Genomic DNA, 55,073 nt, shown 5'->3' with positions numbered 1-55,073 from the left:
CCATCGACATCAGCACCGCCGAGACGACCAGATCGATGATCAGGAAGGGCAGGGCGACCAGAAAGCCGATCTCGAAGGCGCGCTGGATTTCCGACAGCATGAAGGACGGCACCAGCACCGCAAGCCGATCCGCCGGACCGTCGGGATCGGGCGCGATCTCGGCCAGGGTCTGCAGCGTGTCGGGATCGGTGCGCAGGGCCATGAACTCGCGAAACGGGATGATGCCGCGCTGAAACGCCTCGGACAGGCCGATGGTGCCGTCGCGCAACGGGGCACCCGCGGTCTGCCAAGCCTCGCGCAGGACCGGGTCCATGATGAACCATGTCAGGAAGATCGACAGGCTGATGATCAGCATGTTCGGAGGCGCGCTTTGCAGTCCCAACGATTGCCGCAGGATCGACAGCACCGTGACGATGAAGGGAAAGCAGGTCACCGTGATCGCGATGCCGGGCGCAAGCGACAATGCCGTCAATCCCAGCACGATCAGCACCGAGTTCTGGCCCAGACTGTCGGCGGCCTGCTGCAGCCCGGCCGCGTCCTGCGCCAGAACCGCCGAGGGCAGGGTCAGCAGCAGGACCGTGATCAACAGCCTCACAGGCCCTCCGACGCGCCTGATATCCTGACGCATAGCCGGTCTTCGGGGGTGCCGTCGCCGGTCAGCTCGCCGCGGGCGACGACCTTGTCGCCGACGCAGATCTCGACGCCCTCGTCGATGGTCTGGTCCAGGGTCACGATATCGTCGGCCTGCAACGCGGCCAGTTGGGCGACGGTCATGCGGGTGCGACCCAGTCGGATCGTCACTTCCAGCTGAATGTTGTCGGTGTCGATCAGGTGCTTCAATGCGTCCATGTCGGGGTGTCCTGCTTGATTTCTTCGATCAGCGCGCGGATCTGGCGCGTCATGCTGTCCTGCGAAAATTCGATGCGTCCGCCCTGAAGGTTCAGCGAAACCGTTGCGTCAGAGCGTTCTTCGATCCGGATATTCTGCAGACCCGATTGCTGGATGCAGCGCTCGACCATGGGGCGCAGGTCGGGCCCGCAGATCAGGTCGGCGCATAGCGGCGGCGTCTGATCGGCCAACCGCTCCAGCTCTGCCAGAAGCGAGCGTTCCAGTCGCTGCGAGGCGGTGGCCGGGGTCAGGGCATCCAGAATGGCCGACAGCACCGGTGCCAGCGCGGCGACGGCCTCGGACCGAATGTCGTGGCGGCGGGCTGCATCATCGACCATCGCCTGCGCCAGACGATCCAGCCCGGCGCGCAGGCCCTGCAACTGTTCGCTGTCGCGCTGTGCAAGACCCTGTGCCAGCCCTTCGGCGCGGGCGGCCTCCAGCTCGGCGCGGTCAAAGCTGGGTTCGGGCTGACGACGCGCCGCGGAAAAGGATTCCAGTTTGATCACTGCGGGGGTCAATGTGCTTTCTCCTTGTTCTCGATCCAGCCGGACAGGATCTTGACGCTTTCATCCTGGCGGTCGCGCATCATGCCGCGCAGACGGGCCACCGGATCGGCCGAGGGCAGCGACAATTGTTCGGGTTGACGTGGGGCCGGGGCCTCCAGACTGGGTTGCGGGGCTTCGGGCGCATCTTCTTCGATGGTACCGGTCAGCGCGTCTTCCAGCGGGCGACTGTCGTCCAGTGCCGGGGCCGAGGGCGCATTGCGCATCCGGGACAGCGGGCGCAGCAGCAGGAAGATCATGGCCAACGCTATCATCCCGATCAGTGCGATCCTGGCCAGTCCGTTCAGTTCCAGCCGGTCCAGAAAGCCGGGGCTGGCCAGCGTGCCGGTTTCGCCAAGCGCCGAGAAGGGCAGGGATTTCACGGTGATCACATCGCCGCGTGTCTCATCGAACCCCACGGCCGAGGCGACCAGTTCGCGCAGCGATTGCAGTTCGGCCTCTGATCGCGGAACCATGCTGACCTCGCCATTCTGTTCCTGCGCCACACCATTGACCAGCACGGCAACCGTCATCCGCCGAACCGATCCCGGCTGACGCGAAACTTCGCGCGTCACGGTGCTGACCTCGTAATTCGACTGTTGACGGTTCTCCGAGCGGGCAGCCTCGGTCCTGTCGCCCGCGGACTCTTCGGTATCGGGCAGGTTCGAAGCCGCCGTCACCGCACCCGACCCGGTCGAGTTGCTTTGATCGGTCGTTTCCTCGGTCACTTCGGAAATCAGCGCGCGCTGGTTGGGGTCAAAGCGTTGTTCGGTCAGCAGCTCTGATTCAGTGACCAGATCCAGATTCAACTCGACGATGGCATTGCCCAGACCGACATGCGGCTGAAGGATGCGTTCGACATTGCGCTTCATCTCTTCGGCGCGGTCGGCACCGGTTGCATCCTCGCCGGCGGCCACGATGCCGGTCTTGGTGTCGATGACGGTGACGCTGTCCGGCTGCATGCCGGGTACCCCCGACGAGATCAGGTATTTCAACGCCGCCGCCTGATCGCGGGTGATCGCGCCGCCATTCGTCGTCAGCGTGACTGAGGCACTGCCGCCCTGTTCGCGACGATAGCCGCGGCCATTCTCGATCGCCAGGTGTACGCGGGCCGTCTTGACATTGGGCAGCGCTAGGATCGTGCGCGCCAGCTCGCCTTCCTTCGCGCGCCAATAGGCGGCGTCGAACATCTGCGAGGTGGTGCCAAAGCCAGACATCCCGTCCAGCAATTCGTAACCCGCGCCACCGGCAGCCGGCAGTCCCTGCGACGCCAGCTGCATGCGCAGCTGATCGCGCTGTGTCGCATCGACCCATATCGAATCGCCACGCACCTCATAGGCGACGCCTGCGCGTTCGATCCCGCCGACGACTTCGCCCGCCTGCGCAGGATCCAGCCCGCCATAAAGCAATGTCATGTTCGGTCGGCTTGCCAGCGTGGCAAAGGCGAGAATGGTCAGGAAGGTCGCCACGAAGGCGCCCGCGAGAATGACTTTCTGTCTAGAGCTTCGCTCTGTCCAATAGTCCTGCAGTTTTTGCAAAACCGGCCCTTTCGAATCAGAAACTGTCTTCGTCGATGGCCCTTCATTGCATGGCGGCGATTAAGAATTGGTTAGTCGCAAACTGTTACATCCGTCTCATCAGGACGGAGAATCAGGATGACCGATATTGCCGTTTCGGCGGGTGACGAACCGGAAAAGAAGCCGCGCAAGCTGTTGTTGCCGGTGCTGGCGCTGGCTTTGGGCGCAGCGGGGTTCGGCTCGACCTATCTGGGGCTCTGGTCGCCTGCGGCGCTGATGAAACCTGCCGAAAAGCCGCATGCCGTGCAGGCACCGGCGGTGACTTTCGTGACCGTGCCGACCGTGGATGTTCCGTTGCCGGGCGGTGCCTATCGCGGTGTGGTCCTGTCGGCGGTGATTGAAACGGATCAGGCCCATGCCGAGACGGTGACCCATCTGATGCCGCGCGTGCTGGATGCGTTCACAACCTTCCTGTCCAGCGTGGATCCGGCCGCCTATGGCAAGCGCGGGGTATTGGAAATCATCCGGGCCGAACTGATCACCCGCACCCGCTATGTGCTGGGCGAAGAACCGGTCAAGGACCTTCTCATCACGGAGTTTCGATTCAAATGAGCGTGGATGTTCTTCTGCAATCGGGGCTGATTCTGGCCTCTGTCGGGTTGGCGATCTTCTGCCTGGTTCTGGCGCGGCGGCTGCGGCGGCTGAACGATCTGGAAACCGGATTGGGGGGCGCGATCGCGGTCATGGCCGCCGAGGTCGATCGGCTGGAACGCGCGATGCGCGAAGCCCGCGATCAGGCCACCGGCGCCAGCGAGGAACTGGCCAAACAGATCGTCGCTGCCCGCAAGGAGCGAGAGCTTTGGGATCTGCGTCAGAAGCTGGGCGTCGCGGCGATGCCCGACCGCCCCGATCCCGTGATCCCGTTGCGGAACCGGCGACTTCGCAAGCGGGTGGAGGCGGCCGATGCGTAAGATCCTTCCGATCCTCGCGCTGGGATTCGCGCTGCCCGGGGCGGTCGTTCTGATGCGACATGGCGATCTGTCGCAGATGTTTGCCGCATTTGCCGAACCGCCCGGGCTGATGCAGGGCTGTGGGGATGTCCCGGAAGCCGTGGCCCTGGCCGAAGAGCTTCGCGACCGCGCCCTGCGCATCGAACGCTATCTGGAAAGCGTTGAGGCGCGGAAGGCCGAACTGGCCGCCGCCCAGACCAGCCTGACCAGGAAGCTGGTCGAACTGCGGGCCGAAAAGACCGGGATCCAGTCGCACCGATCTGGAAATTCGGCTGCCGTCCGCGACGACATTCAGCGGCTGATCGCGGTTTATGACCAGATGAAGCCCGCTGAGGCAGCGGCGATCATCAGCAACCTGCCGCCCGATTTCGCGGCCGAGATCCTGATCCGCCTTCAGCCTGAAAACGGGGCACGCATCATCGCCTCGGTCGAGCCGCAACAGGCCGCGTTGCTGACCGCGGAAATGGGCGCGCGCAGCGTCCGCAAACAGTAAGGAAGGGCCGAGATCATGTTTGGAATTATCGGGATCGTCCTGACCATGGCGATGGTGTTCGGCGGCTATCTGTTGGCTGGCGGCAAGATGGGCGTCATCATGCATGCACTGCCTTTCGAATTGATGATGATCATGGGCGCGGCGGTCGGTTCCTACCTGCTGTCGAATGACAGCCACACGCTGAAGGCGACGATTGGCGGGATCATGCGGGCCTTCAAGGGGCCGAAATGGACCGCCGCCGACCATCAGGACGTGTTGTGCCTGATGTTCCAGCTGTTGAAGATCGCGCGTGAAAATCCGGTCGAGTTGGAACAGCATATCGAACAGCCGCAGGACTCGGCCATTTTCGGGGCCTATCCGCGCCTGCTTGCGGACCATGAAGTGGTGTCGCTGATCGCCGATACCATGCGCTCGGCCAGTCTGAACTATGACGATCCCTATCAGGTCGAGGAAATTCTGGCCCATCGCCTTGCCGCCATGCGCGAAGAGGAAATGCACGTGCCCCACGCGCTGCAAAGCATGGCGGACGCGCTGCCTGCGCTGGGCATCGTCGCGGCGGTTCTGGGTGTGATCAAGACCATGAGCGCCATCGATCAGCCGCCCGAGGTTCTGGGCAAGATGATCGGCGGTGCGCTTGTGGGAACATTTCTGGGGGTGTTTCTGGCCTATGGGTTCGTCGCGCCGCTGGCGCAGCGGCTGGGCAATGTCGTCAAGCAGGATCTGATGTTCTTCGATGTCATCAAATCGGTGCTGGTCGCGGGGCTGCATCAGCACGCCACCAATCTGTGTGTCGAGGTCGGACGCCAGGCAGTGCCCGATCATGTCAGGCCCAGCTTTGACGGCCTGGAAACCGCGCTGCGCGATCTGAAGAAGGCGGCATGATGCTGTTCGCCGCGCTTCTGGCCGCCGCCACTGAAACGCCACTGGTTCAGGGCCTGCCCGCCGAGGTGGCCGGCTATGCCGAAGAGGCGTCCGGCTGGGTTCTGTCGGGGCAGGATCTGCCGCGTGATTATCGCGTCCGGCTGTTGCAGATGGAGCCGTCCCAGCGCCTGCAGGCGATCATTTTCCTGCGCCGGGCGGGGCTGTTGTCCGGCAAGGCGTGGACATTGGACGACATCCTGCGGCCCGTTCAAACAACCGGGGAAAAATCCGAATGAAATCCGTCCGAGCCATCGCCCCGCGCGGATCGCGCATGCCCGATCCCTCGTTGCTGATCACCGGTGCGCTGGTGGCGGTGGTGCTGTCGCTGGTCGTGCCGCTGCCCCCCGGTCTTCTGGATGTCGGGATCGCCCTGTCGATCGCGACGGCGACGCTGGTCCTGGTAATGGCTTCTCTGGTCGACAAGCCGACGGATTTTCAGGCATTCCCCGTGTTGTTGCTGATCAGCCTTGTGATCCGGCTGTCGCTGAACGTGTCCTCGACCCGGCTGATCCTGACGCAGGGGCATACCGGTACGGACGCGGCCGGGCAGGTCATCAACGGTTTTGCCGATTTCGTTGCAGGCGGTTCGCTGTTGGTCGGGCTGACGGTCTTTGCCGTGATTTCGGTGGTGAATTTCATGGTCATCACCAAGGGCTCGGGGCGGATGGCCGAGGTCGCGGCGCGTTTCGCGCTGGACTCGCTGCCGGGCAAGCAGTTGGCCATCGACGGCGATCTGAACGCGGGCGCGATCGACCACGCCGAGGCGAAACGCCGTCGGGCGCAGGAACAGCGCGAGATCAGCTTTTTCGGATCGCTGGACGGGGCGTCGAAATTCGTCAAGGGCGACGCGATCGCCGGCATCGTGATCACGCTGATCAATCTGCTGATTGGCCTGTCCGTGGGGGTCATCAGCCACGGCATGCCCGTGGGCGAGGCGATGGCCACCTATTCGCATCTGACGATCGGCGATGGTCTGGTCAGTCAGATCCCCGCGCTGATCACCTCAATGGCGGCGGCGCTGCTGCTGTCGCGCGGCGGCGCGACCGATACCACGGCGGATCTTCTGACCCGGCAGTTCACGCGCAGCTGGCAACCCTCGGCCGCGGTCGCGGCGGCGATGATGCTGATGTCCTTCGTGCCGGGGATGCCGCGATTTCTGTTTCTGGCAATGGCCGCGACCATGGCCGCCAGCGCCTGGTATCTGGCGCAGCGACAGAAACGCAGCGAGGCCGAGATCATCGAGGATCTGCCCGAGGATGCACCCGCTCCCGCCAGCCGCATCGGCGATGTGCTGGACACGGATGAAATCTGCGTCGAGATCGGCTCGGACCTGATTGCGGTCGCGCTGGATCAGGCGCGGGGACTGGGCACCCGGATCACCAACCTGCGCATCTATGTCGCCCGCAGTTTCGGTGTGATCCTGCCGGATGTCCGGATCACCGATACCGATGAAATCCCACCCGGCGACTATCGGATCAAGATACAAGGTGTGGTGCGCGGCCGCGGGGTCCTGAAGCCGGGGCAGGTTCTGGCGCTGGGATCGGATGATGTTCTGGCAAAGCTGCCGGGCCAGCAGGTGCGCGAACCGGTCTATTCCAGTCCCGCGCGCTGGATCCAGCCCAACGATCACGACGATGCCGCAACGATGGGCGCCACCGTCGTCACCCCGATGGAGGTTCTGTCCACCCATCTGATGGAGGTGGTGAAGGCCAATCTGCCCGCGCTTCTGACGCTGGCGGCGATGCAGCGCCAGATAGATGAGCTGAAAACGCTCAGCGATTCGGCGCGGTCCGAACGCTATCGCCGCTATTTCGAGGGGATGATCCCCGAGAAGGTCACCCCCGAGGTTCTGCTGGCGATCCTGCGCGCGCTGTTGGAGGAACGTGTTTCGATCCGCAACCTGCCGCTGATCGTCGATGCCATCTGCGAATTCCGCAGCATCGAGTCCATCGAGACGCTGTATGAAATGGTGCGTAAACGGATGCGCGGCCAGATCACCCAGCAATATAGCGACGATGCGGGCCATATCGAGGCCTTGCAGCTGCACCCGTCGTGGGAGGCCGAATTTGTCCGCTCGGATTCCGAAACCGGGCGCACCGGCGGCGGGGCGCTGACCCCTGCATTGTCGCAAAAACTGCTGGAGGCGACGCGCAAGGCGATGGGGCGCGTTAACACCGCACAGGCGGTGATCGTGACCCCGGACCATCGCCGCCGGACAGTGCGTGCGCTGTTGGGCTCGAACGGATATGCGATCCCCGTTCTGGGGCTGGAGGAAATCGACAGCGCGGCCGAACTGAACCTGATCGGCACGATCGAGGCGGCATGAGCTGGCCCCTGCCGATCGACCTTCTGCCGGGGCTCAGCTACAGCCTGCTGCTGGTCTATCTGCGGGTTCAGGCCTTTGTCATGGTCCTGCCGGGCCTTGGCGAACGGGTGCTGCCGATGCGGGTTCGGGTCGGTCTTGCCATGGCGATCTCGCCCCTGCTGGCGGGGACTGTGGCCGATCTTCCCTTGCCCGGCTCTGCACCGGCGATCGCGTTTCAGGCGCTGGGGCAGATGCTGATCGGGCTGGCGCTTGGCAGCCTGTTGCGGATCCTGGCCTATGCCATCGATATCGCGACGACCGCCATCGCCGCGACGGCCTCGTTGTCGCAGATCATCGGCGTCCAGAATGAGGCCGCGCCGCACCCCATCGGCAACCTGATCCATCTGGGCGGTATCGCGATCCTGATGGCGCTGGGGCTGCCATCGATGCTGATGGATCTGATCGCCGACAGCTTTGCCATCTGGCCGCCGGGGGCGATGCCGCAGATCACGGGCCTTGCCGCCGAGGCCGTCGCGATGATGGCGCGCAGCTTTGCCCTGGCGATGCTGCTGGCGGCGCCGTTCACCTTGGGCGGTTTCCTGTATCAGGCGCTGTCGGGCGTCATCAACAAGGTCATGCCCGCCTTGCCGGTCGTCTTTATCGGCTCGCCCGCCGCGGTGATGCTGGCGCTGGCGGCGCTGGCATTGCTGGCACCGATGCTGGTGGGGTTGTGGGCGGATGCCGTTCTGGATTTCACGCTGCCGGGGGCACCATGAGCGAGGACAAGGACGACAAGCAATTCGACCCGTCGGAACAAAAGCTGCGGCGCGCGCGCGAGGACGGCGATGTTCCCCGCTCGACCGAAGTGAATGCCGCGACCATGTATATCGGGGCCTGGCTGGCACTGACGGTCGGGGCTGGCTTTGCGGTCAAGCAATGGCTCTCGATGGCCAGCCGCGCGATGGGGGCCGAGGGTTGGCCGCTGGAGGCCGGGTTCGCGCTGGCGGGCGATCTGTCGGCCTATGCCGGGATTGCGGTGATCGGGTTGGCGGTCATTCCCTGTTGCGCGATTCTTGTCGGGCTGATCGCACAGCGCGGGCTGGTCTTTTCGACGAAGAAGCTGAAAATCGACGTGAACAGGCTGAATCCGGTCAAGAATGCGGGGCAGAAATTCGGCCCCTCTGGCCTGGTCACGTTCGGGATCTCGCTGGCCAAGGTGATCGTGGTCTGTGTCTGCGGCTGGTTCCTGTTCGCCAGCCTGCTGGACCAACTGGGCGCGACGGCGCTTGGCGGGGGCGGGCAGTGGATCGCGGGGCTGGGGATGCTGCTTGGGCGCGTGCTGCTGATGGCGCTTGCGGTCTCGCTGGCGTTTTCGGTGATCGATCTTCTGTGGAAACGCCATGAGTTCCTGAAGCGTCACCGCATGAGCCGCAAGGAAATGGAGGATGAGCACAAGGAAGCCGAGGGCGATCCGCATCTGAAAGCGGCCCGGCGTCAGAAGGCCGTTGATATCGCGATGAAGCAGATGCTGGCGGATGTCGCCAAGGCAGATGTCGTGATCGTCAATCCCACGCATTACGCCGTCGCGCTGGAATGGAAACGGGGCAGCGGTCGTGCGCCGGTCTGCCTTGCCAAAGGCACCGATGATGTGGCCGCCCGCATCCGCGACAAGGCGCGCGAGGGCAAGGTTCCGATCTTCTCGGATCCGCCTTGCGCGCGGGCGATACATGCCACCGTCAAGATCGGCGAGGAAATCAGGCGCGAACAATTCGCGGGCGTGGCCGCCGCGATCCGCTTTGCAGAAAAGATGCGTGAAAAGGCAAAGGCGGGGTGGACATGAAGCTGGCGCAATTGATCGCACTGGAACGCATCGCCCGCCTGAAGGCCGAGCGTGAGTTGAAGAAGTTCGGCGCCTTCCGTCAACATATGGCGATGGCGCAGGGGCAGTGCGATGCGATGCGGAACGCATTGCAGCAAAGCTATGACAGCAGTTCCCCCCTGACCCTGTCCGAGGCGCGGATGGCCAATGCCCAGGCCGGTCGCAGTGCGCGGGAACTGGCCCGCGCCCAACAGGAACTGGCCCGCATGCGCCCCCGCTTCGAGCAGGCGCGTCAGGACGCCGCACGAGAGTTCGGCAGGGCCGAGGTGTTGCTTGATCTGGCCCGGCGGGGCGAGGGCCGCGACCGGTTCTAGGGTCGCGGGTATTGGACAGCGCGAATGCGACCTGCTAGATCGCGTAAAGTCTGACAGATGGGAAGCCCGAAGATGCTGCACGCCGAACCCAGCCCCTCGTCGAAGGATAGCCGCAAGGTATGGACCGGGCCCGAGGCCCGCGCGCTGTTCGACCTGCCCTTCATGGAGCTTCTGTTCCAGGCGCAGACCGTCCATCGCCAGCATTTCGACCCCAATCGCGTTCAGATGAGCCGCCTGTTGTCGATCAAGACCGGCGGCTGCCCCGAGGATTGCAGCTATTGCAGCCAGTCGGCCTATCACGAAAGCGGGCTTTCGGCCTCGAAGCTGATCGAGGTGCAGCGCGTTCTGGGCGAGGCGCGCCGCGCCCGCGATGCCGGGGCCACGCGTTACTGCATGGGTGCTGCGTGGCGCAGCCCGAAGCCTCGGGACATGCCCCAGATCATCGCCATGGTCGAGGGGGTCAAGGCGCTGGGTATGGAGACCTGCATGACCCTTGGCATGCTGGACGCCGATCAGGCGCGGCAACTGGCCGATGCGGGGCTGGATTACTACAACCACAATATCGACACCTCGGAATCGCATTATGGCAATGTGATTACGACGCGCAGCTTTTCCGACCGTCTGGAAACGTTGCAGAATGTCCGCGACAGCGGGATCAAGGTCTGTTCGGGTGGCATTCTGGGCCTGGGCGAGGGCGATCAGGACCGCGTCGATATGCTGGTGACGCTGGCAAACCTGCCGGTGCCGCCCGAAAGCGTGCCGATCAACATGCTGATCCCGGTGCCGGGCACGCCGTTGGAAAACGCCGAGCCTGTCGATCCGATCGACTTCATCCGCACGATCGCCACCGCGCGCATCATGATGCCGACCAGCCATGTCCGCCTGTCCGCCGGCCGGACCGAGATGTCGGACGAAATGCAGGCCCTGTGCTTCTTTGCGGGTGCGAATTCGATCTTCGTGGGCGACACGCTGCTGACCAAGGACAACCCGACCGAAGATGTGGATGCGGTGCTGTTCGCCAAGCTTGGGCTGCAGCCGATGCAGGCGCATGAACACATGCCCGACGACACAGCCGAGGAACGCCGTGCCCGGTTGCTGGCCGCCGATCCCGCCATTCCGGTCCTGCGCTGATCGCGTTTCGGGGTCGGAATGGATCGGCTTGCGCCCTTTCGCCAGCAGCTTGACGCGCTGGCGCAGGATGACCGTCTGCGGCGGCTGAATCTGCGCCAGGGCATTGATTTTTCGTCGAATGATTACATCGGGCTTGCCAGTCATCCGGCCCTGGCGGATGCGGTGCGTGATGCCCTGCGGTCGGGAACGCCGGTGGGGGCCACCGGTTCGCGGCTGCTGCGGGGGCATGACGATGTGCAGGCTGCGTTCGAGGCCAAGGCCGCACGGTTCTTCGGCGCCGAGGCGGCATTGGGCTTTGGCGGCGGATATGTCGCGAATTTTGCGGTTCTGACCACCCTGCCGCAACGGGGCGATCTGTTGTTGATGGATGACCTGTCCCATGCCAGCACGCATGAAGGCGCGCGCGCGGGCCGCGCCACCCAACAGATGTTCCGCCATAATGACGTCGGCCATGCCGAGGATCAGATCCGCGCCTGGCGCCAGTCGGGTGGCACGGGTGCGGTCTGGATCGCGGTCGAAAGCCTGTACAGCATGGATGGCGATTTTGCCCCCTTGGCGGATCTGGCGGGGCTGGCCGATCGCGAAGGTTTCCTGCTGATCGACGAGGCGCATGCCACCGGCGTCTACGGTCCGGACGGGCGCGGCCTGTCCCACGCGCTGGAAGGGCGCGAAAACGTCCTGACGCTGCATACATTGGGCAAGGCGCTGGGGGGATCGGGGGCGTTGATCTGCGCGGCGCGGCCCTTGATCGATTTTCTGATCAACCGCTGTCGGCCCTTTATCTTTGCGACCGCGCCCTCGCCGCTGATGGCGGCGGCGGGCAGCGCGGCGCTGGATCTGCTGCGGTCCGAGCCGTCGCGGCGCGACCGTCTGGCCGGGTATGTCCGCGATTTCCGCGCGGAACTGGCGCGGCGTCTGCCGCAGGTCGCGACCAGCAACAGCCAGATCATGCCGCTGATCGTGGGGCAGAACGGTCCGACCATGGATCTTGCCGCGCGGCTTCAGGATCGGGGTTTTGATGTTCGCGGCATCCGGCCGCCGACCGTGCCGCAGGGCAGTTCGCGGCTGCGGGTGTCGTTGAACCTGAATGCGACGGCGGCGGATGTGGTCCGCCTTGCCGAAACCCTGGAGGAATTTTGGCCAGATATGTGATCACCGGAACCGGCACCGATATCGGCAAGACGGTTCTGTCGGCAGGGCTGTGCGGCTTTCTGGGATATGACTACTGGAAGCCGCTTCAGACCGGGGTGGCCGGCAACCTGCCCAATGCCGCCATCGGCAAGGCACAGCATCCGCTGCCCGATACCGATGCCGATGTGATCACAAGGCTGGCCGCTGTGCGGAGCTATCCCGAAACCTGGGCGCTGACCCAACCGCTGTCGCCGCATCGCGCGGCGGAGCTTGACGGCATCAGCATCGATCCGGACCGGATCGACCCGCCCGCAGATGATGCGCTGATCATCGAGGGCGCGGGCGGCGTTCTGGCCCCGGTGACGCGTCAGGTCCTGTTCGCCGATCTGTTCGCGCGCTGGCAGATCCCCGTGATCCTGGCGGCCGGGACCGGGCTTGGCACGATCAGCTACAGCCTGACCGCGCTGGAAAGCCTGCGCGCGCGGGGCGTGCCGGTGCATGGCGTGGCCTTCATCGGCGAGGACAATCCCGACAATATCGCCACCATCGGGCAGATCGGCCGCGTCCGCGTTCTGGGGCGTCTGCCGATACTGCCCACGCTGACCCGCGACAGCCTGCAAGCCGCCATGGCGCAGGGTTTTGACAAAGGGGATTTCGCATGAGCGCCGTCTGGCATCCGTTCTTTCAGCACGCGACCGAACCGCAGCCGCCGCAGATCACCCGGACCGAAGGTGCCTATCTGGAAACCGCCGATGGCCGCCGCCTGCTGGACGGGGTGTCCAGCTGGTGGGTCGTGACGCATGGGCATCGCCAGCCGCAGATCGTGCAGGCGATCCGCGAGGCGACCGAAAGCCTGGATCAGGTGATCTTTGCCGGTCTGACCCACGCCCCGGCCGAGGAACTGGCCACCGAACTGGTCGGCATGGCGCCCGCCGGGCTGGATCATGTGTTTTACAGTGACAGCGGCTCGACCGCGGTCGAGGTCGCGTTGAAGATGGCCCTTGGCTACTGGCGACACGAAGGCGATGGCCGCCACCGGATCGCCGTGATCGAGGACAGCTATCACGGCGACACCATCGGCACCATGAGCGTGGGCGAACGTGGCGTCTTCAACGCCGCCTATGATCCGCTGATGTTCGCCGTGGACCGTCTGCCATTTCCCGCAGGCGACGGACAGAACACGCTGGACGCGTTCGAGGCGCTGGCGAAATCGGGGCAGATGGCCGCGCTGATCCTGGAACCCCTTGTGCTGGGCGCGGGGGGGATGCGGATGTATCCGGCGACCGTGCTGGCGGGGCTGCGCCAGATCTGTGATCGCCATGATGTGCTGCTGATCGCCGATGAGGTGATGACCGGCTGGGGCCGCACGGGGCGGCTGTGGGCCTGCGATCATGCCGGGATCGCGCCGGACATCATGTGCACAAGCAAGGGCTTGACCGGTGGCGTGGTGCCCTTGGCCGCGACCCTTGCCAGCGGGCGGATCTTCGACGCGCATTGCTCGACCGATCGGACGCGGACCTTCTATCATTCGTCCAGCTATACCGCGAACCCGATTGCCTGCGCGGCGGCATTGGCGCAGGTGCGGCTGTGGCAGGACAGCCCGATGCAATCGCGGCTGGACGATCTGGGCGCGATGCAATCGGCGCGTCTGGCGCGGCTGGCTGCGGATGACCGGTTCGAAAACCCGCGCCAGTGGGGCACCGTCGCCGCGCTGGATCTGAAAGTGCGCGATGGCGGCTATCTGGCGGAAACCGGCCCCCGCATGCGCGCGCATTTCATGGAAAAAGGTGTTCTTCTGCGCCCCTTGGGCAATACCGTCTATGTCCTTCCGCCCTATTGCGTGACCGAAGAGGATCTGGATCTGGCATGGGATGCGATCGCGTCCTTTCAGGGATAGATCACGTCCACCCAGACCAGTCGGTGATCGGATGCGGCCTCGACCGCCGGGGCCAGCGGGTCGTCGGGTGCGGGCCAAAGAACGCCGCTATCGGTGACGACAAGCGAGGTCGCCGGCAGAATGTAATCCACCCGCAGGTTCCCCGGGCTTTCGGCGTCGAAACTGGCCGTGTCCAGCGCCGGATCGCCCCGTTGCGCGGCATTCGCCCCCGTTTGCGGTGGCTGCCAGTCGCCGCGCGGTCCGGGATCCTGGGCCCGTGCGATCAGGCGTTGCATCGCGTCGGGACGCCCCTCGCCATCGATCAGATCCAGATTGGGGTTGCCCAGCAAGACAAAGGGTGCGTCGGGCAGGTGGGTCAGCCAGAACGCGGCCTCGTCATGGTTGCGACGGCCGTTGCGATCCTCGGGGCCGTCAAACACCGGCGGGGTGGCGGCCCAGGCAAGAAGGTGCAGCGGCCCGCCCGCCGTCTGAATGCGCAGATCCCAATGCGCGGTCGAGGACAGACGCTGCGTTCGGGCGATCGCGTCGGGGGTTGCGGGCATCAGGTTGCCGGGCAGGTCGCGCCACAGAACGTCGGAATAGTCCGTTACCCCGGCGATCGGCAGGCGTGACAGAACCGCCATGCCGTTCTGGCCGGTGAACTGGCCCCAGCCCTGCGCATCGTCGGCCTCGCCCAGCCGTCCGTCCTGATCCAGATCCAGCCCGGTCGCCATGCCGCTATTGGGGCGGGCGGCGAAATGATGCGGGAGGTCCAGCCCCTGATCCCGCAGCAGCGTGGCAAAGGCTGTCAGCGCGCGGTTATCCGCATCCCAGTCGATCCCGGTCAGCAGGATGATATCGGGCTGCGCGGCGGCGATGACCTGGGCTGCGGCGATCACCTGCGGCGCGCCCTTGGTGATGTCGCGCAGCAGCAGTCCCGGCCCCTTGCGGCTAAGTCCGGGATCGTAGGTCGCGATGCGGATGGGCGTGTCGGCATCGGCGGGATGCGCCACCGCCGCCACCAGAAGCAGCAGGGCGACCCCCGCAGCGCGTGTCAGGATCGGCAGGGTTTTCAAGGGCCAGCAAGGCATCATGCGCAAAGATATGGCAGACAGGCTGCTGCCTGCCAAGATCGCCCGCCATCGGCGATCCCAAGTGCCCCGCGCAAGGTCATGGCGACACATCGCGCAGGGCCAGACAGGTCAGACCCAGGGCCGCGCCTGTGCCATCTGGCTTTCGTAATCGCCGATGGCCGGGGCCTTTTCCATCGTCAGCCCGATATCGTCCAACCCGTTCAGCAGGCAGTGCTTGCGGAAGGGGTCGATCTCGAACCGGAATTCCTGCCCGTCCGAGGTGCTGACCGTCTGGTTTTCCAGATCGACGGTCATGCGGGCATTCGCGCCCTTGCGTGCATCATCCATCAGGATGTCGATCACGTCCTGCGGCAGGGTGATCGGCAGGATGCCGTTCTTGAAGCAGTTGTTGAAGAAGATGTCCGCAAAGCTGGTCGAGATCACGCAGCGGATGCCGAAATCCAGCAAGGCCCAGGGCGCATGTTCGCGGGACGATCCACAGCCGAAATTGTCACCGGCGACAAGGATCTGGGTTTCGCGATAGGCGGGCTGGTTCAGAACGAAATCCGCGATCTCGTTGCCGTCGCGGTCATAGCGCAGCTCGTCGAACAGGTTCACGCCCAGCCCGGACCGCTTGATCGTCTTCAGGAATTGCTTGGGGATGATCATGTCGGTGTCGATATTGACCAGCGGCATCGGCGCCGCGATTCCGGTCAGGGATGTGAACTTATCCATCGTGATCCTCGTGTCATGGTGACTGGCCCGTGCAGGGCGCAGGGACTAGTCTGCGCGCAACATATCTTGTGGAGTACGCAATTGGAACATTCAGCCGTGCTTGAATGCGTGTTCGGATCATGGTCGCCGAAGATCGGCGATCCGAATGTGACCGGGTGGCTGACCGTGCTGTCCTATCTGATCGCGGGCGGGCTGTGCGTGGCCGTCTGGCGCAAACTGCGCGGCGATGGCGGCGGACGTTTCTGGGCGGTGCTGGCGATGCTTTTGCTGGCGCTGGCGGTGAACAAGCAGCTGGACCTGCAATCGGCACTGACCGCGACCGGGAAATGCCTTGCGCAGGCGCAGGGCTGGTATGGTCAACGCCGGGTCGTGCAGCTGATCTTTCTGGGCGGGATCGCCGTCGCGGGTATTGCGGCGATGTCGGTCGGGCTGTGGCAGTTGCGGGGGCAATTGCGCATGCACGCTATCGCGTTGATCGGAACGATAATTCTTTTGGTATTCGTGATGGCCCGTGCGTTGAGCTTTCATCATATCGACCGGATTCTGGGTGTCGGTCAATTTGGAATTCCGAATAATTTTCTATTTGAGAACGCGGGTTTATTCTTAATCGCGGGCAATGCCATTCTTATTTTGTTGGGGTCGCGTACTCGCCGGAAAGAGTTATGGATATGACATGAAAAAGCCCCGCGATCTGGCGGGGCTAATTCATGGAATGTTTTGAAATCTATTACGATTTCTTGCGGCGACGGGCGACTGCGCCCATCGCGCCCAGACCGCCCAGCAGCAGGAAGCCCGCAGCGGGGATCGGAACCGGTGCAATGTCGATCCGCAGAACGAAATCGTCGAAGTCGCGGTCGTTCTGGGCCAGGTCGTCGAACATCGCGTACCACGAGGTGCCGTCGGTGTAGTAACCGATTGCGAAATCCGGGCTGTTCGGCACGGCGACGCCGTGGTTGCGGATTTCGCCCTGGTTCACGACGGGCTCGTCGGTTTCAAAGCTGAACTTCAGAAGGCCAGAGGACAGCTGCGTCGACATGCGGGTGGTGCCGATGTCGTCGGTTTCGAAGATCGACCAGCTGTTCGCAGCCGAGGCCGAATAGTTCAGGTTGCCGGCTTCCGACCCGATGAACGTGTATGTGATCTTGGCGGCACCGTCCAGATACAGACCGTTGGTCGTACCCTTGGCAGCGCCGGTCAGGTAAGTGACCGTTTGGCCGTTCAGGTTCGGCGCAAGATCGTAATTGCTGATCGTCTGGCTTGCATAGCCGCTGCCGATCAGGCTTAGCGAAGCTGCGCTGGCGCCGGTCGCCAGAAGGGCGGCAGCAGCGGTCGCTACAGCAAGATTCTTAAGTTTCATTGTAAACACCTCCAGGTGAGACTCATTATCGCACGGGGCAGCACTCGTTACAGCTGACCGACCCTTTCAAAAATTAGCACCCGAATAACGTTGCGTCCAATAAAACTGCCCTCCCTATTCAAATAGGCAGGTGTTATCCCGTCAGGGTTGAATCAAAAAAGCCGGGATCCGCCAATACGGGTCCCGGCTTGCTTAATGGCAGTCCAGCCTGCGCGATTCGGGGCGAATCACGCGACTGTGAAGGCCTCGCGGATATCGACCAGATGGCCTGCAACGCCCGCGGCGGCGGCCATGGCGGGGCTCATCAGATGGGTGCGGCCCTTGTAGCCCTGACGCCCTTCGAAATTGCGGTTCGAGGTGGCGGCGCAACGCTCGCCCGGGGCCAGCTGGTCGGGGTTCATGCCCAGACACATCGAACAGCCGGCCAGCCGCCATTCAAAGCCTGCATCCTTGAAGATCTGGTCCAGACCTTCTTCCTCGGCCTGGGCGCGAACGAGGCCCGATCCGGGCACGACCATGCCGCGCACGCCCTGCGCCAGCTTGCGGCCGCGCAGCACGTCGGCTGCGGCGCGAAGATCTTCGATCCGGCCGTTGGTGCAGGACCCGATGAACACCGCGTCGATGGCGATTTCGGTCAGCGGCGTGCCTGCCGTCAGGTCCATGTATTCCAGCGAGCGGCGGGCCGCGTCGACCTTGCCGCCCTTGAAATCCTCGGGGGCGGGAACGCGGGCGGTGATGGGCAATGCGTCCTCGGGGCTGGTGCCCCAGGTGACGGTCGGCGCGATGTCTTCACCGCGGATCGTGACGATCTTGTCCCAGGTCGCGTCGGTATCGCTGAACAGGGTCTTCCACCATGCGACTGCGGCTTCCCACTGGGCGCCCTTGGGGGCGTGGGCGCGGCCCTTGACATAGTTGAAGGTGGTTTCATCCGGCGCGATCAGGCCGGCGCGTGCGCCGCCTTCGATCGCCATGTTGCAGATGGTCATCCGGCCTTCCATGGACAGGTTGCGGATCACCTCGCCCGAATATTCGATCACATGGCCGGTGCCGCCCGCGGTGCCGGTTTCGGCGATGATCGCCAGAACCACGTCCTTGGCGGTGACGCCCGGCGCCAGGCGGCCGGTGATCTCGACCTTCATGTTCTTCGATTTCGACTGGATCAGCGTCTGCGTGGCCAGCACATGTTCCACCTCGGAGGTGCCGATGCCGTGGGCCAGCGCGCCGAAGGCGCCATGCGTCGCGGTGTGGCTGTCGCCGCAGACGACGGTCATGCCGGGCAGGGTCCAGCCCTGTTCGGGACCGACGATATGCACGATCCCCTGGCGGATGTCGTTGACCGGGTAATAGTTCACGCCGAATTCGCGGGCGTTGCGGTCCAGCGCATCGACCTGCACCCGCGATTCCGCGTTGTCGATGCCTTTTTCACGGTCCAGCGTGGTCGGCACGTTATGGTCCGGCACCGCGATGGTGCGTTCGGGGCTGCGGACCTTGCGACCGGTCATGCGCAGACCTTCGAAGGCCTGCGGGCTGGTCACCTCATGGACCAGATGCCGGTCGATATACAGCAGGCAGGTTCCATCATCTTGACGGTCGACGACATGCGCATCCCAGATCTTGTCGTAAAGAGTGCGCGGCGCTTGGGTAGGGTCGGTCATGGCTGTGGCTTTCGGCTATGCTACGATTGGGTTTGCAACAGGGTCAGGCTGCGCCGGTCGCGCAGCCGATCACAGTCGCGCGGTGACGCAGAGCGCCTCGCCATGAAACCGTGCAGGCAGACGGGCGCGGTCATGGATGTCGAAATAGATGAACCCAGTCATGACTGGCTATGTAAGCCGCCCCGACCGTTGACGCAATAACGCGCTGCTGCTTGCATGAGGTATCGGCCCAAGCCGGAAAGGACCGCGATGGAGCAGCTGAACCCCGATGTCGTCGATGCCGCGCAGGGCGTGTGGACGCGCCTGATCCTGTTTCTGGAAACGCTGCTGATCCCCACCCGCCTGTATCAGCTGCTGGCCGTCGCCGGGTTGGTCGTGGTGTCATGGGCGGGGGGGCGCATCGGATCGCGCCTGCTGACCGAATGGCTGCGGACCCGCGACAACTGGCCGAAATGGCGGCTGCGGCTGGGGTTGCTGATCAACCGGCGCATGTCCTTGATCTGCTTCGCATTGCTGGCCTGGATCGTGGTCTTGGTCATGCGCGAGGTGACGTGGCCGTCGCGCAGCCAGTTGATCGCGCTGGCGGCCACGATTGCGACGGCGTGGCTGGGCATCTTCTTTCTGGCGCGCATCATCGCCAACCCGCTGATGCGCCGGGTCGTCACCTGGGGCGCGTGGATCTGGGTCACGCTGCATCTGACCGGGCTGACCGGGTCGGTTGCGGGGTTTCTGGACAGTCTGGCGCTGTCGATCGGCGATCTGCGCCTGTCGGCGCTGACGGTTCTCAAGGCCCTGGTGGTGACCGGGCTGATGATTTCGGGGGCGCGGATCCTGTCGCGGACCATCGCCGGGCGGCTGGCGAAGAACGAAGAGATTTCGCCGACGATGCGGGTGCTGACGGCCAAGCTGTTGCAGGTGGTGCTGTTCAGCCTTGCGGTGATCGTCGGGCTGAAGGCCGTCGGCTTTGATCTGACCGGGCTTGCGGTGTTTTCCGGCGCGGTCGGCGTGGGCCTTGGTTTTGGGTTGCAGAAGGTCGTGTCGAACCTTGTGTCGGGCGTAATCATCCTGCTGGACAAATCGGTGAAGCCGGGCGACGTCATCAGCCTTGGCGACACCTTCGGCTGGATCGAGGAACTGGGCGCCCGCTATGTCAGCGTGGTCACCCGTGACGGCAAGGAATACCTGATCCCGAACGAGGATCTGGTCACGGGGCAGGTGGTCAACTGGTCCCACAGCAACGACCTTGTGCGGCTGGACCTGAATTTCGGCGCCTCCTACGGGGATGATCCGCATGAGGTCAGCCGCCTTGCGATCGAGGCCGCGATGACCGTGGGCCGCGTTCTGCGCGACCGCAAACCGGTCTGCTGGGTGACCGGGTTCGGCGACAGTTCGGTCGATTATGTGCTGCGCTTCTGGATCGCGGATGCCTCGACCGGGCTGACGAATGTGCGCGGACAGGTGTTTCTGGCCCTGTGGGATGCGTTCAAGCAGGCCGGGGTTTCGATCCCGTTCCCGCAGCGCGAAGTGCGTGTGATGAATGACGAAATCGCGATATCCACGGAAAAACGCGGCGAAAGCCCCGTCAAATCGTCCGGGGATGATTGAGATGGGCGCAAAAGATGCTATCTTTAGGGGACCCCTGCGCCGGGGGCGATCGGCGCGCTGACCGGAGGATACAACCCTGTCACAAGACGTCTCGTCAGCCGGTGGACCGGCTGCGACCACCACGGGCGAAGGGCTGACAAGCGATCAGCTGCTGGCCCGTATCGTGACCTCGCTTGAAGATGACAAGGCCGAGGATATCGTGACCATCGACCTTCGCGGGCGGTCGGCCATGGCGGATCACATGGTGATCGCATCGGGCCGCAGCGCACGTCAGGTCGGCGCCATCGCCGAGCATCTGGCCGAGCGTTTCAAGGCGCAGACCGGTCGCACGGCACGGGTCGAAGGCAAGGATACCGGCGATTGGGTGCTGGTCGACACGGATGATGTCATTGTCCATGTGTTCCGCCCCGAAGTCCGCGATTTCTATCAGCTGGAAAAGATGTGGATGCCCTCGGACGCGCTGAGCCGTGTTCGGGAAACGCCTCGTCCCGCCCACTGATCCATGCGGATTGACATCGTCGCCGTGGGGCGGCTGAAAAAGGGCCCCGAGGCGGCGATGGTTGCCGATTACCTGGACCGGTTCGCCAAGACCGGCCGTAGCCTTGGTCTGCCCGCCATCCGCATCCACGAGGTCGAGGACAAGCGCGGTGGCGGCATGCTGGCCGAGGCCGAACTGCTGACGCGCAGCATCCCCGACGGCGCAGCCGTGGTGATGATGGACGAACGCGGCGATCAGCCGACATCCCCGGACTTCGCAACCCGGATCGCGGATTGGCGCGACGGCGCGCGTGACATCTGTTTCGTGATCGGCGGCGCGGACGGGCTGGACCCGTCCCTGCGTCAGCGCGCTGACTGGCAGATCAGCCTGGGCCGAATGGTCTGGCCGCATATGTTGGTCCGGGTGATGCTGGCCGAACAGCTGTATCGCGCGGCGACGATTCTGGCCGGCTCACCCTATCACCGCGCGTAAGGTCATTTGCGGCGCAACTCGTCGCAAAGCCTGGTCTGGGGGTCCAGCCGGACATATTCGCGGGCAGAAATCACCTGCATCTCCAGCGATCGGTTCCAGCCCCCGAACCAGCGGTCGCGAATGCCGTTGCGATAGAAATTGCCCATGATCTGATCGACATAGGGCGGGATGATGCTGGTATTCGGGATGCGCGGCGCGTGGAAGCCGACCTTTGCATAGGGGCCCAGGCAGGCATTGGGCATGGTGATCAGCATGGTGCAGGCCGAACGGCAATAGCCCCTGATGCGGACCCTTTTGCCGGATTTGGCAAGGCTTTCGCGGCGCTGGGTCATCTGCAGCACATTGCCGCCGGAATCGTTCCAGACATCGATGGTGTTTCCGCTTGCCGCAAACGAACCGGCGGGGGCCAGTCCGATCAGCACCGAGGTCGCGGCAATCAGCCCAAGGGATGTGATATTGCGTTTCATGCGTGCCAGATTGCACCACCGCCGCGCGGGAAGAAAGCTACGCTTGCGTGAGCCATTGCGCGATCGGCGTCAAATTTACGCAGCGCCCATCTTTTGCGGGGCGCGCGAATCGCTTATCTGCGGGTGATGCAGCAGAACCCGCCCGATCTTCGCCCCGACCTTGCGCGCGCGCGCATTCCCGATGAACGCCGTGACGGTCAGCCGACCATCGGCATGGTCAGCCTTGGCTGTCCCAAGGCGCTGGTCGACAGCGAACGCATCCTGACCCGTCTGCGGGCCGAAGGCTATGCCATCAGCGCCGACTATCAGGGCGCGGATGCGGTGATCGTGAATACCTGCGGCTTTCTGGACAGTGCCAAGGCCGAAAGTCTGGATGCCATCGGCGAGGCTTTGCAGGAAAACGGGCGCGTGATCGTGACCGGCTGCCTGGGCGCCGAGCCCGATTACATCACCGGTGCCCATCCCAAGGTTCTGGCCGTCACCGGCCCACATCAATACGAACAGGTGCTGGATGCGGTGCATGGCGCGGTGCCGCCCCGGCCCGATCCCTTTGTCGATCTGCTGCCCGCATCCGGCGTCAGCCTGACGCCCCGGCATTACAGCTATCTGAAGATCTCGGAAGGCTGTAACCACAAATGCAAGTTCTGCATCATCCCCGACATGCGCGGCCGTCTGGTCAGCCGCCCCGCCCATGCCGTGATGCGCGAGGCGGAAAAGCTGGTCGAGGCCGGCGTCAAGGAACTGCTGGTCATCAGCCAGGATACCAGCGCCTATGGCGTTGATCGCAAATACGAAACCGAACGCGGACATCGTGCGCACATCACCGATCTGGCGCGTGATCTGGGGTCCTTGGGCGCGTGGGTGCGGCTGCACTATGTCTATCCCTATCCGCATGTGCGCGACCTGATCCCGCTGATGGCGGACGGGTTGATCCTGCCCTACATGGACATCCCCTTCCAGCACGCCCATCCCGACGTGCTGAAACGCATGGCCCGCCCCGCCGCGGGCGCCAGGACGCTGGAGGAAATCGCGGCGTGGCGCAGTGTCTGCCCCGACATCACCCTGCGTTCGACCTTCATCGTGGGTTACCCCGGCGAGACCGAGGCCGAGTTCCAGACCCTGCTGGACTGGCTGGACGAGGCGCAACTGGATCGCGTCGGCGCCTTTCAGTACGAAAACGTCGCCGGTGCGCGGGCCAATGACCTGCCCGATCACGTCCCCGCCGAGGTCAAGCAGGACCGCTTTGACCGTTTCATGGAAAAGGCGCAGGCGATCAGCGCGGCCAAGCTTCAGGCCAAGGTCGGCACGCAGATCGAGGTTATCGTCGACGAGATCGACGACGAGGGCGCGACCTGCCGCACCAAAGGCGACGCGCCCGAAATCGATGGAAATCTTTTCATCGACACGGGCTTTGAAAGCCTGACCCCGGGGGATATCGTGCGCGTAACGGTCGATGAGGCCAGCGATTACGACCTTTGGGGGCATATGTGATCACGATCAGCCCGGCCTTCGACCCCGCAGGCAAGCCCCGCAAGCCGGGCGCATTGTGCATCGGGGCGCAGAAGGCCGGGACCTCGTGGCTGGCGCAGATCATGGGCCAGCATCCGCAGATCTGGATCCCCCCGTTCAAAGAGGTCCAGTTCTTCAACCACCGTTTCATCCCCGGTCACCGGCGCTGGATCGGCTGGCATTATCGCAACAAACCCGCCGAGATCCGCAGCCGCCATCAGATGCGCGGTGTGCCGATGCCGCCCGAACTTGACGCCTATCTGGACGGGCTGACCGACGGGCAGATGTTCCACAACCATTGGTACAAGCGCGTCTTTGCCCCCGCGCCGGACCACGCGGTGCCGATGGATTTCACGCCCGAATATTCGACCCTGCCCGAAGAGGGCGTCGATTTCGTGGCCCAGATGCTGCCCAAGGCCAAGGTCATCTACCTTGTCCGGCATCCGGTCGATCGTGTGATTTCGCAATTGCGGATGAACCTGCGCCGGGAAGGCCGCACCCCCGAGACCGTCGATGACTGGCTGGCCGAGCTGAGCGACCCGGTGCTGTTCGACCGGGGCGATTACGCCGCCTATCTGCCGCGCTGGCGGGCGCGCTATCCCGATATGCTGGTCCTGCCCTTCGGGCGCATCGCCGCCGAACCCGACCTGCTGATGTCCGAGGTCGAGGATTATCTGAATATCGGGCCCTTCCCCTATGAACGGCTGGGCCAGAAGGTCTTTGCGACCCCCAAGGGGCTGGTCCCGCCGCCCGAGCTGCACGAGGCATTGACCATCCGGCTTGCCCCTCAGGTCGATTTTCTGCGCCGCGAGATGGGCGAAGCCTTCACAGCCCTGCTTCGCTGACCTTTTACCCGCGCCTGCTTTCGCCTAAACAGCGCCAAACCTTTGCGAGGAGTTTCCCGATGGCGGCCTATCAGTTCGTCTACCACATGGACGGTGTGTCCAAGACCTATCCCGGCGGCAAGAAGGTGTTCGAGAACATCCGCCTGAATTTCCTTCCCGGCGTCAAGATCGGCGTCGTCGGCGTCAACGGCGCGGGTAAATCGACCCTGCTGCGCGTGATGGCCGGCTGGGACAAGGATTTCACCGGCGAGGCCTGGGCAGCCAAGGGCGCGACCGTCGGCTATCTGCCGCAGGAACCGCAGCTGGACGAAAGTCTGGATGTGCGCGGCAACGTCATGCTGGGCGTTGCGGCGAAACAGGCCAAGCTGGATCGCTATAACGAACTGGCGATGAACTATTCGGACGAGACAGCCGAAGAGATGGCCAAGCTGCAGGACGAGATCGACGCCGAGAACCTGTGGGATCTGGACAGCCAGATCGACGTCGCGATGGAGGCCCTGCGCTGCCCGCCGGACGATGCCGATGTCAGCACCCTGTCGGGCGGCGAACGCCGTCGCGTCGCGCTGTGCAAGCTGTTGCTGGAAGCGCCCGACATGCTGCTGCTGGACGAACCGACCAACCACCTGGACGCCGAAACCATCGCCTGGCTGCAAAAGCACCTGATCGAGTACAAGGGCACGATCCTGTGCGTCACGCATGACCGCTACTTCCTTGACGACATCACCAGCTGGATCCTGGAACTGGATCGCGGTCGGGGCATCCCCTACGAGGGCAACTATTCCGCATGGCTGGAACAGAAGGCCAAGCGGCTGGAACAGGAAGCCCGCGAGGACAAGTCCAAGCAGAAAGTTCTGGAACGCGAACTGGAATGGATCCGCGCCGGTGCCAAGGCCCGTCAGGCGAAATCGAAGGCGCGGATCAACGCCTATAACGAAATGGCCAGCCAGTCCGAACGTGAAAAGCTGTCGCGCGCCCAGATCATCATCCCGAACGGCGAACGCCTGGGCAACAAGGTGATCGAGGTCGCGGGCCTGAAGAAGGCGATGGGCGACAAGTTGTTGATCGAGGGTCTGGATTTCAGCCTGCCCCCCGGTGGCATCGTCGGCGTGATCGGCCCGAACGGCGCGGGTAAATCGACGCTGTTCCGGATGCTGACCGGCAATGAACAGCCCGACGAGGGCGAGGTCACCTATGGCGACACGGTCCAGTTGTCCTATGTCGACCAGTCGCGCGACGCGCTAAGTCCGGACGCGACCGTCTGGGAAGAAATCAGCGGCGGGGCCGAGCAGATCGTGCTGGGCGATGCGCAGATGAACAGCCGCGCCTATTGCAGCGCCTTCAACTTCAAGGGCGGCGATCAGCAGAAGAAGGTCGGCCAGCTTTCGGGCGGTGAACGCAACCGCGTGCACATGGCCAAGCTGCTGAAATCGGGCGGCAACGTGCTGCTGCTGGACGAACCGACCAACGACCTGGACGTGGAGACCCTGCAGGCCCTGGAAGCCGCGCTGGAAGATTTCGCCGGCTGCGCGGTCATCATCAGCCACGACCGTTTCTTCCTCGACCGTCTGTGTACTCACATCCTTGCGTTCGAGGGCGATGCCCATGTCGAATGGTTCGAAGGCAATTTCGAAGCCTATGAAGAAGACAAGATCCGCCGCCTCGGCCCGGATTCGATCGAACCCAAGCGCGTGAAATACAAGAAGTTCTCGCGGTGACGACGGCGGCCGTCGGCGAGTTTCAAACTCTGTTGGCGGCCACCATTGCCCTGCTTGGCGTGGCCGCCACCCTTTGGTGCAATGCTCGGGCACCAGATCGCGGTCCGAACGCCATCGGAGACAGGAAGCAGCGTCGCTGAGAACAGCACTTCGATGCGAGGCCGAGCTGATCGACCTTGCGATGACCAATCAAGCCGAGGATCTGGGAAAGCCTGTGGACCCATCATGGCAGTCCGAGCTGTTGCCGTCCCGGCGACTTGATGACGTGTACCGGGCGCTTATCCCTCAGATTGGAAAGCTTGGTGACGCCGAGGTCGCATCCATCCTGAACCTACATGGTCAATATGGTATGTACCTGGACAAGCTTGCGCTTCTAAGCACAAAAGAATGCGAGAGCCCCTATCTTCGAATAAAACCGAAGTACCGCGCAGGTGTGTCGGAGATCTGCTTGCAGGTAAGCGAGGCGGCCAAGGAAGCGGTCCGTACGCTATCAAAGGCGCATTGTTGGCTATCGCGGGCGGCCACCGACAAAGGCAAGCCCTGTCACAAAAAAAGCGGCCCTGAGGCCGCTTTTTTCATTCTGTCCAGAGGCTGGATCAGAAGTTGTACGATGCGCGCATCTGGATCATGTCGGTGTCCAGATCCAGGCCGTCGACGTCAGCAACGTCGCTGAAGTCCTGCTTGGTGTACTCTGCGCCGACCGTGAACTGTTCGGTGACCTTGTACTCGGCGCCGATGCCGTAGGTGACGTCGGTTTCCGAGATGTCGCCAGCAGCGGTGTCCTGCGACAGGTGCGCAGCGCCCAGAGTGACGTAGGGCATGAATTTGCCCAGGTCGTAACCGGCGCGGGCGCGCAGGCGGGTCAGGTCGCCCTTGTCGTCCAGATCGTCAGCGTCGATTTTGTTGTAGTCCAGTTCACCACCGACAACCCAGTTGCCCAGGTCGTAGTTGTAACCGGCATGCACACCGTAAGCGTCGAAATCGGTGTCGCCGTTGTCGATGTTGAACTCGGCGTCGCCCTGGCCGTACTGCACACCAGCGTAGAAGCCGGTCCAGTCGGACACGTCAGTGGTGACCGGGGTTGCGATGACGGGTGCCGGAGCTTCCTCGACGACGGGTGCGGTATAGCCGCCTGCGAAAGCCGAACCAGCGACGAGCGAACCAGCGACTGCTGCGATTGCGAATTTCATGATGACCTCCTGGTCTTTTGTGGTTTCGGTGACTTAAGCCCGCAGACCCACAGGGTGAAGCATCGCGGCGTGCTGCCTGTCGCAATCTGTGTCAGGCCGGCAACCACGCGCCTGTGATGGAACGTGAGTCCTTGTTTTTGCAGCGAAAGCATCGTGCAGTGACCGGGCGCAAAAACTTGGGGAATTTGCGCGGGCGCGATCTCACGAAGGGCTCACACCACCTCTCGCATGGGCTGGTTTGTGCCCGAACGCCGGCTTGTCCACCGAATTATTTGCAGTCTCGGCAAGTCGTGATCGGGGCGCAGACAGGCTTGGCCGCCGGTGTGGCGGTCAGGGCGCGGTCATGCGCGGCCGTTCAGGACATTACATGCTTGTCGCGCATGCAGCCGCTTTTCGTCGCGGGCTTCTTGGTTTGCAGATCGGACTGGGTTTCGGGTGCCGTGATGACCGGCGTCGTGGCGTCCTGCGCAAGCGCAGGGGAGACCAGCATCAGCGCAAGAGCCGCGGCAGAGGTCAGGCGAAGCATGATGCGTTCCTTTCCTGTTGACGTCTTCGCCCGGACAGCATGCGGCAGAATCGCGGTTTTCCCAAGAAAAACCCGATCCCACCGGAATGTGATCGGGCATGGCCTACAGGCAGGCGGGCCGATATGGGACCGTATCGCCGCAGTCAGCAGGGAAGGATAGCCGCATGACCAATCGTCGAAATCTGCTTATCGGGGCGACGTCGCTTGGCCTTGCGTCGGCCTTGCCTGTCTGGGCGCAGGATGGCGACCGCGCGAACCCGATGCCGCCGGAATTGCGCAAGGCGCTGGAACGCAGCCCGAACGCGCCAGTGCTGGGCAATCCCAAGGGTGACATCACCCTGACCGAGTTCTTTGATTACAACTGCCCCTTCTGCAAGAAGATGGTGCCGGTGATCCAGAAGCTGATCTCGGCCGATCCGGGGCTGCGTGTCGTCTATCGCGAATGGCCCGTGTTCGGCGAGGACAGCGAATTTGCCACGCGCGCCTCGCTGGCCAGTCTGGATCAGGGGAAGTACTGGCAGTTCCATGCCGCGCTGATGCAGTTGCGGGGCCGCGCGGGCGAGCCGACGGTGATGCGCGTGGTCGGCCAGCTTGGGCTGGATGAGGCCAGGTTGCGCCGCGACATGGACAGCCAGCGGGTCAGCGACCACATCAACCTGTCCTATGAACTGGCCGAGCATATGGGCCTGGTCGGCACCCCCACCTTCATCGCCGGCGACGAAGGCGTCTTTGGCGAGCTGAGCTTCAAGGAAATGCAGCAGCTGATCGCGCGGGCACGCAAGACGCTGGGTTAACGGACCTTCCCCTTCCAGCCGGGCGGTCGCTTGGCGACCCAGGAAAAGAACCGCGCCAGATCGGGATGGGCGCGCAGGGCCTCGACGGTATTGAAGCTGCGCGCCAGTTCGGTTTCGGACAGCGTCTTGTGAATGGTCGAATGGCAGACCTGATGCAGAAGCACCGTGGGGCCGCCCTTGCCCCCGCGCAGCTTCGGGATCAGGTGATGGCGGCTTTGCGGCACATCGGGCGGAATGATCCGCCCGCACAGGGGGCAGATGGGGTCGCGGTCATCCATGCCTTCGATCTAGGCGAGGATGCGCCGCCCGCAAGGGCAGCGCCGTGGTTCAGGCCCAATCCCACGGGCGGGTGAATTCGCCCAACTTCTGCCGCACGGCCTGTTCGTCGCAATCGGCGCTGCGCGACAGGCGGGCCACAAGCCCCCGTTTCTTGTCATCAACAACTTCGACCACCTGTGCGCCGGTGCCCTCCAACGCGGCGTTATAGACCCGCAGGATCGCCCTTTTGCGCAGGTCCGGCTTGAAGATCTTGCCGACGGCGGTTTTCGGAAGCTCGGTCAGGATTTCCAGATGTTTCGGCACGGCGGCGCGTTCGTGGATGTGATCGCGGGCATGGGTCATCAGATCCTCGACCGTGACGGTCGCGCCTTCGATCAGTTCGACATAGACGCAGGGCAATTCGCCGGCAAAGCTGTCGGGCTGGCCGATCGCACCGGCAAAGGCGACCTGCGGATGGCTCAGCAGGCTTTCCTCGATCTCGGCGGGGTCGATATTGTGGCCGCCGCGGATGATCAGATCCTTGGCACGCCCGGTGATCCACAGATAGCCATCCGCGTCGATGCGGCCCAGATCGCCGGTGCGCAGATAGATATCCTCGGCGAACAGCTTATGGTTCTTGTCCGCCTCGGTATAGGTCGAGCCGGGAAAGACACCGGGATTGGCCACGCAGATCTCGCCGACCTCATCGGCCCGGCATTCATGGATATTGCCCGCGTCGTCATGGTTCAGGATGCGCACATGCGTATAGGGCAGCGGAATCCCGACAGATCCGACCTTCTTCACACCGTCGACCGGGTTGCAACTGACAAGGCAGGTCGCCTCGGTCAGGCCATAGCCTTCGGCGATCTCGACGCCGGTGGCCTGTTTGAAGCGGTTGTACAGTTCGATCGGCAGCGGCGCCGACCCCGAGATCGCCGTGCGCAGGGTCGAGACATCGGCATTGACCGGGCGCTGCATCAGGGCCGAGATCGCCGTGGGGACGGTGATCAGGAAGGTGCATTGCCAACGCTCGATCAGCTTCCAGAAATTGTCGAACACGCCATCGCCGCGATAGCCCGCGGGCGTCGGCATCACCACATGCGCCCCCGAGGCGATACAGGACATCAGGATCGGATAGGCCGCAAAGACATGGAACATCGGCAGCGGGCACATCAGCACGTCGGTTTCGTCAAACAGCAACCGCCCGCCCAGCCAGCCATTATAGATCATGCCCGAATATTTGTGCTGGGCGACCTTGGGCACGCCGGTGGTGCCCCCGGTATGGAAATAGGCCGCGACGCGATCGGTCTGGGGATCATCGAACATCAGGCGATTGTGCTTCTGCCCGCTGGTCGCGGCCTCGAAATCCAGAACCTTGGCGTGATGTCTGACCCTCACCTTGGGCCGGATCAGCGGCACGATCAGCCGCTTGATGCCGCGCAGGTGCCGATTCAGATCTATTTCCAGGATATGGGTGACATCGGGGGCCATGGCCACGGCCTCGGCGGCCTTTTGCGCCACGTCGGTCTTGGGAAAGGCCTTCAGCGTGACCAGAACCTTGGCCTTGGTTTCGCGCAGGATGCCCGCGATATGTTCGGCGTCCAGCAGCGGGTTGATCGGGTTCACGATCCCGGCGGTCGCCCCGGCCAGCAGAACCACGGGCGTTTCGATGCTGTTGGGCAGCAGATAGGCGACCGTGTCATTCGGCCCGACGCCCAGGCTGCGCAGCAGATTGGCGGTTTCGGTGACACGTTCGCGCAGTTCCAGCCAGCTTAGCGTGGTGGCGGGGGCGCGGTCATCCGACAGCAGCTGAAAGCTGATCGCGGGGCGGTCGGGAAAACGTTCGGCCGTCGCCGACAGAAAGCCATAGATCGTCTTGGGCAGATCACGGTTTTCATAAGGCATCTCGCCTTCGACGCTGTTGCGATCTTCATAAGTCGCGAAACGGGCCATGTTTTTTCCTCCTTCCGGGGCATGAACGCCCCGCTCCCTCTGCGCAAAATGCGTCACGACAGGGCGGTGGGACAAGGGAAAGCACCGCCCTGACGCCTGAAACGCCGCGTCAGTTCGGCGTTCCGACGCAGCGTCTTTTCGTGTCAGTCCGCGTTGGGGATGCGCAAGACCTGACCGGGATAGATCTTGTCGGGATCGTCAAGCATGGGCCGATTGGCCTTGAAGATGTCATGATAGGCATTCGCATTGCCCAGATGCTGTTTGGCGATGGCTGACAGGGTTTCGCCCTTCTGGACGGTGTGAAAGACCGGCGGCGCGGTTTCTTCGGGCAGTTCGGCCTCGACCTTGGCGATGCCCTCGATATTGCCAAGGGCCAGGATCAGCTTTTCCATCTTCTCGCGGTCGGCACCGCGCGATTCGACCCTGATCGTGTCGCCGCGCAGGGTCAGATGCACATCGTCGCCATCCAGATCCAGCGCCCGCAATTCAGCCTTCAGCGCCTCGACCTTGCGCTTGGTTTCGGCCTTGGGGTCGGGCGCGGCTGCCGGGCTTGGCGTTGGTGTCGCGGCCTCGGCCTTGCCGAAAACCGATTTTCCGGCGTCCTTCACGAAATCCCAGATGGCCATCCGACGTTCCTTTCAATTTTAATGATTTTTCCCGACCCAACTCCGCGCATTCGGCGGTTCTGTGCCAGCGGGTAAAGTTCTATGCAACCTTAGGTTGTGTGGCGTGTTGCTTCTTCCTAGCTTCGGATCGTATGGACCCGCGTTTTGATAGGGAAGAACAGTGGCCTTGCAGATGTCAAAGAAATTCGTGCTGGCGCTTGCCTCGATCATGGCTGTCGCGGCCTGCGCGGATCAGGGCGGCGGCGGGTCGGATCACGGCGGCGTCCATGTTCAGGCGACCGATCCGGGTGATCCGACCTGCTACAAGACGACATCGCAACAGGCCCGTGTCGGGGCCCAGGCGACGAATGCCGTCCGGCAAAAGGCTGGGCTGCCTTTTGTCGCGCCAGATCCGCTGTTGTCGCGGGTCGCGGCGCGACATGCCTGCGATATGGCCCGGCGCGGGCTGATGACCCACAAGGGCAGCGGCACACCCGGGCCCGGTGCGCGGGTCAAGGCCAATGGCTACATGCCGTTGTTGACGGCGGAAAACATCGCCGCAGGTCCGTACAGCCTTGGTCGCGTTCTGGTCGAGTGGAACGCCTCGCAGGGGCATCGCGACAACATGCTGATCCCGCAGGTGCGGGATTACGGGATCGGCAGCGCCATGGCCGCCGATGGCAAGACCCGGTTCTGGGCGGCGGTTTATGCCGCACCGCGCCCCTAGGTCGACAAGGATCAGGCGATATCCGCGGGCTGGATCTGACCGTCGGTGAACTGCATCCGGGCCAGCCGCGCATACAGCCCGCCCTGCGCGACCAGGGCCTGATGCGTGCCCTGCGCAACGATGCGGCCCTGATCAAAGACCACGATCCGGTCGGCTTTTTTTACCGTTGCCAGACGATGCGCGATCACGATGGTCGTGCGCCCCTCGGCCAGCCGATTGACGGCGGCCTGAACAAGGGCTTCGGATTCGGCGTCCAGCGCGCTTGTCGCCTCGTCCAGCAACAGGATCGGCGCATCGCGCAGGATTGCGCGGGCAATGGCGATGCGCTGACGCTGACCGCCCGACAACATCACGCCACGCTCGCCCAGGGGCGTCTCATAGCCCTGCGGAAGCGCGCTGATGAAATCATGTGCATGGGCCGCCCGCGCCGCTGCATGCACATCCGCGTCCGATGCGTCGGGCCGTCCAAGGCGAATATTGTCCGCCGCGCTGGCGGCAAAGATCACCGGGTCCTGCGGCACCAATGCGATGTCGCGGCGGAAATCGTCGCGGCGCATCTGTCGCAGGTCGATCCCGTCCAGCGTGACCTGACCCTGTTCAGGGTCCCAGAACCGCTGGATCAGCTGAATGATGGTGGTCTTGCCCGCGCCTGACGGGCCGACCAGCGCCACGGTTTCGCCGGGCGCGATCCGCAGGTCGATCCCGTCCAGCGCCGAGACATCGGGGCGGCTGGGATAATGGAAGCCGACGCCGTGAAAGCCGATTTCGCCGCGCACCGGGCGCGGCAGGGCGACCGGGGTGACGGGATCGCTGATCGCATCGGTCGCGCTGAGCAATTCGGCCAGACGTTCGGTCGCGCCGGCCGCGCGTTGCAGCTCACCCCAGATTTCGGACAAGGCCCCGGTCGAGCCTGCAACAAGGATCGCATAGATCACGAACTGCACAAGCTGTCCGACGCTCATCACGCCTTCGCGCACATCGCGCGCACCGATCCACAGAACGCCAATCACGCCCGCAAAGATCAGGAAGATCACGATGGCGGTCATCAGCGCACGGGTCCGGATCCGGGACAGGGCGACGTCATAGGACTGTTCGGTCACCTTGGTGAACTGGCCAATGCTGCGCGCTTCATGGGTATAGGCCTGCACGGTCTGCGCCGCGAGCAGGCTTTCCGACGCCGTGCCGGAACTGGCCGCGATCCAGTCCTGATTCTGGCGCGACAATCCACGCAGGCGACGGCCCAGGACGATGATCGGCAGGATGATCGCCGGAACGATCAGCAGCACCAGCCCCGTCAGCTTGGCCGAGGTCAGCGCCAGCATCAGCAGCCCGCCGATCAGGATCAGCATGTTGCGCAGCGCGATCGACAGGGACGAGCCGATCACCGATTGGATCAGCGTCGTGTCGGTGGTGATCCGCGACAGGATCTCGCCCGTCATGATCCGCTCGAAAAAGCCGGGGCTGAGGGTGATGACCCGCGAAAAGACGGCGCGACGGATATCTGCCACGACGCGTTCGCCCAGCCGCGTGACCAGATAGTAGCGCGAGGCCGTGCCGACAGCCAGAAGCGCGACGATCAGCAGGGCTGCGCCGAAATACTGGTCCAGAAGCTCGGCCCCCTGGCCGAATCCGTCGACGACGCGCCGCACGGCCAGCGGCAGGATCAGGCTGATGCCGGCGGTGACCACCAGCGCCAGCATCGCCAGCGCGGCCAGCCCGCGATAGGGGCGCAGGAACGGGCCAAGTGCCGACAGCGCGCCCACGCGTTTGCTGGTGGGGCGATCCTCTAGGTTCCTTGTGCCGCGTGCCATGCTTGCCTGTTTTCCGCCAATGTTCCGGGGGTTGGTTTAGGCCTTGCCCCCCGCGAGGTCCAGCGTCAGACCGTCACAGGCGGATCGTGCCCTCGGTCAGTGCCGCTGCCAGCGCATCGACCGCCGCGGCCAGCTTTTCGTCGATCACATGCAGATACTGCGTCCAGTCGGTCATCTCGCGCAGGGTTTCATCGCCATCCGAAATGCCGCGCAACCCGATCAGCGGGATGTCGAAATGGTGGCAGACGCGCAGATGGGCAAAGGTTTCCATATCGACCATATCCTCGGCCACGCGCTGATAATCGGGGCCGCTGACGATATTCGCCCCGGTCGACAGCGTGGCCTGTGGCACGCCGGGGATGGGCAGGTTCAGCGCCACGCGCGCCGGAAGATCCAGCAGCGGCGTGCGCCCGCGTTCGAACCCAAGCGGCGATGCGTCCATATCGCGATAGGCCACCGCGCTGACCTGATAAACCTCGGTCTGGGTCAGCCGGTTCGATCCCGCCGATCCCAGCGACACGATCAGTTGCGGCTTCTGCGGCATCCGCGACAGGGCCGCGGTCAGTTGCACTGCGGCCTCGACCGGGCCGATCCCGGTCATCAAGGGCGCGATCCGAGCCTGCAGATGGGGGCCGTATTCCGGCTGCGCCGCCATGACGAACAGCACGTCATGGCCGGCGATACGATCTGGTTGGGGCAAGCGCATCGGTCATCGTCCTTGGTGAAAGCGGTAACGGGGTGGCACGGGCCGGGCGCGGAGGTCAAGCGCGTTGCGCCCCTTGCGGGCACGGCGGGCGCGTGGCACTTGGCAAGAATGGGCAGCGTGACACAGCTTTATCGGCAGCGCGTGGCAGGGGGGCAGATCAAGCCCGATCCCGCGCAAGAGGCCGTTCTTCCCGAACTGGACCGTGTGGTGGCGGGCCTGCCCGATCGCGCGGCGACAAGTGCCAAGCCGAAATCGGGCTGGCGGGCCTTCTTTGGCGGCAGCCAGCCCCAACCCCAGCCCGCGCAGAAGGGGCTGTATCTGTGGGGCGGTGTCGGACGCGGCAAATCCATGCTGATGGACCTGATTACCGAGGCGGCCCCCGACAAGGGCGTCCGGCGCGTTCATTTCCATGAATTCATGCAGGAAATTCAGACCGGGCTGGATCAGGCGCGGCGGCGTGGCGATCAGGACACCGTGCGCCCGGTCGCGGCCGAGGTCGCGCAGACGACGCGCCTGTTGTGCTTTGACGAAATGCAGATCACGGATATCGCTGATGCGATGATCGTGGGGCGGCTGTTCCAGATCCTGTTCGATCTGGGCGTCAGCATTGTCACCACGTCGAACCGGGTGCCCGAGGATCTGTACAAGAACGGCCTGAACCGGCAGCTTTTCCTGCCTTTCATCGACCTGATCCGCGACCGGATGGAGGTGGTTTGTCTGGATAGCCAGACCGATTACCGCCAGAATCGCAGCACCGGCGATCAGGTCTGGTTCAGTCCGGCCAATGCCGAGGCGCGCGCCGGTCTGGATGCGATCTGGGACGATCTGACCGGGGCGGCCGATCCCGTGTCCTTGCAGGTGCAGATGAAGGGCCGCAGCTTCGAATTGCCGGGTTTTGCCGATCGGGTTGGCCGGGCACCTTTCTGGGATCTGTGCGGTCAGCCGCTGGGATCGGCCGATTACCTGGAACTGTGCCGTCAGGTCGATGACCTGATCATCGACGGCATTCCGCGGCTGAGTGCCTCGAATTATAACGAGGCCAAGCGTTTCGTGACCCTGATCGATGCCGCCTACGAGGCGAAGGTCCGGCTGTATGCCAGCGCGGCGGATGAACCCGAGCGGTTGTACAATGAAGGCGAAGGCAGTTTCGAATTCGAGCGCACGGCAAGTCGCCTGCGCGAGATGCAGGACGCCGACTGGGGCCGCGCAGACTGACCGTCCGTGGTCAGCCGGGCTGCGATGCCCAGATCATCCGGGCATAGTCGCGCCGGTCGATGAAAGGGCGCGCCGGGGTCATCGGATTTTCGCCAAGCGCCAGCGACGGGAAGGCGATGACAAGCCCGGTGCGCTGCGGCAGCGCCAATGCGCGAAGCGCCATCGGGCCGGTGAAAAAGCTTTCCATCGGCGCGCCTTCGGCCGACAGGATCTGGTGGTCGTCGCAGGCGATGTGATGCAGGGTGAATTCCTGGCCCAAGGGGCGCAGCGAAATGCCGGGCGCACCGGCCATCAGCATATGACGGGCCGAGATCAGGTATTCCTGCCCCTCGGCATCGGTAACCATGATGCGATGCTGGGGCGAGACTTCGACATCGCGGCGGGGCAGGCCGTTGCCAAGGCAGCCTGCGGCGATCCGCACCGGGCGCTTGTTCGGGGCAAGGTCCAGATCGTCCCGCGTGACATGGGTGGCCGATACCCAGCGCAGCGGTTGCGGTCCGTGATCCCGGGTCATGACCAGATCGCCGACGCGCAGGGTTTCGACCGGCACCTCGCCATCCGGGGTCGCGATCAGCGTGCCCGAGAGATAGCAGATGTTCAAAGACTCGATCGACGGGGCGTATTTGTTATGTGCCAGCTCATCCAGAACGGTCTTGATATCTTCGCCCGTCGTATAGGCGGCGGGTGAATACAGGGTTCCGGTGGTCAGGGCGCCCGTGGTGCTGGAAAACAGGGCGGGGGGTTCCGTGGTGCCCCCGACATGGCCGAAATTGTTGATGCCCAGATAGGCGGACCATTCCTCGCGGGTGATGGTCCCATCACCATCCGGATCGGGCACATCGATAGTGACCAGAATGGAATCGCCGACCACGACGTTCTCGACAACCTGCGTCTGATAGAGAGTGATCTCGACCATTGCGACACCTGAAAAACTGACAAAGTACAGATGTCATATATCTGTCACGGCATCAGGCATGCCCAAAGGCGATCTCGCGTAAAAAGCCTCGTTTCTATCCTTAAGGATAGCCCATCTCCCCATCTGCACCGCCAGGGCGTAGGGGGGATTACCTATGATTTCGCAGGATTCTTCCGGCCAGATATAGCGAGCCGCACAGAAGTATCCGCGCCCGCGAATCATTTTCGACAATTTGACGGACCGCCTGATCGACGGAGTCAGCGGTCTGCGCGTCAAATCCGACCTTGGTGGCCTGTGCGGCGGTTTCGACGGCCGGAAGGGTGTTCGGTTCGCCCTCGATGGCGATGGCGGTCAGGCTGTCGGCATGGGCGGCCAGCGGGTGCAGATAACCGCCGACATCCTTGGTGTTCAGCATCCCGCAGACCAGATGTGTCGGTCGGGGCGGCATCGCCGCCAGCGTCGCGGCCAATGCCCGTCCGCCCGCGGGGTTGTGCCCGCCATCCAGCCACAATTCTGCCTGCGGGCCGGCCAAGTCGATCAGCGGACCTTCGGTCAGGCGCTGCATGCGGGCGGGCCATTCGGCCTGCGTGACGGCGGCGCGCGCCTGCGTTTCGGTCGCGCCAAGGTCGCGCAGCGCGGCCAGCGCGGTGCCCGCGTTCTGGATCTGATGATCGCCGATCAGGTTCGGCAGCGGCAGATCCCACAAACCGTGGTCGTCCTGATAGACGATGCCGTCTCGGTCACGGGCGATCTGCCAGTGCTGGCCGCAGATCGACAACGGCGCGGTCAGCCCCTGGGCCCGGGCCTCGATCACGCGCAGCGCGTCATCGTCCTGCGCCGCGACGATGCAGGGCACGCGCGGCTTGATGATGCCCGCCTTTTCACCCGCGATCAGCGGCAGCGTATCGCCCAGATATTGGGTATGGTCGATGCTGACGGGGGTGATGATGGTCAGGCGCGGATCGTCGATGACATTGGTGGCATCCAGCCGCCCGCCCAGGCCCACCTCGAGCAGGGTGTAGTCGGCGGGCACGCGCGAGAAAGCCAGAAATGCGGCGGCGGTGGTGATTTCGAAGAAGGTGATCGGCTGGCCGTCATTCGCGGCCTCGCATTCTTCGAGGGTCGCGGCAAGATCGGCCTCGGGGATCAGTTCGCCCGCCAGCCGGATGCGTTCGTGGAACCGGGCCAGATGCGGCGAGGTATAGGCATGGACGCGGGCACCCCCGGCCTGAAGCCCCGCGCGGATCATTGCCTGCGTGCTGCCCTTGCCATTGGTTCCCGCCACATGGATCACCGGCGGAATTCGGCGTTCGGGATTGCCAAGTGCGGCAAGGATGCGGTGCATCCGGTCCAGCGACAGGTCGATGACCTTGGGGTGCAGGGCCATCAGTCGGTCGAGAATGGCGTCGGAATGGCTCATCTGCTTATCGCCGGGGGCCAGCCCCCGGACCCCCGGGATATTTCAGCACAGAAGATGCGGTCAGGCAGGTTTTGAGGCCTGCGCGTCGGGTTCGGGCGCGGTTTCGGGCTGCGCCTCGATCGCGGGGGGGTCGACCGGGGCCGGGAGGTCGGCCTTGGTCGGGGCCGGCAGCCCGCCCAGCATGCGCAGGATCGACACCAGTTCGTCGCGCATGTTCTTGCGATGGGTGACGCGGTCCAGCATGCCATGTTCCAGCAGGTATTCGGCGCGCTGGAACCCCTCGGGCAGCTTTTCGCGGATCGTCTGTTCGATGACGCGAGGTCCGGCGAAGCAGATCAATGCATTGGGTTCGGCGATCTGGATATCGCCCAGCATCGCGTAGCTGGCGGTGACGCCGCCGGTGGTGGGGTGGGTCAGCACGACGATATAGGGCAGGCCCGCTTCGCGCAGCATTTCGACCGCGACCGTGGTGCGCGGCATCTGCATCAGCGACAGGATGCCTTCCTGCATGCGTGCGCCGCCCGCGGCCGAGAACAGGATCAGCGGGCGTTTCAGTTTCACCGCACGCTCGGCCGCGGCGATGATCGCGTTGCCGACATACATGCCCATGGAGCCGCCCATGAAGCTGAAATCCTGTGCGGCGGCGATGACGGGGGTGCGGCCCATCTCGCCCTCGGCGACCAGCATCGCCTCTTTTTCGCCGGTGGATTTCTGGGCCGATTTCATCCGGTCGGGGTATTTTTTCTGATCGCGGAATTGCAGCGGGTCGGCCACGGGTTCGGGAACCTTGACCTCGACGAAGGCGCCGCCGTCGAACATCGATCTGAAGCGTTCACGCGGGGTGATCGCCAGATGGTGGTCGCAATTCGTGCAGACGTTCAGATTGTCGCTGAGTTCGCGGTGGAACAGCATGGTCCCGCATTCGGGGCATTTCGTCCACAAATTCTCGGGCACTTCTCGGCGCGAGAACAGCGAGTTGATGCGCGGGCGGACATAATTGCTGATCCAGTTCATCGCGGGCGACCTTTGCTGTTTCAGGCCCCCAGATAGGCGGGGACGGAGGGAATTGCAATTGCCCGGGTGCATGGCGAAGATGCGCCGCATGTGGGCAAGTTTCTATCTGCTTCTGCACACGGCCCTGACACTGGGCTTTATCGCGCGGGTGCTGATCCGGCCGCGGCTGGATCCGTCCGTGCGGCTGGCCTGGATCATGGTGATCGAGGCGCTGCCGATCTTTGGCATCCTGACCTATCTGCTGTTCGGCGAGGTTCGGATGAATCAGGCCGAGGTGCAGCGCATGGCCGATGTGCGCGACCGGCTGACCGGGTTGCGCCTGCCTAGTCCGAACCGGTTGCGACGGCCCGCGTCGCAGCTGCGCCCTGCCATCGCGGCCAATCGCGCCGTGGGCGGCATGGATGCGGTCGATGGCAACCGCGTGCGGTTGCTGCCCGAAGCCGATGCGGCCATCGACGAGATGGTCGACGCCATCGACCGGGCGCAGGATCACGTGCATCTGCTGTTCTATATCTGGCTGCCCGATCACAGCGGCACCAAGCTGGCCGAGGCGGTGATGCGTGCCTCCTCTCGCGGGGTGAAGTGCCGGGTGATCGTCGATGCGTTGGGATCGCGCAGCTTTGTGCGGTCCGAACTGTGGGACAGGATGCAGGCATCGGGTGCCGATTGCGTGACCGCGTTTCCCTGGGGGTTGCCCTTCATCAGCATCCTGTTTCAGCGGCTGGACCTGCGCAATCACCGCAAGATCGCGGTGATCGACAATCGTCTGGGGTTCACCGGCAGCCGCAACTGCGCCGACATGGCCTTTGCGATCAAGGCCCGTTACGCGCCCTGGGTGGATATTCTGGTGTCGGTCGAGGGGCCCGCCGTGCGGCAACTGCAATCGGTCTTTCTGGGCGATTGGATGAGCTATACCGGCCGCGATCTGGGCGACATGCTGATCAGTATCGACGCGGTGGCCCAGCCGGGGCAGGCGGCGCAGGTCGTCGCGACGGGGCCGGACCGCCGCGCGGGCAGCGTTTCGGAATGTCTGGCGACGATGCTGCATTCGGCGCGCGATCATGTGACCATCACCACGCCCTATTACGTGCCGGACGCGCCGCTTGATTCGGCCATTCGTGCGGCGGCACGCCGTGGCGTTCAGGTCACCATGATCCTGCCCGCGCGCAACGATTCGCGCGTCGTCGGCGCGACCAGCGAGGGGTTCTATTACGGGCTGCTGGCCGCGGGGGTGCGGCTGTTCCTGTTCGAGCCGGGCCTGCTGCATGCAAAGATTGCCACCGTCGATGGCCAGATGGCCATGATCGGCAGTGCCAATCTGGATCGCCGCAGCTTTGAGTTGAACTACGAGGTGAACATGGCGTTGTTCGACACGGATTTCGTGGGGCAGCTGGATCAGCGGCAGGCAAGCTATGTCGCCCGTGCGCGCGAGTTGACCCTTCAGGAGGTCCGCGATTGGAGCTGGGCGCGGCGGTTGCGCAACAATCTTCTGGCGCTGGCCTCGCCCCTGTTGTGACAAGAAGGAAGGCATGAACATGGATCTGGCACAGGAACATTGCGTGGCCTGCGAGGGCGGGGTGCCGCCGCTGCCACCCAGCGAGGTGCAGCAGATGCTGGGCGCACTGACCGACTGGCAGTTGGCGGATGACGGCAGGTCGATCCGGCGGCGATTTGCCTTCAAGGGGTTTCTGAAGGCGGTCGAGATGGCCAATCTTGCTGCCTGGGTGGGCAACAAGCAGAATCACCATCCCGACATCACCTTCGGTTACGGGTATTGCGAGGTCGCCTATACCACCCATGCCGCGGATGGTCTGACACGCAACGACTTCATCTGCGCGGCACGGCTGGACGCGCTGGTGGGCTGACGCTTGTTTCGCGCGGCACTCGCGGTTTATCCATGGGACAAAGCCTGCAGGAGGGGAAGGCATGACGAATTCGCGTTTCGACAAATCCCGGTTGCCAAGTCGCCATGTCACCGAAGGCCCGGCCCGCGCCCCGCATCGCAGCTATTTCTACGCGATGGGGATCACCGAACAGGAAATCCACGCGCCCTGGGTCGGTGTCGCCACCTGCTGGAACGAGGCCGCGCCCTGCAATATCGCGCTGAACCGTCAGGCGCAGTCGGTGAAGCAGGGCGTGAAGAAGGGCGGAGGGTGTCCGCGCGAATTCACCACGATTACCGTGACCGACGGGATCGCCATGGGCCATGAAGGCATGCGGTCATCGCTGGCCAGTCGCGATGCGATTGCCGATACGGTCGAACTGACGATGCGCGGCCATTGCTATGACGCGCTGGTCGGGCTGGCGGGCTGTGACAAGTCGCTGCCGGGGATGATGATGGCGATGGTGCGGCTGAACGTGCCATCGGTGTTCATCTATGGCGGCTCGATCCTGCCGGGCAAGCTGAACGGGCGCGACGTGGTGGTCCAGGACGTGTTCGAGGCAGTGGGCCAGCATCAGGCGGGCAACCTGTCGGATGCCGAGCTGGACATTCTGGAACGTGTGGCCTGCCCTTCGGCCGGGGCCTGCGGGGGGCAATATACCGCGAACACGATGGCCTGCGTCAGCGAGGCGATCGGGCTGGCGCTGCCCAACAGTTCGGGGATGCCGGCACCCTATGAATCGCGCGACCAATACGGCATGGCCTCGGGCGAGGCGGTGATGGCGCTGATCGAAAGGAACATCCGCGCCCGCGACATCGTCACCCGCAAATCGCTTGAAAACGCGGCGCGGGTCGTCGCCTGCACCGGGGGCTCGACCAATGGCGGGCTGCATCTGCCGGCGATCGCGCATGAGGCCGGGATCGATTTCGACCTGTTCGATGTTTGCGATATCTTCCGCGACACGCCCTATTTCGTGAATCTGCGGCCGGGCGGTGATTACGTCGCCAAGGATCTTTACGAGGCGGGTGGCGTGCCCGTCGTGATGCGCGAGCTGCGCAGGGCCGGGCTGATTCACGAGGATTGCATCACCGCCACCGGCCGGACCATGGGCGAGGAACTGGACCGTGTCGATCGCGAGGTCGATGGCAAGGTGATCCATCCCGTCGCGACCCCGCTGAGCGGGACGGGCGGTGTCGTCGGGCTGAAGGGCAATCTTGCGCCGGACGGGGCCATCGTGAAGGTTGCAGGCATGAAGCCCGAGGATCAGGTCTTTACCGGCCCGGCCCGTGTCTTTGAGGGCGAAGAGCAGGCTTTTGCCGCCGTTCAGAAGCGTGACTATGCCGAAGGCGACGTGATCGTGATCCGCAATGAAGGTCCGGCGGGCGGCCCCGGCATGCGCGAGATGCTGGCGACGACTGCGGCGCTGTCGGGACAGGGCATGGGCAAGAAGGTGGCGCTGATAACCGATGGCCGTTTCTCGGGCGCGACGCGCGGCTTCTGCGTCGGCCATGTCGGGCCCGAGGCCGCGCATGGCGGCCCCATCGCGCTGCTGAAGGACGGCGACATGATCACCATCGACGCGATCAGCGGCGAAATCAGCGTGGCCCTGTCCGATGACGAACTGGCCCGGCGCAAGGGTGACTGGGGCGGGGCGCGGCCAACCGACTATGCCGCCGGCGCATTGTGGAAATACGCGCAACTGGTCGGCGGGGCCCGATGGGGCGCGGTGACGCATCCGGGTGCCGCAAAGGAAACCCATGTCTATATGGATCAGTAGGGGCAACCGCGCGTGAAGCTGATTTCGTCCGATTGGTGGCGCGCCCCGTTGCGCCACGGCGCATCGCGTCAATGGCATGCGCTGGCCGATGCCCTGCGCCGGGGCAAGCGGCTGGACGATCTGCAATTGCGCGACGAGGCCAGCCTGCTGGGTCAGGACATTGCCGCGTTCCTGCAACTCAGCGATCCGCGGGCACAGCGGGCGCGCGCGGCGCTGGGCTCGATGGTGATGCCCGCCGGAACTGATTGGCGCTGGCGTCCGCCGATGCTGTGCGGGCCGATCAGCCCTGCCGCGATCGTCGGCCCCGAAAACGGTCGCCATCTGGGCGGCGAGGTGGCGCTGTGGCATGATTGCGCCCAGCACGCCCTGCTGCTGCGTCAGGTGCAGAACCGTCGCGCGACCGATCTGGCGGCCTTTGGTCTGCGGCTTGAGGTGATGGGTTTTACCGGCAACTACATGTCGCTGTCGGTCGAGATGCCGTCCGAGGCGGCCGAAGGGCTGGGCCGCGATCATATCCTGCGGCTTGAGACCGTGTTGCAGGCGGAACGGTCGATCACCGTCTATGGCCGGCTGAACCTGTCCCAAGGGCCGAACACGGCGCAGATCCTGCGGCAGCTGGGGCATCCCATCGACACCGAACCGGCCCATCGCGTGGTCGAATTCGATCTGGCCTATGCCGATCTTGCGCTGCGTCCGGTGGAACGGGTCTGGCTGGATCTGATCTTCGAGGCGCCGCGCATGAACGCGATGGACCTGACCGACATCGTCCTGTCGCGCCACCCGCGTGCGCAGATCTGACAAGGAACACAGCAGATGCAATTTGACAGCCACGGCCTGAAGGGTGGTCTTTGGAAAGGGCGGCTGACCGCCGATGCGGCGCCCGGTTCGGTCGGGCTGTTTCATCTGGGGGTGCAGATCGCCACCGCGTATCTGACCGATCAGGACGACGGCTGGCTGGTGACGGTCGCGGTGCCGGGCGAGGTGCTGTCGGATGGGCGCCACAGCCTGCTGCTGATCGCGGATGCCGACCAGACCGGTCCGGGCACGCGGCTGGCGCGGCTGGACCTGATCGCGGGCGATGTGCTGGACGGCGATCTTGCCGCCGAGATCGAACAATTGCGCGCGGAACTTGAACTGTTGAAGCGCGAGTTTCGGCGTTTCGCATCAGGCGGATAAGGCGCCTGTGCGCCGTCATCGCAGCGTTACGCTTCCTTGCGAAAAGCCGGGGGCGGGGCTATATCGTCCCTTTCGCATTCGCGCCCTGCCGGGGCCCATCGTTGAAGAGGCGCCATGACGGAACTTCAGACCCCCTATTACCTGATCGACAAGGCGCGCCTGCGCAGCAACATGGAAAAGATCCAGCGGCTGCGCGAACGTTCCGGCGCCAAGGCGCTGCTGGCGCTGAAATGCTTTGCCACCTGGTCGGCCTTTGATTTCATGCGCGATTTCATGGATGGCACCACCTCGTCGTCGCTGTTTGAACTGCGGCTGGGCCACGAGGAATTCGGCAAGGAAACCCATGCCTATTCCGTCGCCTGGGCCGATCACGAGATCGACGAGGCGATTTCCCATGCTGACAAGATCATCTTCAACAGTCTTGGCCAGCTGGACCGTTTTGCCGGCAAGGCGCAGGACAAGGGCATCCAGATCGGCCTGCGCCTGAACCCGCGCTTTTCCACCAGCGGCTTCGATCTGGCCGATCCCGCGCGCCCGTTCAGCCGTCTGGGCGAATGGGACATCACCCGTCTGGACGCCGCGATGGACCGGATCAGCGGCGTGATGATCCACTATAATTGCGAGAACGGCGATTTCGACCTGTTCGACCATCAGCTGACCCGGATCGAGACCGAGTTCGGCGACATTCTGGCGCGTCTGGACTGGGTCAGCCTTGGCGGCGGCATCCATTTCACCGGCGACGATTACCCGCTGGACCGTCTGGCCGATCGGCTGGCCGCCTTCAGCCAGAAATTCGGCGTGCAGGTCTATCTGGAACCGGGCGAGGCCAGCATCACCAGATCGACCACGCTGGAGGTGTCGGTTCTGGACATCATCGACAACGGCAAGAAGGTCGCCATTGTCGACAGCAGCATCGAGGCGCATATGCTGGACCTGCTGATCTATCGCGAAACCGCCAAGCTGCCGCAGCAGGGCGATCACGAGTATCAGATCGCGGGCAAGACCTGCCTTGCGGGCGATATTTTCGGCGAGGCGCGCTTTGATCGCGAATTGCAGATCGGCGACCGCATCACCATCGACGACGCGGCAGGATATACCATGGTCAAGAAGAACTGGTTCAACGGCGTCGCCATGCCGTCCATCGCGATCCGGGAAGAGGACGGAACCCTGAAACTGGTCCGCAGCTTCCCCTATGACGACTACAAAGCCAGCCTGTCGTAAGGCTGTTCTCTGCCACCGGGAAAGGAGACATCATTGGCCAATCAAAACGTCCTCATCATCGGCGCGGGTGGCGTCGCGCAAGTGTCCGCGCACAAGGTTGCGCAATGGGCCAAGGAATTCGGCGAATTGCATATCGCCAACCGCACCCAGTCCAAGGCTGACGCGATCGTCGCCAGCCTGCGCGACAAGGGCCACGAGATGCCCTTTACCAGCCACGCGCTGGACGCGATGGATGCCGACGCGGTCGAGGCGCTGATCCGTCAGATCGACGCGGGCATCGTCATCAATGTCGGCACCGCCTTCATCAACATGACGGTGCTGGAAGGCTGTATCCGTGCGGGCGCGGCCTATATCGACACCGCCATTCACGAAGATCCGGCCAAGGTCTGCGAAACGCCGCCCTGGTACGCGAATTATGAATGGAAACGCCGCGAGGACGTGGCCAATGCTGGCATCACCGCCATTCTGGGTGCGGGTTTCGATCCGGGCGTGGTGAATGCCTATGCCCGTTTTGCCGAGGACGAATATTTCGACAAGATCGACAGCATCGATATCGTCGATATCAATGCGGGTTCGCATGGGCGCTGGTTCGCCACCAATTTCGACCCCGAGATCAATTTCCGCGAATTCACCGGCACGGTCTATTCCTGGCAGGGCGGCGAGTGGAAGACCAACAAGATGTTCGAGGTCGGCCGCGAGTGGGACCTACCCGTCGTCGGCAAGCGCACCGCCTATCTGTCGGGCCATGACGAAGTGCACAGCCTGTCGGCCCGATACAAGGACAGCGATGTCCGCTTCTGGATGGGCTTTGGCGATCATTACATCAACGTGTTTACCGTGCTGCAAAATCTGGGCCTGCTGTCGGAACAGCCCGTGATGACCGCCGAGGGCCAGGAGGTCGTGCCCCTGAAGGTCGTCAAGGCCGTGCTGCCCGATCCCGCCAGCCTTGCCCCAGACTATACCGGCAAGACCTGCATCGGCGATCTGGTCAAGGGCAGCAAGGACGGCAAGGAAGGCGAGGTCTTTGTCTATAACGTCGCCGACCACAAGGAAGCCTATGAAGAGGTGGGCAGCCAGGGCATCAGCTATACCGCCGGCGTGCCGCCGGTCGCGGCCGCGATCCTGATCGCGCGCGGCGTCTGGGACGTGAAGAAGATGGTCAATGTCGAAGACCTGCCCGCGCGTCCCTTCCTGGAACTGCTGGGCGAGATGGGCTTGCCGACCCGCGTGATCGACGCCAATGGCGATCACCCCATCTGAACCTGTCGGTCCGAAAATCGACTGACCTTGGGGGGCGGGCCGGAACATTCGGCCCGCCCCACGCGTTTCGCGCCCACAGCGATACCGGATCGTCCGGTGCGGCAGGGGGGACGACATGGCCATCGGCGACCGGCATATTTTTCCGCGCTTTGGACAGGGCGAGGGGAAAAGCAGCCGCGCCGCCAATTGGGCGATCATCGGCATCTTCCTGATCATGGCCTTCGCCGCGCTGGCCCTGGCACGCGATTTTCTGATGCCGGTGACGATGGCGGTGCTGCTGTTCTTCGTCTTTACCCCGATGCGCCGCTTCAACCGTCGCCGCGGCATCCCCGACGTGGCAACCGCGATGGTCGTCACGCTGGGGATCATCGTGGTCGCGGGCGTCATCGCCTATGCGGCAAGCGGTCCGATCAACAGCGCCATCGACAATGTTCCCACGATCAGCACCCGGCTGGAACAGAAATTCGAGAGGGTGCGCGAATCCATGCGCGACATTCAGCAGGCCGCGGCCGAGCTGGACAGCGCCCAGATCGAGGAACGCGAGGCGCAGAACCGCGAAGAGATCAAGATCGCCCGCGAAGAGGAATCGACCCTTGAAACCGTGGCCAAGCTGACGCCGCAGTTGATCGGGCAGGTGGTATTCACGCTTATCCTGATGTTCTTCATGCTGGCCTCGGGCGATCTGTTGTACCTGAAGATCGTCCAGAGCTTTGAAACCATGGCCGAAAAGCGCAACGCCTATCTGGCCCTGCGCGAGATCGAGGATTCGCTTGGCAGTTATCTGGGGGCGATCACCGTCATCAATGCCTGTCTGGGCATCTCGATCGGGCTGGCGATGTGGGCCTGGGGGATGCCCGGTGCACTGCTGTTCGGGATCGGGGCATTCCTGCTGAATTTCGTGCCCTATCTTGGGGCGATTGCCGGTGTGATGATATCGGGGCTTGTCGCGCTGGTGGTGATGCCGGGGCTGTTCGGACCTGCGATGGTCGCCTCGACCTATCTGGCGCTGACCGCGCTTGAAGGTCAGATCATCACGCCCTATTTCGTGTCGCGGCGCTTGCAGATGAACGCCGTCGTCGTGTTCCTGTCGGTTGCCCTGTGGGCGTGGCTGTGGTCGGTGATCGGTATGGTGATCGCGGTGCCGGTTCTGGTCGTGGCCCGCGTTCTGGCCGAGCATGTGCCGGGGCTGGAAAAATTCGGCAACTTCCTTGCCGGGGAAGATCCCCCGCGGCTGGAGGATGAAGAAGAGGAAGACGCACGCGAGATCGTCGAACGTGGTGCCGAGGCCGAGGACGAAGAGGCCGCCCGCGCAGCGACCGCCCCGGTGGTTCACGACAGCGATTAGGATGGCAAAAGGGCCGGTTGATGGACCGGCCCTTTGCAATATCGATGTCGCGCTGTTTAGCCGGCGGGCAGCTGCTTGGCCACCTGATTCACGGCAGCCTCGATCTGCTGGCACTGCGCTTCGACCGTGGTGCCTTGCTGGCTTGCGGCCTGATCCAGCGCGATTTCCGCGCCACCGGCCGAAACCGTGCCTTCGGCGCCTTTCTGTTCGGCGGCGGCACCGGCCTGTTCGTCAGCCTCGGGCAGCATGCCGACCATCTTTTCCTGTGCCGAAACGGCCTCGGCGCCGGTAAAGCCCTGACCTTCGCAATATTTCAGAATGCCCAGCTGGTTGCGCGCGGCCTCGTAGGTGGCGGCGGCATCCATCTGGTTCACTGCCGGTGCAGGGGCCTCTTGGGCGGGGGCCTGCTGTTGAACCTGCTGTTCGGTCTGCGCAGCCTCTTGTGCGATGGCGGCGGGAACGGCCAGCGTGGAAATGCTGACGGCAGCGAATGCGATTTGGCGGAACATCTGGAACTCCTTCTTTCCGTCAATAGGGCGCCCGTTTGCGGACGCGTGCCTTCTAACACCGCGTTCGGAGAATGGATCCGCGATACTGGTCAGCGACGCGAACGCCGCGCTTTCCCGCCGAAAAGCGCCGTTCCGGCCCGATTCCATGCGCGAGTTAAAGCCGTCAGAACATTCACGAATTCACGTTCGGGCGAGAAAATGCGTGATCGCGGGTTTTGTCACGGTGCGCGGCGCGCTTTGGCTTGCCAATTGCGGCAGGGGATCAGGTTTTTGCTGGATTGCGCGGCGCGTTTCTGGTCATTGGGGGCACATCCTTTTCAGAACGATCAAGTCATGAGCATCCATCTTTACCAGAACGACCTGCCCGATGATCTGAACCTTGGCCCGGTTGTGGCCATCGATACCGAAACCATGGGTCTTGATCCGCGCCGCGATCGCCTGTGCCTGGTGCAGATGTCGTCGGGCGATGGCGATGCCCATCTGGTCCAGATCGAGCGCGGCCAGACCGAAGCGCCGAACCTGACCAGGATGCTGACCGATCCCAAGGTTCTGAAGCTGTTCCATTTCGGACGATTCGACATTGCCGCGTTGGAAAATGCCTTTGGTGTGGTGACCGCGCCTGTCTGGTGCACCAAGATCGCCTCGAAGATGGTGCGGACCTTCACCGACCGGCACGGGTTGAAATACCTGCTGAACGAGATGGTGAATGTCGATATCAGCAAACAGCAACAGACCAGCGATTGGGGCGCGCCGGATCTGACCGATGCCCAGCTGGAATATGCGGCTTCGGATGTCCTGCATCTGCACAAGCTGAAAGAGGCCCTGGAGGCGCGGCTGCGCCGCGAGAACCGCATGGGCCTGGCGCAGGCCTGTTTCGATTTCCTTCCCGCCCGTGCCCATCTGGACCTGCTGGGCTGGGGGGATGAAAATGACATCTTCCATCACTAGGTGATGGAACGGCGCCGGGGGGCTGTCTGCCCCCCGGTCCCCCCGAGGATATTTCGACCAAGGCAAAGGGACGGCGGGTGAGCGATTATATCGAGACGGCGCGGCGCGTCATTCGCACCGAGATGACGGGGCTGGATCAGCTGGCCGGTGCGCTGGATGCCGAATTCGACCGCGCGGTCGAGGCGATCCTGAATGCGCAGGGCCGGGTGATCGTGTCCGGCATGGGCAAATCCGGGCATATCGCGCGCAAGATCGCGGCGACGCTGGCCTCGACCGGGACGCCGGCGCAATTCGTGCATCCGGCCGAGGCGAGCCATGGCGATCTGGGCATGGTGACGCAGGCGGATGTCGCGCTGGTTCTGTCGAACAGCGGCGAGACGCCGGAACTGGCCGATCTGATCGCGCATACGCGCCGGTTCCGGATCCCGCTGATCGGCGTCGCTTCGCGACCGGGATCGACATTGCTGCGGCAATCCGACGTGGTTCTGGTTCTGCCTGCCGCCGAGGAGGCCTGTGGCAACGGGATCGTGCCGACCACATCGACCACGATGACGTTGGCGCTTGGCGATGCGTTGGCGGTCGCGTTGATGGAACATCGCCAGTTCACCGCCGAGCATTTCCGCACCTTTCATCCCGGCGGCAAGCTGGGGGCGTTGCTGTCGAAGGTCGGCGATCTGATGCACAGGGATGTGCCGGTCGTGACCGAAGACACGCCGATGACCGATGCGCTTCTGGTGATCAGTCAGAAAGGGTATGGCGTGACCGGTGTCGTCGATCAGGCCGGGGCGCTGATCGGGATTATCACCGATGGCGATTTGCGGCGGCACATGGATGGTTTGCTGACCCTGCGGGCGGGCGAGGTGATGACCCGCAACCCGCGTGTGATCGCGCCCGACGCGCTGGCTGAATCGGCCCTGGCGCAGATGCAGGATCGCAAGATCACCTGTCTGTTCGTGGTCGAGAACGCGGTCCCTTCGGGCATTCTGCATATTCACGACTGCCTGCGGGCCGGGCTGGTCTGAGCCGATGAACCGGACGCGCATCGTCAGATGGTTGCGGGTGCTGCTGCCTTTGGTCGCGCTTGCGATCCTGTCGACGATGTTCCTGTTTTCGGGCAAGCCCGGAACCGAGCCCGAGATCCCCTATGCCGAGGTGGACGCCCAGGGGGCGGTCGAGAAGCCGCGGGTGATCCGGCCCGATTATGCCGGGGTCACCTCGGACGGGGCCGAGCTGAGCTTTCAGGCGCAGCAGGTGGTGCCGGGCAGCGGGCAGGATCAGGGCAGTGCCGACAGTGTCAGCCTTGACTGGCAGCGCCGCGACGGGCTGAGCGCGCATCTGACCGCGCCGACGGGCGGGGTCGACGATCAAGCCGTGTCGCTGACGGGGGGCGTGCGGATGACCACCTCGACCGGGTGGCAGATCGATTCGCCGCGCATCGATGCGGCGACGGACCGATCGGTGGTGAGCGCGCGGGACGGGATCACGGCGGATGGTCCGCTTGGCCAGCTGGACGCCGGCGCGATGGAGCTGTCGCCGCAGGACGGGCCTGCGGTCTTGAATTTCACTGGCGGCGTTCGTCTGATATACACGCCTCCATCCGACTGAAGGATCCACAGATGCTGCGCCAGTTCCTGATCGCCCTTGCCCTGACCACCGGCCCCGCGCTGGCGCAGGATGTCAGCTTTGGCTCGATCGAGGCGGACACCTCGGCCCCGGTCGAGGTGGCGGCGGATTCGCTGAGCGTGAATCAGGGTGACGGCAGCGCGGTTTTCACCGGCAATGTCGTGATCGGGCAGGGCGAGATGCGCCTGTCGGCCGACAAGGTCACGGTTGAATATGCCCAGGGTGGGCAGGATCGGATCAAGTCGCTGCATGCGGTCGGGAATGTCACCCTGGTCAGCGGCGCAGATGCCGCCGAGGCCGCCGAGGGCGTCTATCAGGTCGAGACGGGGCAGGTGACACTGAGCGGTCAGGTGGTTCTGACGCAGGGGCGCAACGTGCTGACCGGCGACAAGATGGTCGTCAATCTGGCCACCGGCGCGGCGCAGGTCGATGGACGTGTCCGATCGGTCCTGCAACCGGGTGGCGGGCAGTGATGCGCGACGTGGCCGCACAGGCGCTGGACGGGCTGACCGTCCGCAATCTGCGCAAATCCTATCGCAACCGGCTGGTGATCCGCGATGTGTCGATCGCGTTGCGGCGGGGCGAGGTGGTGGCGCTTCTGGGGCCGAACGGCTCGGGCAAGACCACCTGCTTTTACTGTATCGCCGGGCTGGTCGCGCCCGATGCGGGGCAGGTCATCATCGATGGGCGCGATGCCACGCGGCTGCCGATGTTTCGCCGCGCGAGGCTGGGCATCGGCTATCTGGCACAGGAAATGTCGATCTTTCGCGGCCTCAGTGTCGAACAGAACATCATGGCCGTTCTGGAAGTCGCGCTGAGCGATCCGCGTCATCGTCGCGACCGGCTGGAAGAGCTGCTTGCGGATTTTTCGATCAGCCATCTGCGCAATGCGCCCGCGCTGGCCCTGTCGGGCGGCGAGCGGCGTCGGGTCGAGATCGCGCGCTGTCTTGCGTCCTCGCCCGGATTTCTGCTGCTGGATGAACCCTTTGCCGGGGTGGACCCGATTGCCGTCGGTGAGATTCGCACGCTTGTCCACGACCTGAAATCGCGCGGAATCGGCGTTCTGATCACGGATCATAACGTGCGCGAGACCCTGGGCATCGTTGACCGCGCCTATATCCTGCATGACGGAAATGTCCTGATGTCCGGCACGACCGAGGAAATCGTGGCCGATCGCCGCGTGCGCGAGGTCTATCTGGGCGAAGGCTTCCAGATGGGCTGACGCGGCCCGGTTTTTCGCAAACTGCAAAATCCAACACGGGCGCGTGTCCCCCGTTGACACTCGGCGCTGGCTGTCACCAAATTGATTTATGCGGGTGCGGTAAAGCGCCGTGCCCCGCCATCCCCGTTTTCCGCCGCATGCCGGCTTGTCGAACGGGTCGGCGCATTGCGGAAAGCGGGCAACCGGAGAGGAAATACGATGCGCTACACCATCAGCGGAAAACACATCGATGTCGGAGACGCCCTGACCACACATGTCGAGGCGGAACTGGGTGAGACTGTCCAGAAATATTCGCAACGCCCGACCGATGCGACCGTGACATTCTCGCGGGACGCGCATCAGTTCCTGTGTGACTGCGTGGTGCATTTGTCGACCGGGCTGACGGTTCAGGCGCGCGGGACCGCCAATGAGATCTACGCCGCTTTCGAGGCTTGCCGCGAAAAGATGGACAAGCAGCTTCGCCGCTACAAGCGCCGCCTGAAGGACCATCACAAGGACCGTTCCGAGCCTGTTGAATTCGGTCAGGCAGGCATGTATGTGCTGTCGGCTGACGAGGATGTTTGGGAATCGAAGGACAACGGTCTGGAACCCATCATCATCGCCGAAATGGAAGCCCGCGTTCCGACCCTGTCGGTCGGTGATGCGGTCATGCAGATGGAATTGGCCGGAACCCCGCTGTTGGTGTTCCGCAACGAGAAACACGGCGGCGTCAATGTCGTCCACCGCCGCGATGACGGCAATGTGGGCTGGATCGACCCTCGCGGAAACGGCTGACGTCGCCCTTCGCGTGATGCTTGCCTGAACTGAACCGCCCCCGGCAGGTCGCACGGGGGCGGCCAGCATTAGGAAAGACGAAACTGGATGCAACTTACCGAGATTCTCAGGTCCGGGGCCGTGCGCTCTTTGGGGCAGGTGACATCGAAGAAGCGGTTGTTTCAGGAACTGGCCGATCTGGCCCATGCTGAATACCGGTTGAACGCGTCCGAGGTGCTGGACGCGCTGCAGGAACGCGAAAGCCTTGGGCCGACCGGTGTCGGGCAGGGCGTGGCGCTGCCACATGCGCGGCTGCATGGTCTGGATCAGGTCGTGGGTCTGTTCCTGCGTCTGGAAAAGCCACTGGATTTCGACGCGGTGGACCGCCAGCCCGTCGATCTGATCTTTGCGCTTCTGGCACCTGAAACCAGCGGCGTCGATCACCTGAAGGCGCTGGCCCTGGTGTCGCGGACATTGCGCGACCCGGATCTGCGCGCCAAGCTGCGGGCAAATGACAACCCGACCGCCCTTCACGCCGTTTTGGCCGCCGCGCAGGGTTTCAAGGCGGCCTGACGGTTTGATTTGGTCCGATTCGGCCCTATATTGAGGGCTGATCAATCAGGAGGGCCGATCATGAAACATGTCAGCGATCAACCCCGGGACCACGGTGCCGCCCGCATGCGCGAATTCACGCGTCAGGACCGCGAGGCGGGGCAGCACCCCGCGATTGCAACCCTGCACAGCCGACCCAAGACGCGTGGCGACGAGAATCGCAAGACCTCGGAATTCCTGCGCATCGATCGTGGCCGTCTGGCCTGACCCGCGCCGCAGTGCATTCTGCAACGAAAAGGGCCGCCCTGATCGGGGCGGCCCTTTCCTTGTATCGGTCGCGTCGTGGATCAGGCGCGGACCAGCGCCTCGTAATCCGCGGCGACTTTGCGGGTGGTCTGGCCGACCTGGAAGTTCCAGTCGCCGATCTGACCCACGGGCGTCACCTCGGCGGCGGTGCCGGTCAGGAAGCATTCCTGGAAATCGTCCAGCTCTTCCGGCTTGATGCGGCGTTCATGCACCGTGATGCCGTTATCCTTCAGCATCTGGATGATGGTCTGGCGGGTGATGCCGTTCAGGAAACGGTCGGCCAGCGGGGTATGAACCTCGCCATCCTTCACGAAGAAGATGTTGGCGCCGGTCGCTTCGGCGACATAGCCTTCCCAATCCATGAACAGCGCGTCCGAGCAGCCTTTTTCCTCGGCGGCGTGTTTGGACATGGTGCAGATCATGTAAAGGCCGGCGGCCTTGGCCGCGGTCGGGATGGTTTCGGGGCTGGGGCGTTTCCACTTGGCCACGTCCAGCTTGGCGCCCTGCGTCTTGGCATCGCCGTAATAGCTGCCCCATTCCCAGGCGCAGACCGCCATGCGGACCGGGTTGCGCTTGGCCGAGACACCCATATCCGGACCTGACCCACGCCATGCCACGACGCGGACATAGGCGTTTTCGAAACCGTTGGCCTTCAGCACGGCCTCTTTCGCGGCGTCGATTTCCTCGGCCGAATAGGGAATGGGCATGTCTAGCAGGCGACCCGACTCGATCAGGCGCAGCGAATGTTCATGCCCCTTGAAGATCTTGCCATCATAGCAGCGTTCGCCCTCGAACACCGAACTGGCGTAATGCAGCGCATGCGTCAGCACATGTACCTTCGCATCGCGCCAGTCGACCAGTTCCCCGTCCATCCAGATCTTGCCGTCGCGATCGTCGTAAGCCGCCGTCATTTTCTTTCTCCATCCTATCCGGGTTTCCGAATCTTGCGCAAAGCGTCCCGGAATCGGCTAATTTCTTGCGTAAGACGCCTTGACGGCTAACAATCCGATCTTGGAAAGTCAACAACGCTGCCATATCAAGGTAGCGCCAACAGATAAGGGGATGCGCGATGCAGCAGAAGGCGCGGGTACAGAACATGATCGGTGAGGATCTTCTGTTCCTGACAGATGACCAGCTGCGCCGCGGGATCGAGGCAATGTTCTTTGCCTACCGGGCCTTCACGGCCGATCCCGACCTGATCCTGGCCGATCTGGATTATGGCCGCGCCCATCACCGTGCGCTGCATTTCATCAATCGCAGTCCGGGCCTGACCGTCACCTCGCTGCTGGCGGTGCTGGGCGTGACCAAGCAGTCGCTGAACCGTGTTCTGCGCACCCTGATCGAGGACAAGCTGGTCGAAAGCCGCGTGGGTCGCCGCGACCGTCGCGAAAGACAGCTGTATCTGACGGATGAGGGGGCTTCGCT

The 55,073-nt window shown here is 63.8% G+C and carries 61 protein-coding genes (2 of these 61 running past the window's edge); 40 read left to right on the top strand and 21 right to left on the bottom strand.

The features are described from left to right. The 4 genes in view from fliP to fliF are tightly spaced (each overlapping or abutting the next) and all read right to left on the bottom strand, a layout consistent with a single transcriptional unit that may run on beyond the window. On the bottom strand, nt 1-628 hold the 5' portion of the coding sequence (fliP, locus tag BMX67_RS01440) for a flagellar type III secretion system pore protein FliP (protein WP_090731922.1). The gene continues 113 nt to the left of window position 1, outside the view; the window shows 628 of its 741 coding nt (coding positions 1-628); it begins with the start codon at nt 626-628; its stop codon lies off the left edge, out of view. Beyond that, nucleotides 592-849, bottom strand: a complete 258-nt coding sequence (locus BMX67_RS01435) for a FliM/FliN family flagellar motor switch protein (RefSeq protein WP_090731920.1) — start codon at nt 847-849, stop codon at nt 592-594. The genes fliP and BMX67_RS01435 overlap by 37 nt, the downstream gene beginning before the upstream one ends. Beyond that, nucleotides 837-1,406: a hypothetical protein gene (locus tag BMX67_RS01430; RefSeq protein WP_090731919.1), complete on the bottom strand. Its 570-nt coding sequence runs from the start codon at nt 1,404-1,406 to the stop codon at nt 837-839. Before BMX67_RS01430 ends, BMX67_RS01435 begins: the two co-directional genes overlap by 13 nt. Further along, entirely contained in the window at nt 1,403-2,968 is a 1,566-nt protein-coding gene (gene fliF / locus BMX67_RS01425) for a flagellar basal-body MS-ring/collar protein FliF (RefSeq protein ID WP_090731917.1), read from the bottom strand. Before fliF ends, BMX67_RS01430 begins: the two co-directional genes overlap by 4 nt. A gap of 117 nt (nt 2,969-3,085) precedes the next feature. On the opposite strand from fliF, the gene BMX67_RS01420 reads away from it, so the two are divergent. The 13 genes from BMX67_RS01420 to BMX67_RS01360 are packed head-to-tail and all read left to right on the top strand — an operon-like array spanning nt 3,086 to nt 14,028. Next, entirely contained in the window at nt 3,086-3,559 is a 474-nt protein-coding gene (locus BMX67_RS01420) for a flagellar basal body-associated FliL family protein (RefSeq protein ID WP_090731915.1), read from the top strand. After that, nucleotides 3,556-3,918, top strand: coding sequence for a hypothetical protein (locus tag BMX67_RS01415; RefSeq protein WP_090731913.1), 363 nt, complete (start codon nt 3,556-3,558; stop codon nt 3,916-3,918). Before BMX67_RS01420 ends, BMX67_RS01415 begins: the two co-directional genes overlap by 4 nt. Continuing rightward, nucleotides 3,911-4,450 (top strand): MotE family protein, encoded by a 540-nt coding sequence (locus tag BMX67_RS01410; protein WP_090731911.1) that lies wholly within the window; start codon nt 3,911-3,913, stop codon nt 4,448-4,450. The genes BMX67_RS01415 and BMX67_RS01410 overlap by 8 nt, the downstream gene beginning before the upstream one ends. Nucleotides 4,451-4,465: 15 nt before the next feature. After that, nucleotides 4,466-5,332 (top strand): flagellar motor stator protein MotA, encoded by an 867-nt coding sequence (motA, locus tag BMX67_RS01405; RefSeq protein WP_090731910.1) that lies wholly within the window; start codon nt 4,466-4,468, stop codon nt 5,330-5,332. Then, a complete protein-coding gene (locus BMX67_RS01400) occupies nt 5,329-5,607 on the top strand; it encodes a hypothetical protein (RefSeq protein WP_090731908.1) in 279 nt (92 codons plus the stop codon). The genes motA and BMX67_RS01400 overlap by 4 nt, the downstream gene beginning before the upstream one ends. Then, on the top strand, nt 5,604-7,697 hold the full coding sequence (locus BMX67_RS01395; protein WP_245739060.1) for a flagellar biosynthesis protein FlhA: 2,094 nt from the start codon (nt 5,604-5,606) through the stop codon (nt 7,695-7,697). Before BMX67_RS01400 ends, BMX67_RS01395 begins: the two co-directional genes overlap by 4 nt. Beyond that, entirely contained in the window at nt 7,694-8,452 is a 759-nt protein-coding gene (locus tag BMX67_RS01390) for a flagellar biosynthetic protein FliR (protein ID WP_090731907.1), read from the top strand. The genes BMX67_RS01395 and BMX67_RS01390 overlap by 4 nt, the downstream gene beginning before the upstream one ends. Next, a complete protein-coding gene (flhB, locus tag BMX67_RS01385; protein ID WP_090731905.1) occupies nt 8,449-9,516 on the top strand; it encodes a flagellar type III secretion system protein FlhB in 1,068 nt (355 codons plus the stop codon). The genes BMX67_RS01390 and flhB overlap by 4 nt, the downstream gene beginning before the upstream one ends. After that, nucleotides 9,513-9,869, top strand: a complete 357-nt coding sequence (locus tag BMX67_RS01380) for a hypothetical protein (RefSeq protein WP_090731904.1) — start codon at nt 9,513-9,515, stop codon at nt 9,867-9,869. Before flhB ends, BMX67_RS01380 begins: the two co-directional genes overlap by 4 nt. A gap of 57 nt (nt 9,870-9,926) precedes the next feature. Continuing rightward, nucleotides 9,927-11,000 (top strand): biotin synthase BioB, encoded by a 1,074-nt coding sequence (bioB, locus tag BMX67_RS01375; protein ID WP_425438950.1) that lies wholly within the window; start codon nt 9,927-9,929, stop codon nt 10,998-11,000. Between the two features lie 18 nt (nt 11,001-11,018). Then, nucleotides 11,019-12,152, top strand: a complete 1,134-nt coding sequence (locus BMX67_RS01370) for an 8-amino-7-oxononanoate synthase (protein ID WP_090731902.1) — start codon at nt 11,019-11,021, stop codon at nt 12,150-12,152. Next, a complete protein-coding gene (gene bioD / locus BMX67_RS01365; protein ID WP_245739058.1) occupies nt 12,149-12,793 on the top strand; it encodes a dethiobiotin synthase in 645 nt (214 codons plus the stop codon). The genes BMX67_RS01370 and bioD overlap by 4 nt, the downstream gene beginning before the upstream one ends. Next, nucleotides 12,790-14,028: an adenosylmethionine--8-amino-7-oxononanoate transaminase gene (locus BMX67_RS01360; protein ID WP_090731898.1), complete on the top strand. Its 1,239-nt coding sequence runs from the start codon at nt 12,790-12,792 to the stop codon at nt 14,026-14,028. The genes bioD and BMX67_RS01360 overlap by 4 nt, the downstream gene beginning before the upstream one ends. Here the strand turns inward: BMX67_RS01360 and BMX67_RS01355 are convergent. Further along, a complete protein-coding gene (locus tag BMX67_RS01355; RefSeq protein WP_245739056.1) occupies nt 14,019-15,083 on the bottom strand; it encodes an endonuclease/exonuclease/phosphatase family protein in 1,065 nt (354 codons plus the stop codon). The genes BMX67_RS01360 and BMX67_RS01355 overlap by 10 nt on opposite strands. A gap of 126 nt (nt 15,084-15,209) precedes the next feature. After that, nucleotides 15,210-15,815 (bottom strand): 3-isopropylmalate dehydratase small subunit, encoded by a 606-nt coding sequence (gene leuD / locus BMX67_RS01350; RefSeq protein ID WP_090731896.1) that lies wholly within the window; start codon nt 15,813-15,815, stop codon nt 15,210-15,212. A gap of 165 nt (nt 15,816-15,980) precedes the next feature. Here leuD and BMX67_RS01345 point away from each other — a divergent pair, with 165 nt between their 5' ends. Continuing rightward, nucleotides 15,981-16,487 (top strand): hypothetical protein, encoded by a 507-nt coding sequence (locus BMX67_RS01345; RefSeq protein WP_139206429.1) that lies wholly within the window; start codon nt 15,981-15,983, stop codon nt 16,485-16,487. Between the two features lie 55 nt (nt 16,488-16,542). On the opposite strand, the gene BMX67_RS01340 is transcribed toward BMX67_RS01345, so the two are convergent. Beyond that, entirely contained in the window at nt 16,543-17,172 is a 630-nt protein-coding gene (locus BMX67_RS01340) for a VPLPA-CTERM sorting domain-containing protein (protein WP_090731893.1), read from the bottom strand. Nucleotides 17,173-17,399: 227 nt separating this feature from the next. Then, on the bottom strand, nt 17,400-18,827 hold the full coding sequence (gene leuC, locus BMX67_RS01335; protein ID WP_090731891.1) for a 3-isopropylmalate dehydratase large subunit: 1,428 nt from the start codon (nt 18,825-18,827) through the stop codon (nt 17,400-17,402). Between the two features lie 249 nt (nt 18,828-19,076). Here leuC and BMX67_RS01330 point away from each other — a divergent pair, with 249 nt between their 5' ends. The 3 genes from BMX67_RS01330 to rlmH all read left to right on the top strand — a co-directional run bounded on the left by BMX67_RS01330 (nt 19,077) and on the right by rlmH (nt 21,402). Continuing rightward, nucleotides 19,077-20,432 carry a mechanosensitive ion channel family protein gene (locus BMX67_RS01330; protein WP_175479773.1) on the top strand — a complete coding sequence of 452 codons (1,356 nt, stop codon included), beginning with the start codon at nt 19,077-19,079 and terminating at the stop codon, nt 20,430-20,432. A gap of 76 nt (nt 20,433-20,508) precedes the next feature. Further along, complete coding sequence (rsfS, locus tag BMX67_RS01325; protein ID WP_175479784.1) at nt 20,509-20,931, top strand: ribosome silencing factor; 423 nt, start codon at nt 20,509-20,511, stop codon at nt 20,929-20,931. A 3-nt stretch (nt 20,932-20,934) separates the two neighbouring features. Next, on the top strand, nt 20,935-21,402 hold the full coding sequence (rlmH, locus tag BMX67_RS01320; protein ID WP_090731885.1) for a 23S rRNA (pseudouridine(1915)-N(3))-methyltransferase RlmH: 468 nt from the start codon (nt 20,935-20,937) through the stop codon (nt 21,400-21,402). A gap of 2 nt (nt 21,403-21,404) precedes the next feature. On the opposite strand, the gene BMX67_RS01315 is transcribed toward rlmH, so the two are convergent. After that, nucleotides 21,405-21,869 (bottom strand): hypothetical protein, encoded by a 465-nt coding sequence (locus BMX67_RS01315; RefSeq protein ID WP_090731883.1) that lies wholly within the window; start codon nt 21,867-21,869, stop codon nt 21,405-21,407. Nucleotides 21,870-21,995: 126 nt separating this feature from the next. Between BMX67_RS01315 and rimO the strand changes: the two genes are divergently transcribed. The 3 genes from rimO to ettA are packed head-to-tail and all read left to right on the top strand — an operon-like array spanning nt 21,996 to nt 25,938. Next, the gene (gene rimO / locus BMX67_RS01310) at nt 21,996-23,360 is read left to right on the top strand and encodes a 30S ribosomal protein S12 methylthiotransferase RimO (RefSeq protein ID WP_175479772.1); all 1,365 of its coding nucleotides are present in this window, start codon (nt 21,996-21,998) and stop codon (nt 23,358-23,360) included. Then, nucleotides 23,357-24,223, top strand: coding sequence for a sulfotransferase family protein (locus tag BMX67_RS01305; RefSeq protein ID WP_245739053.1), 867 nt, complete (start codon nt 23,357-23,359; stop codon nt 24,221-24,223). Before rimO ends, BMX67_RS01305 begins: the two co-directional genes overlap by 4 nt. A gap of 59 nt (nt 24,224-24,282) precedes the next feature. After that, nucleotides 24,283-25,938, top strand: coding sequence for an energy-dependent translational throttle protein EttA (gene ettA, locus BMX67_RS01300; RefSeq protein WP_090731881.1), 1,656 nt, complete (start codon nt 24,283-24,285; stop codon nt 25,936-25,938). A 596-nt stretch (nt 25,939-26,534) separates the two neighbouring features. On the opposite strand, the gene BMX67_RS01295 is transcribed toward ettA, so the two are convergent. Both BMX67_RS01295 and BMX67_RS19480 read right to left on the bottom strand, forming a co-directional pair. Then, on the bottom strand, nt 26,535-27,128 hold the full coding sequence (locus BMX67_RS01295; RefSeq protein WP_090731879.1) for an outer membrane protein: 594 nt from the start codon (nt 27,126-27,128) through the stop codon (nt 26,535-26,537). Between the two features lie 355 nt (nt 27,129-27,483). After that, nucleotides 27,484-27,654: a hypothetical protein gene (locus BMX67_RS19480; protein WP_175479771.1), complete on the bottom strand. Its 171-nt coding sequence runs from the start codon at nt 27,652-27,654 to the stop codon at nt 27,484-27,486. A gap of 164 nt (nt 27,655-27,818) precedes the next feature. Between BMX67_RS19480 and BMX67_RS01290 the strand changes: the two genes are divergently transcribed. Continuing rightward, on the top strand, nt 27,819-28,448 hold the full coding sequence (locus BMX67_RS01290) for a DsbA family protein (protein WP_090731877.1): 630 nt from the start codon (nt 27,819-27,821) through the stop codon (nt 28,446-28,448). Here the strand turns inward: BMX67_RS01290 and BMX67_RS01285 are convergent. From BMX67_RS01285 to lysM, 3 genes are all read right to left on the bottom strand, one after another. Beyond that, complete coding sequence (locus tag BMX67_RS01285; protein WP_090731875.1) at nt 28,445-28,726, bottom strand: HNH endonuclease family protein; 282 nt, start codon at nt 28,724-28,726, stop codon at nt 28,445-28,447. The genes BMX67_RS01290 and BMX67_RS01285 overlap by 4 nt on opposite strands. 49 nt (nt 28,727-28,775) lie before the next feature. After that, entirely contained in the window at nt 28,776-30,659 is a 1,884-nt protein-coding gene (locus BMX67_RS01280) for an acyl-CoA synthetase (RefSeq protein WP_090731873.1), read from the bottom strand. A gap of 143 nt (nt 30,660-30,802) precedes the next feature. After that, complete coding sequence (lysM, locus tag BMX67_RS01275; RefSeq protein WP_090731871.1) at nt 30,803-31,285, bottom strand: peptidoglycan-binding protein LysM; 483 nt, start codon at nt 31,283-31,285, stop codon at nt 30,803-30,805. A 172-nt stretch (nt 31,286-31,457) separates the two neighbouring features. Between lysM and BMX67_RS01270 the strand changes: the two genes are divergently transcribed. Continuing rightward, a complete protein-coding gene (locus BMX67_RS01270; RefSeq protein WP_245739051.1) occupies nt 31,458-31,991 on the top strand; it encodes a CAP domain-containing protein in 534 nt (177 codons plus the stop codon). A gap of 11 nt (nt 31,992-32,002) precedes the next feature. On the opposite strand, the gene BMX67_RS01265 is transcribed toward BMX67_RS01270, so the two are convergent. Continuing rightward, nucleotides 32,003-33,802, bottom strand: a complete 1,800-nt coding sequence (locus BMX67_RS01265; RefSeq protein WP_090731869.1) for an ABC transporter transmembrane domain-containing protein — start codon at nt 33,800-33,802, stop codon at nt 32,003-32,005. A gap of 73 nt (nt 33,803-33,875) precedes the next feature. Then, nucleotides 33,876-34,508 carry a 5'-methylthioadenosine/S-adenosylhomocysteine nucleosidase gene (locus BMX67_RS01260; protein ID WP_090731867.1) on the bottom strand — a complete coding sequence of 211 codons (633 nt, stop codon included), beginning with the start codon at nt 34,506-34,508 and terminating at the stop codon, nt 33,876-33,878. 108 nt (nt 34,509-34,616) lie between these two features. On the opposite strand from BMX67_RS01260, the gene zapE reads away from it, so the two are divergent. After that, entirely contained in the window at nt 34,617-35,723 is a 1,107-nt protein-coding gene (gene zapE / locus BMX67_RS01255; protein WP_090731865.1) for a cell division protein ZapE, read from the top strand. A 10-nt stretch (nt 35,724-35,733) separates the two neighbouring features. Here the strand turns inward: zapE and BMX67_RS01250 are convergent, their stop codons facing one another. From BMX67_RS01250 to accD, 3 genes are all read right to left on the bottom strand, one after another. Beyond that, nucleotides 35,734-36,639: a Hint domain-containing protein gene (locus BMX67_RS01250; RefSeq protein WP_090731862.1), complete on the bottom strand. Its 906-nt coding sequence runs from the start codon at nt 36,637-36,639 to the stop codon at nt 35,734-35,736. 148 nt (nt 36,640-36,787) lie between these two features. Then, on the bottom strand, nt 36,788-38,059 hold the full coding sequence (locus BMX67_RS01245) for a bifunctional folylpolyglutamate synthase/dihydrofolate synthase (protein WP_090731859.1): 1,272 nt from the start codon (nt 38,057-38,059) through the stop codon (nt 36,788-36,790). A gap of 60 nt (nt 38,060-38,119) precedes the next feature. Further along, the gene (gene accD, locus BMX67_RS01240; RefSeq protein WP_090731858.1) at nt 38,120-39,073 is read right to left on the bottom strand and encodes an acetyl-CoA carboxylase, carboxyltransferase subunit beta; all 954 of its coding nucleotides are present in this window, start codon (nt 39,071-39,073) and stop codon (nt 38,120-38,122) included. Between the two features lie 70 nt (nt 39,074-39,143). Here accD and cls point away from each other — a divergent pair, with 70 nt between their 5' ends. From cls to BMX67_RS01200, 8 genes are all read left to right on the top strand, one after another. Then, on the top strand, nt 39,144-40,589 hold the full coding sequence (gene cls, locus BMX67_RS01235) for a cardiolipin synthase (protein WP_245739049.1): 1,446 nt from the start codon (nt 39,144-39,146) through the stop codon (nt 40,587-40,589). A 13-nt stretch (nt 40,590-40,602) separates the two neighbouring features. Next, nucleotides 40,603-40,938, top strand: coding sequence for a 4a-hydroxytetrahydrobiopterin dehydratase (locus tag BMX67_RS01230; RefSeq protein ID WP_090731856.1), 336 nt, complete (start codon nt 40,603-40,605; stop codon nt 40,936-40,938). Between the two features lie 61 nt (nt 40,939-40,999). Then, complete coding sequence (gene ilvD, locus BMX67_RS01225) at nt 41,000-42,733, top strand: dihydroxy-acid dehydratase (RefSeq protein ID WP_090731855.1); 1,734 nt, start codon at nt 41,000-41,002, stop codon at nt 42,731-42,733. A 12-nt stretch (nt 42,734-42,745) separates the two neighbouring features. Beyond that, the gene (locus BMX67_RS01220) at nt 42,746-43,531 is read left to right on the top strand and encodes a DUF6478 family protein (protein ID WP_090731853.1); all 786 of its coding nucleotides are present in this window, start codon (nt 42,746-42,748) and stop codon (nt 43,529-43,531) included. A gap of 15 nt (nt 43,532-43,546) precedes the next feature. Continuing rightward, complete coding sequence (locus tag BMX67_RS01215) at nt 43,547-43,909, top strand: hypothetical protein (protein ID WP_090731852.1); 363 nt, start codon at nt 43,547-43,549, stop codon at nt 43,907-43,909. Between the two features lie 114 nt (nt 43,910-44,023). Beyond that, nucleotides 44,024-45,130, top strand: coding sequence for a carboxynorspermidine decarboxylase (nspC, locus tag BMX67_RS01210; RefSeq protein ID WP_090731850.1), 1,107 nt, complete (start codon nt 44,024-44,026; stop codon nt 45,128-45,130). Nucleotides 45,131-45,163: 33 nt separating this feature from the next. Next, complete coding sequence (locus tag BMX67_RS01205; protein ID WP_090731849.1) at nt 45,164-46,390, top strand: saccharopine dehydrogenase family protein; 1,227 nt, start codon at nt 45,164-45,166, stop codon at nt 46,388-46,390. A 115-nt stretch (nt 46,391-46,505) separates the two neighbouring features. Next, the gene (locus BMX67_RS01200; protein WP_090731848.1) at nt 46,506-47,735 is read left to right on the top strand and encodes an AI-2E family transporter; all 1,230 of its coding nucleotides are present in this window, start codon (nt 46,506-46,508) and stop codon (nt 47,733-47,735) included. A 56-nt stretch (nt 47,736-47,791) separates the two neighbouring features. Here the strand turns inward: BMX67_RS01200 and BMX67_RS01195 are convergent, their stop codons facing one another. Further along, entirely contained in the window at nt 47,792-48,244 is a 453-nt protein-coding gene (locus tag BMX67_RS01195; RefSeq protein ID WP_090731846.1) for a pore-forming ESAT-6 family protein, read from the bottom strand. A 333-nt stretch (nt 48,245-48,577) separates the two neighbouring features. Here BMX67_RS01195 and BMX67_RS01190 point away from each other — a divergent pair, with 333 nt between their 5' ends. The 8 genes from BMX67_RS01190 to BMX67_RS01155 all read left to right on the top strand — a co-directional run bounded on the left by BMX67_RS01190 (nt 48,578) and on the right by BMX67_RS01155 (nt 53,609). After that, on the top strand, nt 48,578-49,192 hold the full coding sequence (locus tag BMX67_RS01190; protein ID WP_090731844.1) for a ribonuclease D: 615 nt from the start codon (nt 48,578-48,580) through the stop codon (nt 49,190-49,192). A gap of 122 nt (nt 49,193-49,314) precedes the next feature. After that, nucleotides 49,315-50,214 (top strand): KpsF/GutQ family sugar-phosphate isomerase, encoded by a 900-nt coding sequence (locus BMX67_RS01185; RefSeq protein WP_090732191.1) that lies wholly within the window; start codon nt 49,315-49,317, stop codon nt 50,212-50,214. Between the two features lie 4 nt (nt 50,215-50,218). Next, the gene (locus BMX67_RS01180) at nt 50,219-50,797 is read left to right on the top strand and encodes a hypothetical protein (protein ID WP_090731843.1); all 579 of its coding nucleotides are present in this window, start codon (nt 50,219-50,221) and stop codon (nt 50,795-50,797) included. Nucleotides 50,798-50,808: 11 nt separating this feature from the next. Further along, nucleotides 50,809-51,288 carry a lipopolysaccharide transport periplasmic protein LptA gene (gene lptA / locus BMX67_RS01175; protein WP_090731841.1) on the top strand — a complete coding sequence of 160 codons (480 nt, stop codon included), beginning with the start codon at nt 50,809-50,811 and terminating at the stop codon, nt 51,286-51,288. Further along, nucleotides 51,288-52,037 (top strand): LPS export ABC transporter ATP-binding protein, encoded by a 750-nt coding sequence (gene lptB, locus BMX67_RS01170; protein ID WP_090731839.1) that lies wholly within the window; start codon nt 51,288-51,290, stop codon nt 52,035-52,037. The genes lptA and lptB overlap by 1 nt, the downstream gene beginning before the upstream one ends. Nucleotides 52,038-52,235: 198 nt before the next feature. Then, nucleotides 52,236-52,811, top strand: coding sequence for a ribosome hibernation-promoting factor, HPF/YfiA family (gene hpf, locus BMX67_RS01165; RefSeq protein WP_090731838.1), 576 nt, complete (start codon nt 52,236-52,238; stop codon nt 52,809-52,811). A gap of 87 nt (nt 52,812-52,898) precedes the next feature. After that, complete coding sequence (locus tag BMX67_RS01160) at nt 52,899-53,363, top strand: PTS sugar transporter subunit IIA (protein WP_090731836.1); 465 nt, start codon at nt 52,899-52,901, stop codon at nt 53,361-53,363. Between the two features lie 60 nt (nt 53,364-53,423). Further along, nucleotides 53,424-53,609, top strand: a complete 186-nt coding sequence (locus BMX67_RS01155) for a hypothetical protein (protein ID WP_245739041.1) — start codon at nt 53,424-53,426, stop codon at nt 53,607-53,609. A gap of 80 nt (nt 53,610-53,689) precedes the next feature. Here the strand turns inward: BMX67_RS01155 and BMX67_RS01150 are convergent, their stop codons facing one another. Further along, a complete protein-coding gene (locus BMX67_RS01150; protein WP_090731834.1) occupies nt 53,690-54,559 on the bottom strand; it encodes a branched-chain amino acid aminotransferase in 870 nt (289 codons plus the stop codon). Between the two features lie 158 nt (nt 54,560-54,717). Here BMX67_RS01150 and BMX67_RS01145 point away from each other — a divergent pair, with 158 nt between their 5' ends. After that, nucleotides 54,718-55,073: the 5' portion of a MarR family winged helix-turn-helix transcriptional regulator gene (locus tag BMX67_RS01145; RefSeq protein ID WP_245739039.1), read on the top strand. 157 nt of this gene lie beyond the right edge of the window; the window shows 356 of its 513 coding nt (coding positions 1-356); its start codon is at nt 54,718-54,720; the stop codon falls past the right edge of the window.

Source organism: Paracoccus homiensis, assembly GCF_900111675.1.
Classification (GTDB): Bacteria; Pseudomonadota; Alphaproteobacteria; order Rhodobacterales; family Rhodobacteraceae; genus Paracoccus; species Paracoccus homiensis.
This window is presented reverse-complemented; position numbering and strand designations above follow the sequence as displayed.

Coding starts and splice junctions, on each gene's coding strand:
- hpf (WP_090731838.1), top strand. CDS start 52,236: ATGCGCTACACCATCAGCGGAAAACACATCGATGTCGGAGACGCCCTG.
- BMX67_RS01420 (WP_090731915.1), top strand. CDS start 3,086: ATGACCGATATTGCCGTTTCGGCGGGTGACGAACCGGAAAAGAAGCCG.
- ettA (WP_090731881.1), top strand. CDS start 24,283: ATGGCGGCCTATCAGTTCGTCTACCACATGGACGGTGTGTCCAAGACC.
- BMX67_RS01390 (WP_090731907.1), top strand. CDS start 7,694: ATGAGCTGGCCCCTGCCGATCGACCTTCTGCCGGGGCTCAGCTACAGC.
- BMX67_RS01190 (WP_090731844.1), top strand. CDS start 48,578: ATGAGCATCCATCTTTACCAGAACGACCTGCCCGATGATCTGAACCTT.
- leuC (WP_090731891.1), bottom strand. CDS start 18,827: ATGACCGACCCTACCCAAGCGCCGCGCACTCTTTACGACAAGATCTGG.
- zapE (WP_090731865.1), top strand. CDS start 34,617: ATGGGCAGCGTGACACAGCTTTATCGGCAGCGCGTGGCAGGGGGGCAG.
- BMX67_RS01150 (WP_090731834.1), bottom strand. CDS start 54,559: ATGACGGCGGCTTACGACGATCGCGACGGCAAGATCTGGATGGACGGG.
- BMX67_RS01215 (WP_090731852.1), top strand. CDS start 43,547: ATGCAATTTGACAGCCACGGCCTGAAGGGTGGTCTTTGGAAAGGGCGG.
- ilvD (WP_090731855.1), top strand. CDS start 41,000: ATGACGAATTCGCGTTTCGACAAATCCCGGTTGCCAAGTCGCCATGTC.
- BMX67_RS01290 (WP_090731877.1), top strand. CDS start 27,819: ATGACCAATCGTCGAAATCTGCTTATCGGGGCGACGTCGCTTGGCCTT.
- BMX67_RS01195 (WP_090731846.1), bottom strand. CDS start 48,244: ATGTTCCGCCAAATCGCATTCGCTGCCGTCAGCATTTCCACGCTGGCC.
- BMX67_RS19480 (WP_175479771.1), bottom strand. CDS start 27,654: ATGCTTCGCCTGACCTCTGCCGCGGCTCTTGCGCTGATGCTGGTCTCC.
- lptB (WP_090731839.1), top strand. CDS start 51,288: ATGCGCGACGTGGCCGCACAGGCGCTGGACGGGCTGACCGTCCGCAAT.
- BMX67_RS01400 (WP_090731908.1), top strand. CDS start 5,329: ATGATGCTGTTCGCCGCGCTTCTGGCCGCCGCCACTGAAACGCCACTG.
- BMX67_RS01410 (WP_090731911.1), top strand. CDS start 3,911: ATGCGTAAGATCCTTCCGATCCTCGCGCTGGGATTCGCGCTGCCCGGG.
- bioB (WP_425438950.1), top strand. CDS start 9,927: ATGGGAAGCCCGAAGATGCTGCACGCCGAACCCAGCCCCTCGTCGAAG.
- BMX67_RS01285 (WP_090731875.1), bottom strand. CDS start 28,726: ATGGATGACCGCGACCCCATCTGCCCCCTGTGCGGGCGGATCATTCCG.
- BMX67_RS01160 (WP_090731836.1), top strand. CDS start 52,899: ATGCAACTTACCGAGATTCTCAGGTCCGGGGCCGTGCGCTCTTTGGGG.
- BMX67_RS01270 (WP_245739051.1), top strand. CDS start 31,458: ATGTCAAAGAAATTCGTGCTGGCGCTTGCCTCGATCATGGCTGTCGCG.
- accD (WP_090731858.1), bottom strand. CDS start 39,073: ATGAACTGGATCAGCAATTATGTCCGCCCGCGCATCAACTCGCTGTTC.
- cls (WP_245739049.1), top strand. CDS start 39,144: ATGGCGAAGATGCGCCGCATGTGGGCAAGTTTCTATCTGCTTCTGCAC.
- BMX67_RS01260 (WP_090731867.1), bottom strand. CDS start 34,508: ATGCGCTTGCCCCAACCAGATCGTATCGCCGGCCATGACGTGCTGTTC.
- BMX67_RS01395 (WP_245739060.1), top strand. CDS start 5,604: ATGAAATCCGTCCGAGCCATCGCCCCGCGCGGATCGCGCATGCCCGAT.
- BMX67_RS01155 (WP_245739041.1), top strand. CDS start 53,424: ATGAAACATGTCAGCGATCAACCCCGGGACCACGGTGCCGCCCGCATG.
- BMX67_RS01330 (WP_175479773.1), top strand. CDS start 19,077: ATGGAGCAGCTGAACCCCGATGTCGTCGATGCCGCGCAGGGCGTGTGG.
- BMX67_RS01340 (WP_090731893.1), bottom strand. CDS start 17,172: ATGAAACTTAAGAATCTTGCTGTAGCGACCGCTGCTGCCGCCCTTCTG.
- BMX67_RS01380 (WP_090731904.1), top strand. CDS start 9,513: ATGAAGCTGGCGCAATTGATCGCACTGGAACGCATCGCCCGCCTGAAG.
- BMX67_RS01435 (WP_090731920.1), bottom strand. CDS start 849: ATGGACGCATTGAAGCACCTGATCGACACCGACAACATTCAGCTGGAA.
- flhB (WP_090731905.1), top strand. CDS start 8,449: ATGAGCGAGGACAAGGACGACAAGCAATTCGACCCGTCGGAACAAAAG.
- BMX67_RS01245 (WP_090731859.1), bottom strand. CDS start 38,059: ATGAGCCATTCCGACGCCATTCTCGACCGACTGATGGCCCTGCACCCC.
- BMX67_RS01280 (WP_090731873.1), bottom strand. CDS start 30,659: ATGGCCCGTTTCGCGACTTATGAAGATCGCAACAGCGTCGAAGGCGAG.
- leuD (WP_090731896.1), bottom strand. CDS start 15,815: ATGGATAAGTTCACATCCCTGACCGGAATCGCGGCGCCGATGCCGCTG.
- BMX67_RS01360 (WP_090731898.1), top strand. CDS start 12,790: ATGAGCGCCGTCTGGCATCCGTTCTTTCAGCACGCGACCGAACCGCAG.
- BMX67_RS01315 (WP_090731883.1), bottom strand. CDS start 21,869: ATGAAACGCAATATCACATCCCTTGGGCTGATTGCCGCGACCTCGGTG.
- BMX67_RS01185 (WP_090732191.1), top strand. CDS start 49,315: ATGACGGGGCTGGATCAGCTGGCCGGTGCGCTGGATGCCGAATTCGAC.
- BMX67_RS01230 (WP_090731856.1), top strand. CDS start 40,603: ATGAACATGGATCTGGCACAGGAACATTGCGTGGCCTGCGAGGGCGGG.
- BMX67_RS01295 (WP_090731879.1), bottom strand. CDS start 27,128: ATGAAATTCGCAATCGCAGCAGTCGCTGGTTCGCTCGTCGCTGGTTCG.
- rimO (WP_175479772.1), top strand. CDS start 21,996: ATGCAGCAGAACCCGCCCGATCTTCGCCCCGACCTTGCGCGCGCGCGC.
- lptA (WP_090731841.1), top strand. CDS start 50,809: ATGCTGCGCCAGTTCCTGATCGCCCTTGCCCTGACCACCGGCCCCGCG.
- BMX67_RS01180 (WP_090731843.1), top strand. CDS start 50,219: ATGAACCGGACGCGCATCGTCAGATGGTTGCGGGTGCTGCTGCCTTTG.
- nspC (WP_090731850.1), top strand. CDS start 44,024: ATGACGGAACTTCAGACCCCCTATTACCTGATCGACAAGGCGCGCCTG.
- lysM (WP_090731871.1), bottom strand. CDS start 31,285: ATGGCCATCTGGGATTTCGTGAAGGACGCCGGAAAATCGGTTTTCGGC.
- BMX67_RS01415 (WP_090731913.1), top strand. CDS start 3,556: ATGAGCGTGGATGTTCTTCTGCAATCGGGGCTGATTCTGGCCTCTGTC.
- BMX67_RS01370 (WP_090731902.1), top strand. CDS start 11,019: ATGGATCGGCTTGCGCCCTTTCGCCAGCAGCTTGACGCGCTGGCGCAG.
- BMX67_RS01200 (WP_090731848.1), top strand. CDS start 46,506: ATGGCCATCGGCGACCGGCATATTTTTCCGCGCTTTGGACAGGGCGAG.
- rlmH (WP_090731885.1), top strand. CDS start 20,935: ATGCGGATTGACATCGTCGCCGTGGGGCGGCTGAAAAAGGGCCCCGAG.
- BMX67_RS01265 (WP_090731869.1), bottom strand. CDS start 33,802: ATGGCACGCGGCACAAGGAACCTAGAGGATCGCCCCACCAGCAAACGC.
- motA (WP_090731910.1), top strand. CDS start 4,466: ATGTTTGGAATTATCGGGATCGTCCTGACCATGGCGATGGTGTTCGGC.
- BMX67_RS01250 (WP_090731862.1), bottom strand. CDS start 36,639: ATGGTCGAGATCACTCTCTATCAGACGCAGGTTGTCGAGAACGTCGTG.